This is a genomic window from Rhizobium sp. P1_E1, from assembly GCF_056406015.1.
In genome coordinates, this window is the sequence record NZ_JBFUAY010000041.1 from 1 (window position 1) to 45,736 (window position 45,736).

Consider the following 45,736-nt stretch of genomic DNA (forward strand, 5'->3'; position numbering starts at 1 on the left):
GGCTTGGTTCTTATATTAGAATTTGCTTGACCACACATTCACAAACCTTCACCCTGCCGGCTGCATACGAGCCGGCCTGACGATCAGCGCAGGCCGCGTGCCGACATCACCGCGCTCATGAACTCACTGCTTGTTATTCAGCCTGCTTTCGAGACAAAGGGGAGGAATTCGCATGCGATTTCATTGCAAATTAAAACTTCGAGATGGTCTTCTGGCCGCCGTTTCTCTCGTCGCCTTTTCAGGATTTGTCGGCCCGGCGACCGCGCAAACCGTGACCGGAGAGTTGGGCTCGCCCAACGCCACGAGAACGATCGACGGGCGTTATCTCCCGCCGCCACCGCCGCCGTTTGAGGGCACGATCAACCTCAACGCCTTGCAGTCCAAACAGGCATGGCCGGCGCGTGTCGTGCCGCCAAGGGGCGCGCCGAATGTTCTCTTGATTATCACCGATGACGTTGGCTTTGGCGCTCCTTCGACGTWCGGAGGCGTCATTCCGACGCCCACTTTGGACCGCATCGCCGCCGACGGCCTGCGTTTCACGAACTTCAACACAACATCGCTCTGCTCGCCGACGCGTGCGTGTCTCATCACAGGTCGCAATCACCACTCAGAAGGCTTCGGCGTCATCTCGGAGCAGGCCACCGGCTTCCCCGGCTATGATAGTGTTCTTCCCAGGGACACCGCCACGATCGGCCGTATCCTGCTTGAGAATGGCTTCCGCACCTCCTGGTTCGGCAAGGATCACAACACGCCGACCTATCAGACCAGCCAGGCAGGCCCGTTCAATCAATGGCCGACCGGCATGGGGTTTGAATATTTCTATGGCTTCATGGGTGGGGACAGCAGCCAGTGGTCGCCCATGCTGTTTCGCAACACGACGCAGATCGCTCCCTTTGTCGGCAATCCGCAATGGAACCTGATCACCGCCATGGCGGACGACGCCGTCGGCTGGCTGAACCAGTTGAATTCGATCGATCCGGCGATGCCGTTCCTGCTCTACTACGCGCCGGGAGGCACACACGCGCCACACCACCCGACGCCGGAGTGGATCGAGAAGGCCAGCGATCTTCATTTGTTCGACAAAGGCTGGAACGACGTTCGCGATCAGATCTTCGCCAATCAGAAAAGGCTTGGCGTGGTCCCGCAGGACGCCCAGCTCACAGCATGGCCGGACATGTTGAAGAAGTGGGATACTTTGTCGGCGGATGAAAAGAAGCTGTTCATTCGGCAGGCGGACGTCTACGCCGCCTACCTGATGTATACCGATCACGAGATCGGCCGCGTGGTCCAGGCCGTCGCGGATATGGGCAAGCTCGACAACACCCTGATCATCTTCATCAGCGGCGACAATGGCGCGAGCGCCGAAGGCACGATGAACGGCACCTTCGCAGAATTGGTCCCGTTCAACGGCATCAATCCGACCGTTGCCCAGAACCTGAAGTTTTACGACCAGTGGGGCAGCAACGAGACCTATCCGCACTATGCCGTTCCGTGGGCCTGGGCCCTCGACACCCCGTTCAAATGGACGAAGCAGATCCCGTCCTTCTTCGGCGGCACCCGAAACGGCATGGCGATCTCCTGGCCCGCGCGCATTTCCGACAAGGGCGGAATTCGGTCGCAATTCCATCATGTGATCGACGTCGTGCCGACAATCCTCGAGGCGACTGGCGTTCTCGCACCGATCATGGTCGATGGCATAGCGCAAAAACCGATCGAGGGCGTGAGCATGGCCTACACCTTCGACAAGGCCAGTGCCGAGGCGCCCTCACGGCACCGCACGCAGTATTTCGAGATGATGGGGGCGCAGGGTCTATACGACGACGGTTGGATGCTGAGCGCACTACCGATCCGTGCGCCCTGGGAGTTGGCCGGCAAGGCGGTCGACGATCCCGCCACCGCCTTCAAGATGGAGCTCTATGACGTCCAGCACGACTGGACCCAGAACAACGACCTGGCCGCCGCCAATCCTGCGAAGGTCCAGGAAATGAGGGACCTGATGTTCGGCGAGTTTGCGAAGTATCAAGTCCTGCCGCTGGACGCTTCCGCTGCGACGCGCCTCGCTTCCCCGCGCCCGTCGGTGACAGCAGGACGAAACCTGTTCACCTATAAGCAACCGGTGACCGGCCTGCCGGAAAGCGTGGCGCCCAATCTTCTCAATACCTCCTACACGATGACCGCAGACATTGATGTGCCACAAGGAGGTGGGGATGGTGCGATTGTCTCCCAAGGTGGACGGTTTGGCGGCTACGGGATGTACCTGCTGAAAGGCAAGCCGGTCGTGACCTGGAACCTTCTCGGTCTTGACCGGATCCGTTGGGAAGGCCCCGAAGCGCTCTCGCCCGGCAAGCACACCGTCGAGTTTGACTTCAAATATGACGGTCTTGGCTTCGCGACGCTTGCCTTCAATAATCTCAGCGGGATCGGTCGTGGCGGAACGGGAACGCTAACCGTGGACGGCAAGACGGTGGCAACGCAGGCTATACAGCGTACTGTTCCGCTCATCCTACCGGTCGATGAGACTTTCGACATCGGCTCGAAGACCGGCACCCCGATCGATGACCGCGACTATCAGGTTCCATTCCCCTTCACTGGCAAGCTCAATAGGCTGTCTATATCAGTAGAGCCTCCTAAGCTGACGCCGGAAGACCAGAGAAAATTGGTCGAGGCCAATCAAAGCGCTCAGGACGCCAAGTAACATGCGTTATCAACGTTCCCTTGGGCTAACGCCGATGTTGGTCGCCTTGCCCACTTTCATCAACACCCGAAGAGAAATAAACGGCAACGACTACCAACTACCGTTCCCGTTTACTGGGACCCAACTACCGTTCCCGTTTACTGGGACAATCGGCAAGCTGACGGTCAAGCTCGGGCCGTCGCAGTTGTGACCAGAGAAAAGCATCATATCCGAGCGCATGTAATACGCCTGGACTCGTGACGGTAGCTGGCGGTGAAGCCACCGCCAGCTACGCTAACTCCCGGCCATATCTGGGGCTAAATCTGGTTACCGATCGGGTTGAGAGATTCATTGAAGTTCGGCCGGAGCTTGTTGCCGAGATCGAGTATCGGGCATGGACGCATGACGGCAAGCTGAGGCATGCGTCTTACAAAGGGCTGCGCGACGCGGCTGATGTGGCGACTGTCTATGAGCTGGCGTAATCGCTCCGGCTTTGAAACCCTACAACTTGCCTGAAGTGGGCAAGGAATTGTTCAAGCTTTAGGAGAGTTTACTTGAGCCAGCAGGTTGTCATCCTTCTGCGCCTTACCTACCGTATTGTTCTGTAAACGATTCCGGGGACCATCATGAGCTGCAATATGCTGAGACGAGCCATCAACAAGATGGCCGCCACATCTCTGACTCTGCGAGGTCTGTTGATCGGTGCCTTGGGGGCGGCGCTGGTGGCGCTCTCCGCAGGAGCGGCATCGGCCCAAACCGCTGTTTGGACCGGCGCGACAAGCAATGACTGGACGAACGGGAGCAACTGGTCGACCGGGACCGCTCCTGTGGCAGGTCAAACCGTCAACATTGCCGCAGGGGGTGCAAGTCGGCCTGATGCAATCCTCGGCGTCAGCGGGCCAGTGGTCGTCTCGGCAGGCTCCATAAACGTGGGCCAAGTCGCAGGTGTGCCTGGCGCACTCACGATCCAGAACGGCAGCAGTTTGACCAACACAAGCATCGCCCGGCTTGCGGTCGTAGCCGGAAGCTCCGGGACCGTCACCGTGACCGGCTCTGGATCGCAATGGGACGTATTWTTTGGAACTTTTCATGTCGGCTTTGCAGGCACCGGCATCCTCAACATTGAAAACGGCGGGTTCGTCGAGGCAGGGAACACGGTTCTCGGCAGCGGCCCGTCATCATCCGGCACGCTCAACATCAGCAGCAGTGGCATCCTCCAGGCTCTAACCCTTCGGGGCGGCGCCGGTGCGAGCCAGGCCAATTTCAACGATGGCATTCTGCGCGCGACCGCCGCTAGCGCGACCTTCATCAACGGATTTTCCGGCACCGAACTCAATCTGCTCGCAGGCGGGCTGACGATCGACACCGCCGGCTTTGCCGTGGGAACCGATGCGGCGTCGGGTTTTTCAGGCGTCGGCGGCCTGACCGTTACCGGTGGCGGTGTCTTCAGCCTCCTGGCTAGCAGCATCTATACCGGCGAGACGCAGATCGACTTCGGCAGCGGCCTCGCGCTATCTGGCGCCGGCGCTATCGCCAGTTCAAGCCGGGTTGTCGCGGATGGCACTTTCGATGTTTCGGCGGCCACGACCCCGACCGTCCAGAGCCTGGCCGGCAGCGGCAGCGTACTGCTCGGAGCCCAAACTCTGACGATCGCCAATGCCAACGACACTTTCGCGGGCGTCATCGGCGGCACGGGCGGACTGACCGTCTCTGGCGGCAGCCAGATGCTTTCTGGCGTCAACACCTATGCGGGCGCGACGACTTTGAGCGGTGGCCGGCTTGCCGTCAACGGCTCGATCAACAGCGCGCTCACGACATCGGGCAGCGGCATTCTTGGAGGCATCGGCACGATTTTCGGCGATGTGACCAATGCCGGCACGATCGCGCCCGGCAATTCAATCGGCACGCTGACGATCGCAGGCAACTATACAGGCAGTGGCGGGACGCTCGAGATCGAAACAATCCTCGGCGGCGATGCCTCGCCGTCCGACCGTCTGGTGGTGGCGGGCGATACCGCAGGTACGACCAATGTCACGGTCATCAATCTCGGTGGCGGCGGCGCGCAGACGGTCGAGGGCATTAAGATCATCGATGTCGGCGGCATATCCGCCGGCAACTTCTCGCTGCTCGGCGACTATGTTTTCGACGGTGATCAGGCGGTGGTCGCGGGGGCATATGCTTATCGCCTCTACCAAGGCGGCGTGAGCACGCCTGCCGATGGCAATTGGTATCTGCGTTCGACCGAATTGGATGCCGCGGACGCCCCGATTGGGCCGATCTACGCGCCGGGTGTCCCGCTCTACGAGGCCTATTCCGGGGTGCTGCAAAGCCTCAACCAGTTCGGCACGCTACGCCAGCGCACAGGTGGGTGGGCGGCCGACGAAGGTCGATCCGCCGACCAGGACGCCAATACCCCCGCCACCGAAATCTGGACCCGCATAGATGGTACGCATTCGCACTTCGAGCCGGAACATTCGACGACCGGCACCCAATACGAGGTGAACAGTTGGACGCTGGAGGCCGGAGTCGACGGAATGCTGCGTGAAAGCGGGGCAGGCGCGTTGATTGGCGGGCTCAGCTTCCATGTGAAAACCGCTTCGGGCGACATTTCCTCGCGCTTCGGCAAGGGCGACGTTGACACCACTGGTTATGGCTTCGACGGCACCTTGACCTGGTACGGCAAGAGCGGCCTTTACGTCGACACTCAGGCTGCCGTCACATGGTATGACAGCGACCTGAAGTCCTCGACACTTCAAGCTTCGCTTGCCGACGGCAATGACGGGCTCGGTTATGGGTTCAGTGTCGAAGCCGGACAGAAGATTGCTTTGACGAGCCAGTGGTCGCTGACGCCGCAGGCGCAGCTCGCCTATTCCTCGGTGCGCTTCGACAGCTTCACCGATGCCTATGACGCCAATGTATCACTCGACGACAGTGACAGCCTGACGGGCCGCCTCGGCGTCTCGGCCGATTTTGACCGCGAGTGGAAGGATGCCTCCGGACATTCCAGCCGCTCGACGCTCTATGGAATCGCTAATCTCTATTACGACTTCCTCGACGGATCGAATGTCGACGTCTCGGGGGCCAGCGTCATCAGCGAAAACCAGGCCTTCTGGGGCGGTCTTGGCCTCGGTGGCTCGCTCAGTTGGTCCGACGAGCGTTATGCAGCCCACTCTGAAGCCTTTGCCCGCACCAGCCTCAATGATTTCGGCGACAGCAACACTATCGGCGCCAAGGTCGGATTCAGTGTGAAATGGTAGGTCCGGCGACCGCGCCGCGGAGAGCGGCATCAAACCGAACTATGACTAGTCCTCGTATTCCAGCGGATGATCCCGGCGTGGTCGAAGAACCCGCCAACAACTGGCCGGGCGCATGATTTCTGGTTGAGGCAGCGGTTGAATGATCGCCCATTCGAAATCTGTTAGGTCGAAATGACGTCGGGTCATGCAAGGCCTCCAAATCAAAGCCTCATTGAATCAAAAACATACCGCTGCCGAAACCCCGTTTATGAGTTTGCGGCCTAGTCGAAATGGATTTCAGCGGCTGGGTCGTTCACTCCGTGTGTTAAAGCAAAGGAACCGACATGACCTCCATCCGCGGGCAGATCAGCCGTTACCCGCTCGTTGCGTTTTTCGCCATCGCTTACATCCTGACCTGGCTCGGCTGGATCCTGCCGGAGCGGATCTATGCCGGCACTCTCCTCACCGGCGCGATCGCGTTGCCTTTCCTCCTGATGGTGCCTGGTCCGCTTTATGCCGCCCTGATCGTGACCGCAATCACCGGAGGCAGGCCCGGTATCGGCGCGCTCCTTAAGAAGTTCGCCATCTGGCGGGTGGGCTGGGAATGGTTTGCGGTCGCCCTGCTCCTAGCGCCGGCGATCGGCGTGACGGCCGCTTATCTGAACATGGTCTTCGGCGGGCCGAACCCCACGGCTGCGTTGATCGCTTCAGTGCCGACCATTCTGATGATGTTCGCCATTCGCCTCGTCAATCCCCTCGACGGCCCGATGCAAGAAGAACTCGGCTGGCGTGGCTTCGCCCTTCCGCTTCTGCAGGAACGGCACTTGCCGCTCGTCGCGAGCGCCATCCTCGGCGTGCTGGTTGTCATCTGGCACGTGCCGCTCGTCCTCCTCGACATGCTGCCGGCTTACGCGCTGTTTGGGACCTTCGCCTTCACGATCGTGTTCGGCTGGCTCTTCAACAACACCAGGGGCAGCGTGCTCATGACCTTGATCGCCCACGCCGCCGACGGCCTGGTCATCACCGGCAATCTCGGCCTGAACGCGATCGACAGCCAACGCCAGATCATGCTGCTGGTCGCGACGTGGTGTGTAACTGCGCTGGTCGTTGTTATGCTCTACGGGGCGACGCTTACCGGCAAGCCGAATACGCACATGCCCCGAAACCAACCTAGAGCGTAGTCTGTTCCTGGCGCGATAAGGTAGCAAACCCCGATGGCAGGGCTGCTTATGGCGCTTCATCTTCGAAAGCGGCGAAATCTTCTAATTCATTGTCACCCATTGACGTGAACAGGTTTCACCCCAATACGGTCAGGCCAGCCAGACGACAACAGGAGTGTAATCGTGAGCGAACCGACCGTAGCAGATGCAACAAACCGCATTTATGAGTCGCTCCAGGCGGACAACGCCGACATCGACGTGCATATCGCGGCCCTCAAGGCAGCGTTGACGCGGACGGGTTTAAAGGAGGCCGTATTCGACCCGGCCAGGCTCGTGCAGAATAACCGTTCTGGCAGGAAGCGGATGGAGGCCTACTTTCGGCAGCGCGGTGTCTTGGTGAAATTCTCAGCCTCGTGAAGCCTTGCCATGAAGGCAGACGGCTGTAATCACAGATGTCGCAGCATGCCCCCTCGCCCCTGCTCCCGCCCGTGTCTCCAGGCCGCTGCTGATGGAGGCCGGCGTGGATCCTCGGGTCAAGCCCGAGGACGACGGAGGGTGGGGTGAGCTCTGCGGCAAGGACAGCGATGGCGGATGGAAGACCATGCGATGGACCTGATCAGCGCCCACGCGGGTGAGCGTCAGGCTTTTGGCGCAGAGTTTCCATAGCGACTAAGGCCGCTTGTCTTTGACACCGAAACCGGATCTTTTTGCCCAGGTGTGAGCGGAGCGGCACACCGCTTACGCATCGGAAGAGCAGAAAGTATTATGTCCGAAAACAACGTCAACGCGCTTTCGTTCGAGTTCGATCGCTCGAATATGTTTGAGCCGCTTTTGCAGGCTGACCCATCGTTTCGTGAAAAGTGGGAGGTATTCCGGGAGGAGTATCGATCTGCCGACGAGTTGCCACTTTACTTGGCACTGTCAGAGCTTGCTCGTCATCTGATTCAGGATTTGGAAACCGGCAACACGCATCGGTTTGAAGCGATCTTTGATGTTGTCGAACGCTGGCACATCAACGGCGACCCATATGTGCAAGAAGCTGCTACGGTAGGTCTCCTCGAAGATTTGCAGAATGGACGTTTACATCGCAAAACTCGCCCAGAGGATTTTCTCCCATGGCTGCAACCGGAAACTCTCAAATGGTGGACCAAGGTTCATGAATTTTGGGCCACGGGAAAACCGATAATTTGAGGTCAGGCCAGTGGCTCTGGAGACGAAAGTCTGGAGGGATTGAGAAAGTCATTCTTGACCACTGAGTTAGTCTGAAATTAGCCTCGGAGTATGTTGATGACGCGCGTTCTTCCAGGTCTTCCCGCATACGGACCTCCCGCCCTCTCTTTCCCCAAGCCAAACGCTTTTCGGGAAGGTTTAATCGTGGAGTTCATCAACGCCAAGGGAGAGGCCTGGGTAGCAAATTTTGCGAAATTTAGTCCAGATGGCTTAAGTGCCGTCTATTCAGAATTTGGTCCCCGAGCTGTTTTTGTTGTGGCTGGAGGCGCTGGATACATCGTTGATTCCGATGAGCGCAAACTTACCCGCGAGATTGGGGGTCCCATTGATCAATGCTGGTATCAACCCGAGTTGCACGCGATGGTCTTCTCGAATGGGTTGCGTTTTGAGTCTTTCGATGGACACCGAACACTATGGCAGAGTCCTCGCGTGTCCTGGGACGGCATACGAAATATCGATTGCTCGGGAATGATCGTCGTTGGTGAGGCATACGATCCGTTCTCCGATAGCTGGTTACCACTGCAACTGAACCTCAATAATGGGAAAATAGAGGGCGGCTCTTATCCGACTCGAACGCAGGAAGATAACGTCGCAGAGCCGCGACCACCAAAACCCAACGGGTGAATTGAAGTACCAAGACCGTCCTTCACTCGGTCTCTAAGGCGTCTTCTTCGGCGCAACACAGGTCGCAAAAATCGACCTCAAAAGCCAAGACTGACTGTCAGGCATGTCTCCGAACACCTGTCAGCTATGTCTCCGGGCTTTACACTTGAGCCTGGGATCCATGCCCGTTGCTGATGGAGGCCGGCATGGATCCTCGGGGCAAGCCCGACGAAGACGGAGGGTGGGGTGAGCTCTGCGGCAAATACAGCAATGGCAGACGGCATAAGGGCGGCTTAGCTCGACTTTTCTGCCCATTCTGCGGCGAACAGCTCGCTCCAGCGAGACAGAACACCGTAGAAAAGACCAGCGTCCAACCATTCTTCGCTGAGCGTGGCACCGACATCTTCGGGAGAGTCCGTGTTGATGAAGGCGATAAGGCGAACCTTGTTTCCGACGTCCAACTGCAGAACGTAGCTTCCGTCATCAAAGGCCTCATCGCCGTCCGGAGCCCATGTTACTGCGCTTGTATGGATAGCTTCGGTAAATTCCTCACGCGACAGGCCGAAATAGTCAGTTCGTGTGGTTTCCCGAAATATGGCATCAAGATAGGCATCGGCGATCTGGGCTGCGTCAATATCCGCCAAAACAGGAATACAATGTGTTCCCCGTCGTCGCAGACGATCATTCACCTCATGGAACGAGTGACCCAACATCGACGCATCCGGCTCCTGGACGCCAAAGGTTCGTCCCCGGATGTGAAGGACAAAGGAACCCAACGCGCGCTGTGAAATACTGGGAAATGCCTTCGTGATTTCGCTTTCAATGGCAAATGCGGTGCGGTCCCCGACAATCACAGCGTTATCTCCCTATCGCGATCCATGGGCATGTAACGCAAAAAGACAGAACCCACCAACGCTGTCTGAATTCATCACCCACCTCTCGCCCCCCGCAACGCCGTCAGCCCCCTCCGCAGCCACAGCAATTGCTGCGGCGGCATCTGGCGCAAGTGTTCGTAATCCATCACCGTCACGTTATAGACCGTGCTCCTGACCTGCGGTCCATCAGGGCAGCGCAGCAGGATGCCCTGCAGGGCCATCATGCGGTTGCTGGCCTTGCGGGCGCGGTCGGCGAGGGTGTCGGTGACCTCGCCTTCGTGGCCTTTGACGGTAAAGAGCGTTTGCGCCCTCGGACTCGGGGCCGGGATGCCTGTGGTCTTGTGGTAGCGGGCGATTGCCTCGGCGTAGTCGTCGCCGGCCTGGCGCTGTTCTGAAGTGATCAGGCCGTCGAGGAACATGCGGCCGAGGGTGTAGCCGGCAAAGGGGCTCTTGACCGTCTCGTCATCAACCGTCCGGCCGAAGCCGTGGATGCGGCGGCGGGCTGATATCGCCACGCTGATATTCTCCTTCTCGGTTTCGAAGGGCTTGATCTTGCCGCAGGGAAAACGCTCGACATTCTCCTTGCGCGGCCGGCCGGCGCCCTTGTTGACCCGCCCTGTCTTCACCTTGGTGGCTTTGCCGCCCATGCTGATCGTCCTTCTATCGAATGATGCCGTTTCTGAGTGCCGCGGCGACCAGCGCCGTATCCTTGAAGACGCCGAGCCGCGCCTTGGCGTTGGCAATGTGCGTGTTCACGGTGATGTGGGAGATGCCGAGAATGGTGCCGATCTCGGCGGCCGTCTTGCCCGCCGCCATCCAGCGGATGATTTCGGTTTCGCGTGGGGTGACGTTGCTCATGGCTCTGCAGGCCCATCGATGCTGGGCACGCGCGGCATCGTCACATGCGCGCCCGACAGGGTCACCCGCGTCACGCGGTCGGGATGGCGGATCGGCTGGACGGGCGGGCCCGCCTTCGGCTGCGGATGCCAGGCGTCCTGCCTTGAGGGGAACCTGTCGCGGTTGCGGTGCGCCATGTTGATGACGGTGTTCTTCTTCGAGCCGAAGAGGTTGGCGATCTCTCTGGCCGACAGCCCTTCCTTCCAGAGCTTTTCCGCCTTGACGATCTTGTCTTCCGTCCAAAAGGTGATGGTCATCTCAATGCCTCCTCGTATCGTGCGGCCCTTGCAATGATCGGGTTGTCGGGAAACATCTTCGCCAATTCCCGCTTGGCGCTGCGGCTGCCATTGGCGGCGTCGCGCAGCAACTGCATCTTGTAGGCTGTGACCTTCGGCTGCGGCGTCTCGGGTTCGGCCTCCATGCGCGGGCGGCTCTCCGCCTCGATCGCCGCCTGCTGATGGCGGCATTGCTCGGCGAAACTGGCTGAGCTCGGGGCGAAGGCGCGGTTGTGGTTTTTGACCTTTCCGGAGATGAAGAGTTTGGCGGCCTGCCAGACCGCCTCCAGCGGGATGCCTTCGATGGCGACGAGATAGGCGCGGATCTGCATGTCGGGATCAGTGCCTGCGGATGCCGGGAAACCCGAAAGCATCCCAGCTATGATCTTCACCGGAGAGGAAATCTCTTGCGGCATCGACTGTCGTCCTTCTCGCGCTGCTGTTGATCGACCCGGCTTCCCTCGCCTTCTCCTTGAGGTACCAGTCGCATTTGATTGCCTGCCAGCCGCGGAAGATCTGCATCTCGGCGGCGCCGACCGGGTCGCCGGTCAGCAGATATTCCCTCGCCTGCATCCTGGCGGCATAGACCGTCAGCGGCTTCTTCAGCGTGCGCTTGCGATGCTCGATGATCGCTGCCGCGAGCTCCTCCCCCAGCACCGGGCTGAGGATGTCCATGATCTCCCGGTTCACTGTGTCCTTACCCATGCGATGTCCCTTTCCCGATTGAGATGGCCTCCTCAACCAGCAGCCTCCGCGGCCCGCCGGCAAAATTCACCGGCGTGCCCGGCTTGAGGGGGCGGCGGGGAAACCGGCGGATCTCCGAGCCGGCATGATCCTCGTGGGCGGTGTCGCCCTTCTCGGCGCTGCGAAGCTTGTGGATCTCGGTTTCCACCGACGGCACCGACGTGCCGAGGAGGGCTGCGATTTCGATATAGTCCCGGCCGGAGCGGAAGAGCTCGAGCGCGTTCATATCAGTGCCTTGCTGCGCCGGGGCGGTCTTGAGTTGGATGCTCATCGCTTGATCCTTCTTTCCCGCGAACGCGGTCCGCCATTGCCGCCGAAGCGGGTGCTGCCAACGTCTTTGATTTTTCAGGGGTGACGACCGGAGCGCCGGCGCTGGGAGCAAAGGCTCCGGTCGTCTGCCAGGCCGCCGCCTGGGTTTCGGGCGCGAGTGCGCCCGGGAGCTGGCGTCGCCGAGGGAGGAGCGCCGACGCCAGCCACCGATAGCCGTCAGGGAGGGGCTGGGCTATCGGGGTTGGTGATCGGCTGAGCGCCGGGCGGGATCATCGTCTCGCTGATCTCTTCCGGGCGCGTCGGCCGGTCGCAATTCTCGCAGTGGCGCTCGATCACCTCGGCGATCGACAGYGCCTTGCCGCAATTCGGGCAGCCGGTGTAGCGGGCGGTGGTTTTCGGGGAGATGGTCATAGCGACTCCACCTCCCGGTTGGCGTTCAGCACCTGCTGCAGGGCCTTGGCGAGGAAGGGGATATCCTCGTTGCGAACTGATATCGCGGACATCCGCCCTCCCCTTGGGCCTTGCGGCCGGTGAATGACGACGCCGGTCGGCATGACGTCCATGGCGAGCTTCTCTTCCGAGGAGATGGTGAACCTCATGGCGTCGTCTCCCCATCCCGGAAAGCTTGTCCGTTGTTGTTGATGTCGGTGTTTGTCATGGCGATTAGGGTACAATTAATACCCGTAATGTCAAGCACATTAGGGCATGACATGTACCTTAATTTAGGGTATTTTTTATATCATGTTGAAAGAGCAGGAACAATTTGAACGCGAAGAACGCGCAAAGCGCCTCGTCATGGCCAGGAAGAATGCTGGCTTTGCCGGGCCGAAGGCGATCGTCGATCGGTTCGGCTGGAATGCGAATGTCTACAAGGCGCATGAGTCCGGCCGCAACGGCTTCGGCATTGCCGATGCGAAGAAGTATGCCCGCGCTTTCAAGGTCAATCTCAACTGGCTGCAGTTCGGCACCGGCAACGCGCTCGATCCGGATGAGCTGCCGGTCTCCGTCGCCGATATCCCGAAGATCTCCTGGGTCAGCGCCGGGCAGCTGAGCGAGCAGGCGCCGATCACCGACTTCTCGGAATTCCCGACGGTCGCCGCCCTCGATCTGCCCGATGGCGAATGGATCGCGCTCGAGGTCGAAGGCAATTCGATGAACAAGATCTCGCCGCCCGGCTCGATCATCTTCGTCAATCTGCGCGACAAGCGCCTGGCGCCGAACGCGCTCTATGTCGTCGCCGACGAGACGGGGGCTGCGACCTACAAGCGCTATCGCCCGAACGACAATCCGCCCTTCCAGCCGGCGTCCTACGAGGACGTGCCGCCGCCGGAATTCCAGGGCGCCGTCACCATCGTCGGCCGCGTCCGCCGATCGATCATCGAGATGTAAGGATGAGAGCGCAAGGCTCGAAAATAACGCCGCGAATCAATCATATTTCAGTAGGGAAAACAGGATGATACGCCCTTCCTCACGCGCCGGAAGAATCTGGTTCTATATCGTCACGATAGCGGTGTTGCTCCTGGCGTATAGCGCCGCGCGCGAGATGTACGGCCTGTAGGATTTCGCTCCGAAGCTCGCCGATCCCCAGCCGGGATCATGAGGGGTATCGGGAGGATTCATCCTCTGAAACCACAAATTGCGGAAGCTCCGGATGCCGTTCGCGCACCACTCTCGACACCGCCACCAGGATGGACCGGATGGCTGCGGGGAACATGTCCTTCGGCAGCTTCTCCTCCCACGGATCGTAAAATTCGGTGATCGCATCCAGACCCGCCTCGATCACTTCGTCGGTGATTTCGATTTCGCTGCGCATCGCCGGCCTCCTTTTTTCTCCTAGCATCATACTCCAACTTCAGTTCTCATTCCTCTCTCTTCAGCTTAGGAGGAGAAGGTTCCTGAAGGCTGGTGAGGGAGGGTTCCGGCCAAAGCTTCCCCCTACCCCATGAGCAAAGCCCATGAAGCCGGGAGAGCATTGGCCAAGTCCTGAAGGCCGGAGCCGGGATGGGACACGTGCCAGAGGGGCCATTCGCTTCGCCCTCGTCCTGATTTTCTGACAGCGCACTTAAGGACTTTCGCTTCCCGCGCCGCTGGGCTTCGTCAGCTCGGGAGTTGCACCCGGTCGCCCAATCACTGGCGACAGGCATACGCCTATGATTCGTACCTCGTCAATCCAAGAGGTATTTTTTATACCTTTTACGGTTGACACGATAAGGTATAATAAATACCTTATTCTCACAAGCCGATCAGAGGCGCGAGAGGACAGGCGATGCAGCACATCCGCAATATCGAGACCGAGGAGAGCAAGCGGGATGCCCGCTGGAATGCGGCGCGCACGACCCACGACTGCCGCGCCTATATGGCCAACGAAGCCCAGCGCATGGGCGCCCTCGGCTTTGCCTACCTCCGCCGTCCCGAACACGCGATCCGCGGCCCGTCCTGGCTGCGCGGTGCTGCGGCCAGCGTCGAGGAGCACTACCGCTATGCCCGCGAGATCATGGGCATCACCAATAACGATCAATTCTACGCCTGAGGGGAACGAAGATGCCTGCCGCCAACCTTACCCCTGGTTCAACCGAGAGCCCTTCCCTTCCAGCCGCCCGACGCGCCGCGGCAACCGAAAAGACCCGCGCCAAGGCCCGTTTCACGGCCGGGGCGCCCGATCTCCTGAAGGCGCTGGTGGAGGCCGAACGCTTTTTCGACGGCAGCGCCGATCACGGCTGCCCGCTTCACCAGAAGATCCTCGCCGCCATCGACACGATGAAAGGCGGCCCATCATGAGCGATTGCCTGATCGAGGCCTTTTCCGGCTGCGCCTGCCCGCCAGGCGAATGCGCCGAAAAGCCCGTCACCCCGGCGCCGGTCACCTTCGTCTCGTGGCGGACCCAGGCGATCACCTGCCTCACCTTCGGCTTCCTCGCGGCAATCGTTACGGCCGCCTGGATGGAGACACAGTTCAAGAACCAGGATCTCAGCCATCAGGAACAGGTGTCATGGAAGTGAGCCAAGGCTGTTCCAGATATCACCGATCAGGAGCTGAACTTGATGTCGCTGGCCTTCGCCGCGGTGATGAATGCGCGGCGCACCTGCTCCGGCCCGGCCGCATCATTGAACACATCGAGCACAAGACGTTCGGCGGCCTTCGCCGCCGGCGTCTGCTCGGGCCAATCGTTCAGCAAGGTATTGCCCGCCTGAACGACATTATAGACCGTTCTCGTCTTGCCATTGATGGTGATTTTCACCGGCTTGAAGCTTCGTCGCCTGCTCATGATGCAGCCCCCTCACGCTGGACATCCGACTCAACGAATCACTTCGAGACTCGTTCCAGTTGAGGTGATTCTTCGTTTGCCAGCCGGGCGCCGAGCCCGATGTCCTCCGCCTGCATGACAGAGCACGGCCCGGATGCGTGCGAGAATACGGCAGATGAAGCCCGTACCAGGAGGCAACACAATGGACCTTCAAAGTCTCGTCGCCGCGCACATGCCAAACCGCCGCCGCCCCTCGCAGATGAGCGCCGCGGCCGAGGACCGATACTACCGAAATCAGATCACCCTGCCGCGCCTGCGGCTTCGGCTCCTCGGGCTGACTGCCGCGACCGCCGGCGTGACGCTGCTTCTGGCCGGCGTCATCAACACATGAGGTGCCGCCATGCTCCGACAGACCGATCATGCTATGCTGCGATCCGTTGTCACGGGGGACCGCGCGATGGACGACAGCGAGGCTGACCGGGCGGCGATCATGGCAGTGATCCGCGCCGAAACCGAGGCCTGGCTGCAGCGCGACTTCGAGGCGCTGGCAAGCCACTGGGTGCAGTCGCCGCAGACCCGGCGGATGGAATATTTCGCCTCGCTCGGCGTCCGGGTGGACGAAGGCTGGGACCCGATCGCGGCGCGGATCAAGAAGATCGTCGAGCGATTCCCGGAGAAACACGCTTTCGCCGAGCGCGTCCGCTGGGAAAAGGTCAACATCGTCGTCGACGGCAACATGGCCTGGATGACCTTCGATCAGATCGGCAGCGACACCGGCGAGGATCGCAAGCGCCAGCTGCGGATCCTCCAGCGGATCGACGGCGCCTGGAAGATCGGCTGCATGGTGATGATGGAGAGCAGCGTCGAGGAGGCGAACTGCCCGCTGATCGAGGTCGACGCGGATGCGCGGATCCTCTGGACGAACCGGCTGGCGCGGGAGCGGATGCCTGGGCATCCCGGGCTCGTCGCCGCCGCCGGTCGCCTACGTGCCCGGCAGCGCGAATACGACCCTGCGCTACGCGAGGCGGTGCGCCTGGCGTTCCGCGAGCTGCAGAGCCAGAGACCGCTGAACATCGCGCCGAAGCAGACCTGGGCGGTGGCGCTCGGCGAGGACGCAGCCGGGATTCCACTCCACTGCTGGGTCCTGCTTGAGGACGGCAAGACACTGGTCTCCTTCGACGACGCCGAGACGGTGGCGCGCCGGATCGCGAGCGCGCGGGAGGTCTTCGGCCTCTCGCCGGCGCAGACCCGGCTTGCGCGCCTGATCGTCGATGGCCATGACCTCGCAGCCGCCGCCGATCTGCTCGGGGTCAGTGTCAACACGTTGCGCACCCAGCTGCAGCGCATCTTCGACAAAACCGGCGTACGCAACCAGGCGGCATTGGTGCGGGCGCTGCTGAGCGCTGGAGCTCCGAGCCAATAGCCTCGACCGCGGGCGCCTGGTTGGGCCAATCGTTCAGGCTCGAACTGGATCCATGCGGACGATGCACCGTTCCTGTTCAGCCGCGCCTTGGCTATAACTTTCCTGCGGAAAAATTATAACCAGAGGAAGGGTGGGCTTTCGGTCGGTTGATTCTAAAGCGCTGCTGCATGGAAAACTCCCCTCTTGATTCCGTCGGCGGCAATGTCTATTTTGACCATATATGGTCATTTAAGACAGGAGGCCGCAATGTCGACGATCAGCGTGGCAGAGGCAAAGGCCGGTTTCGCCGGACTGGTGGATGAAGCGGCAAACGGGGAATTCGTGACGATCACGCGACACGGAAAGCCGGCTGCCGTGCTTGTGTCCGTCGAAGCAGCCGAGGCCGCGAAAAGGGCTTTGAAGACGCCACGGCCGAATTTCGGGGATTTCCTGTTGACGTTTCCCGGTGGGGTCGAGCTGGAGCGGAACCCATCGAAAATGCGCGATATTGATCTGTGACCGCCTACCTTCTCGACACCAATATCATTTCGAAGTTCGCGCCGGGCAAGGTGGCGCCGTCCGATCCGGTGCGGGCATGGTTCGGTGAGCAAGGCGAAGCCGATGCTCTCTTTCTGTCGGCTCTATCGATCGCGGAAATCGAGAAGGGAATGCGGAGCCTTCACCGTCGCGGCGGGATCGAGCGGGCAAAGCGCCTTTCGGCATGGCTGGACTTCATCACCGACAGTTTTGGGGATCGGATCTTGCCGATGGATACCGTTGTCGCGCGCATCGTCGGCGCCCTGGAAGATGCCGCCGAGAGCCAAGGCCGTCATCCCGGCCTTGGCGATCTCATCATCGCGGCGACCGCGCGAGCCTACGACCTCACCGTCATTACGGAAAACCTGCGGCATTTCCAGCCGCTTGACGTCGCTGTTGATCTTCCGGCCGCGTTCCGGTCGGAATGATCCGAAGCATCGCCGATCACGAGCCGCACTTGATGTCCGCTCGCCCTGGCTGCCGTCATAAACGCCCGCCGCACCGGCTCGAAACCACAAGCAGCTTGGCAGCTTCGACCGCCGCACCTGCTTGATGGCGCAGCACCTCACGCACCGATCTGAACCTGATCTAAACCCGACCGTCCAAGAGAGATCGTGATATGGTTGGAGTCCAATTTGGAGGGGGAGCTGTGCTGAAAAATCCCATAGTTGGACTGGCGGTTGGCGCGCTGATGGTTTTTGTGCCCCACGCCGCAGCGATTGCCGATCCGCTCCCCAAGGGTTTTGAGCGCCACAAGTTCAACGGGTCGGTCAGACCGGAGGTCAAGGACGGCGTGACCCGGTTTGAGATATTCGACCGTCAGTGTTCCAATGTCGACTATGGCGATGGACGCGGCGAAAATGATTGTCGCAATGGCAACGTCCGCTCAACAATTCGCTATACGCGAGACATGAGGGTTGGCGAAAGCGTCGAATACAAGTTCGATTTCCGGCTCGATCCGACCTTTGCCTACAAAGGCTGGCACAACAACTCCGCCAATGGCTTTTATCCCGATGGCTGGGACAGCCATCTGCGCCTGGCGTCCTGGGAAGGACCGGCAATCCACAATTTCATCTACATGCTGAAAGCCGACACGCGCAACGGCGTGAACTTTCTCGCCCGCCAGTGCCAGAAACCGCAAGATTTCGGCAAATGGGCGACATTCTCGCTGAAAATCCGATGGGCAAACGATGAGAGCGGCTGGGTTACGGCAAGCTGCGACAACAAGGTGATCTACGCCGCCGAAGGCGAAGCAACCAACCAAGCTCCGCATTGCTGGGAATCGAACGAGTGCGAGCCGCAATCAAACCGCGACCCAAAATCATTCAACTTCATTCTCGGCCCGGTGATGATGGGTTGGGGCGGTGACTGGAAGAGCTATGACCATCATATGTCCCAGTTTGACGTGGTGCAGCCGGACGGTATCGGCATCGATGTCCGCAATGTCAGTGTGACCCGCGGTGTCGGCAATTATTCCGCCGAACAAGCCGTTTTGCTCAAGAGGTTGCAGCAGCAACTGGCTCACTTGGGCTGCAAGCCAGGGAATCTCGAGGGCAAGCCCGACAAGGCAACACGGCAAGCCGCGCTCTCTTGCCGCAAGTTCGAGAGCGGTTCGCTTCCCCAAGCGCTCAACCTCACGACGCTGCAAGCCTTCGCTGACGCCTATGCCAAGCCGGAGACCGCAAGTCTGCCTTCGGGCAACGCCGCGGCTGGTACCGAAAACCTTTCGTCCAAACCGAGGACCTATATCAAGCTCGGCGAAATGCTTGCCATGAAGACGGGTAAAGACACCAAGGTGAATTCCAACTTCTTCGGCAAGATCAAAGCCGCCAAGAAGGGACAGAACGAGCTGGACTTCATCATACTGGGTCAGTTCGACTACACTGACAACAGTTTCAGCCAGCTGTCATTTGTTCTGCAAGACAATCTCTCCAAGGCCGAAGTGAATGCGGCGGCCAAGTGCGGCTATGGGACGATCCGGTTTCCAGACGGCACAGATCATGTGGAGATCCGCATGAACCATTCAGGAAACACGTTCTCGTCCCCACCAAAAACCGACTGCCTGATTCAAGCGCTCGGCAAACGACCGGCATCGCAGGTTCCCTACCTCACCACGGGGTTTGCCGATCTGGCCAAATCAATGGTTTCCGATGGCGGCTGGAAGAAACTCAGGCATGACGGTTTAAAGATATTTGTCAAACGTGTTGCGGATGGTGAGATCACAGTCGGCGGCTGAGATCGCACCCGGTCAAGCTCACGCCGCTCGGATGATGCCGACGAGATAGAGCGATCCGGTGACGAGAACCCAAGCGCCCGATTCCGTGGCGCCCGCCAGTGCTTCTTGATAGGCCTCGAGCGGGTCCAACATGACGATGCTCAGCAGCCCGAGGGTGTCGGCAATCGTCTTCAGCTGTTCCGGCGAACGCGATCTGGCGCCGACGGTGGTGAAGATGATCGATATATCGTGGCGCGTCATCGTCGACAGCAAGCCTGCCGCGTCCTTGTCGTCCGCGATTGACATGACGGCAATGCAAGGCGCGCGGTATTTTTCTTCTTGTGAGAGGTCACTCAGAACCGCAGCAAGGTTGAAGGGGACATGCGCTCCGTCCAGCACCACGTTGACCTTGGCATTGTCGCTGTGGCTGGTGTTGACCGCGATTTTTTCGAGCCGTCCCGGCAGGCGGGCAGTTGCGATCGTTGAGGGATCGAGGAGCTGTTCTCCAAGCGGTTCCGACATCGATGCCTTTTCGATGCCTCATTCGTTCTTGTTGCGTTCTCTCTCGGTCGAAGAGTCAAGAGTGATAGGGTGCGGTCCGAAACTGGGAGGTGTGCATTGGGACCGTTAGCGTTATTCGACAAATCGTTCCTTGAGATGCTGAGCGTTGACCAGGCTGTTCTGTTCGACTTGATGTTTTCGACAGTCATCTCGCCGATCTTCTATGTGGAAGTCCTTGCCGACCTGGAGAAGCAGGACCCAAAATCTCGAACCCGGGAGAAGATCGTTGCTGATGTGGCTAGGAAGACGCCAGTCATGCACTCCTATCCCAACGTCTCGCACTTGGCTCTGTGCTTGAAAGAACTCCTCGGAAGTCCAGTTGTGATGGATGGCCGACCTCATATTCAGGGCGGTATCCCGGTTATGCACAAGGGAAAAGTTGCCATCGTCAATGAACAGACGCCGGAATCAAAAGCGTTCGAGCGGTGGCAAGACGAGCGTTTCCACGACGTCGAGCGGGACTTCGCGGCCAGCTGGAGGAAGGCGCTCAAAGAGTTCGATAACAGCGCACTCGCTACCCTCACGAAACAGGTTCTTCTGATTGAGGAGGCTCCAAAGAACCCCGAAGATGCGCTGCGAATTGCCTCAGCAGTTCTTCGGAGGGATGGGCAACATTTCCTCAACCTCAAGCTTGGATATTATTTCCTTGGACTTGATCCCGGTATGTGGAGAGCCGTCGAAGCTCGCTGGAAGGCATCTGGTTACAGGCCTTTGACGGACTACGCGCCCTACTTCACCTATTGCCTGACGATCGACATCTTCTTCAACCTCCTGATGACAAAGAAGATCATATCGCCTGATCGGCCGAGCAATCGAACCGATGTGGCCTATCTTTACTACCTGCCATTCTGCACGCTCTTCATATCTGAGGATCGGCTGCACCGCCGGATCGCACCGCTGTTTCTGAAGGAGGGGCAGAAGATGGTGACGGGTGCTGAACTGAAGCACGACCTAATCAAGCTAGACCAATATTTTTCGGCGCTTCCGGAAGAGGATCGAAACCAAGGCATGTTCAGGCTGGCTGCAACGCCGCCAGATGACGAGAAGTATCTCACGACACGCCTTTGGAGAGAATGTGGTCACTCGACCGCTCCCAAGCCGCCGATAGTTGAGAACCCTGCGGTCCACAGAGAGATCAGCCAGAACCTCAAGGAAGTCGTAGCGCTATCTCGGCAGCCACAGCGCGGCAGATTCTCACAATCCGATCTRAAAGAACCGGATCAGCGCATGATCAGACGGATGATTCCACGGCAGTGGGGTAAATGGCAGGTCATCCCCGACGATATCAAGTGAGAGGCTAGTATTTCCCGAACGACGGGTTGTAATCCTGGGGAATTTTGACTGAGATCAGCACAAACGAAAAACCCCGCCGGAGCGGGGTTTCTAGCTGGTCGGAGTGGAGTGATTCGAACACTCGACCCCCACGTCCCGAACGTGGTGCGCTACCAGACTGCGCTACACTCCGTGACCAGCGGCGCTTCTATAGAACAGCCTATCTGGTTGCACAAGCACCAAATTCCAAAAAGCCGGGGGATTTTTTGACGGTGACGTGACAGGTCTGGGGTCACGCGGCTGCAGCAAAAAGCCACACCTCTCGCAAATCGAACGGAAGTGTCAAAGGGGCAATTTTCTTTTGCCAGGTTCCGCGCTAAAGGGCAGACGGGACAGGCGAAACCGCTGCGACGGCGGCTTCGCAGCCACTGCGCTTGAGATCAGGGACGACACGATGAATTTCCGCACCATGACCGCGGCCGGGCTTGCCATTGCGCTTGCCGGATGCACGACCATTCCTTCCGCCGGCAATCCGATCGAGGCCCGCTGGGTCGGCAAATCGGCCGGCATCTTCTTTGCCGCCTACGGCCCGCCGATCAGCGACAGCGAGCAAGGCTCGACCACCATCTATACCTGGCGCGGCGGCTACAAGACCGTGCGCATCCCGGCGAAATATGCCGAAGGCGCCGACGGCAAGCGCGGCAAGCAGATCGCGTCCGCCCGCACCGCCTATCTGCGCTGCCAGGCCGAAATCACCACCAGCTCCGATTACACCATCCGCGACATCCGCACCGTCGCCGACATCCCCGGCGTCGACGGCCCGTCCTATTGCGCAGAGTTTTTGGCGCCCGAACAGAAGTAACGGACGGTTTTTTTGAGATGCGAAGACAGGCGGCCGGGTGCCGCCTGTTCTGCTGCTGACCACGTCTCGGCGTTTGCACCGGGGCGGCCCCTCATCCGGCTGCCGCCACCTTCTCCCCGTAAACGGGGCGAAGGGACCATGCCGCGACCTCTCGGTTCCCCACAGCCTCTCGCAGGGCACGTCCCCTCGCCCCGCAAGCGGGGAGAGGGTTAGGGTGAGGGGCAATCGCGATCTCCTAGGCCGAGGGCCCCGCCCTCACGCCGCCTCCACCCCCTGCGCCGCCGTTTCCGCCAGCTTCCGCGCCGCGACGAAATCCACCTTGCCCGACCCCAGCACCGGTACCTTGCCGATATTGACTTCGGCCGGGACCATCATGTCCATGGCGCCCTTGGATTTGGCGAAGGCGAGGAATTCGGCGCGGGTGGCGGTGGGGGCGTCGGTGAGCAACACCAGCCGCTCGCCCTTCTTGGCGTCGGGCAGCGAGGAGACGACCGACAGGGCGCCCGGCCAGAGCTCGGCGGCGAGCGTCTCGACGGCGGCGAGCGAGATCATTTCGCCGCCGATCTTGGCGAAGCGTTTGGCGCGGCCGCGGATCTTGACGAAGCCATCCTCATCGATGGTGACGATGTCGCCGGTGTCGTGCCAGCCATCGACCAGCGGCTCGAGCACGCCGGGCTTTTCGGCGCGGAGGTAACCGGCCATGACATTGGCGCCGCGCACATGCAGCCTGCCGCCCTCATCGATGCCGGGCACCGGTTCAAGCTTCCATTCCATGCCCGGCAGGATTTTGCCGACCGTGCCCGACTTGTTGTACATCGGCGTGTTGATCGAAATGACCGGCGCGGTCTCGGTGACGCCGTAACCTTCGAGGATGCGCAGGCCGAATTTTTCCATATAGGTCTGGCGCGTCGAGGCCTTCACCGGCTCGGCGCCGGAGAAGATGTAGCGGATCGAGCGGAAGTCGTAAGGATGCGCCGTCCTGCTGTAGCCATTGAGGAAGGTATCGGTGCCGAAGATGATCGTGGCGTTGGAGACATAGATCAGTTCCGGCACGATGCGGTAATGCAGCGGCGACGGATAGAAATAGACCGGCACGCCCGAGATCAGCGGCAGCACCGTGCCGGCCGTCAGCCCGAAGGAATGGAACACCGGCAGGATGTTGAACACCTTGTCGCCGCTGTGGAAATCGATGCGGGCGGCGGCCTGGGCGGCGTTCGACAGGATGTTGCGGTGGGTGAGCACCACGCCCTTCGGCGTGCCCTCGGAACCGGAGGTGAAGAGGATGACGGCCGGATCATCCGGCTGGCGTTTGACCAGCGGCCGCGCCTTCCGGAGAAACCCGAAAATCTTGTCCTTGAGTGAGATTTCGGCCCTGAGATCATCGAGCCACACGATCGTCACCTGCTTTTCCATCTCCTCGATGACGGCACCGAGCTTCGCCTGGGTGACGAAGGCGCGCGAGGTCAGCACATGCCTGACTTCGGCGGCCTTGCAGGCGGAGAGGATATTGGCGGCACCGGCGGTAAAGTTCAGCATCKCCGGCACCTTGCCCGCCGTCATCACGCCGAGAWGGGTGGCGGCGGCGCCATTGGCATTCGGCAGCATGACGCCGAGATTGGTTTCCGGGAAGCGGGCGCGGAATTTTGCGCCGAGCACGGCAGCGCCTGTGAGCAGCTTGCCATAGGTCAGCCGGCCGGTGACCGGATCTTCGACCGCGAGTTTGCCCATGCCGAATTCGTGGCCGGCCTGAATGACGCGATCGAGCACGGTCGACGAGGTATCGGCGGTCTGGAACAGCAGGTTCGACATCACCTGATAAAGCGCGGCGCCTGCCGCCGTGCGGCGTTTGCGGCCCTTCAACTCCGGCGGCACTTCGAGCTTCACCGGCTCGAGAATGGTGACCTTGACCTTGGGAAACAGCCGGCGGCGGATCTTGCCATTATCGAGATAGGAGAGATAGCTCTTCTCCAGCCCGTCGATCTTCACCGGCACGACCATCGAGCCGGTTTTGTCGGCGACCATGGCGGCGCCATCATAGACCTTCATCAGCGTGCCGGTCACCGTCAGGCGGCCCTCGGGGAAGATGCCGATCGGGTTGCCGTCCTGCACCACCTTGATCAGCGACCGTGTCGCCATCGGCTTTGTCGGGTCGAGCGGCAGGAATTTGCACATCTTCAGGAAGGGCCGCACCCACCAGGCCTGGGCGATCTTGTAATCGACGGCAAAGGTGGGCTCTTCCTCGGTGATGGCGAGCGCCAGCGCGCCATCGAGCAGGCTGACATGGTTCAGCGCGATGATCGGCGCGCGGCCGGCCTTCTTGATATTCTCCAGACCCTCGACCTCGAGGCGCATGAAGGCGCGGAACAGGATCGAGATGAAATCGCGGAAGGGATTGGTCGGCAGCGTCTTCAGCATCAGCCAGGCGACAGCAAAATTGATGATGCCAAGGCCGATCAGGATCTGCGGAATGGAGGCGCCGAGCGCCTGGACGGCGGCAACGAGGCCGAGGCCGACGGTGATGAACAGGGCCGAGAGCACATTGGCGGCCCCGATGACGCGGGCGCGGCGGTCCTCATGCGCCCAGGTCTGCAAAGCGGCGAAGGTCGGCACGGCGATGAAGGCGCCAGAGATTGCCATGCCGGCGAGATCGATGGCGACGCGGATGGTATTTTCACCGGCAAAGAAGGTGGCGATGGTCGTTGCATGGCTCACCGAAGCCAGACCCCAGAGGTTCCAGGCGAGATCGAGGCTGAAGAGGCCAAGCAGCGCGGTGCCGACAGGGGCCGGCAGCAGCACGATGCGGCCGGACGACATCCAGGCGGCAATCGCCGAGCCGACAGCGACGGCTATGGCAAAGACGGTGAGATAGGCCGGCACGACCAGCTCGGAGCCGCCGAGCAGCTCGGTGACCATGGTCGGCAGGATGGAGAGAACGAAGGCGCCGACCAGCCAGAACCAGCAGTTCATCAGCGCCGAACGCCACAGGCGTTTATCGGCGCGGATTTCCATGACCAGGGTGTAGCTGGAGCGGATGACATTGCGGTCGATCTCCAGATCCGGCGCCTTGGAGCCGGTGGCCGGGATCATCCGGCTGGCCAGCCAGCAGAGCACCGAAAGCCCCATCATCATCGTGCCGAAGATCAGCACATTGTCGCCGCCGGAGAAGGCGAATGCGGCGATGATCGTGCCGGCGAGGATGGCGATGAAGGTGCCGCCCTCGATCCAGGCATTGGCCTTCGGCAGGTCGCGGCGTTCGAGATGATCGGGGAGGATGCCGTATTTGATCGGCCCGAACAGCGCCGAGACGACGCCGAAGCCGAAGAGTGCTGCCATCAGCACGAAGATGGACGAAAATGCCAGACCGACGACCGCAAGCCCGGCAATGGCGATCTCGCAGCGTTTCAAGAGTTCGGCAATCTTTGCCTTGTCATGCTTGTCGGCCAGTTCGCCGCCGAGCGCCGAGAGCAGCAGGAAGGGCACGATGAGGATGACGCCGGCCAGCGTCACCAGCGCGGCACCCTCGCTCGCCGACATTTTGAAGAGAATGAGGAACACCAGGGTGTTCTTCAGAAAATTGTCGTTGAAGGCCGTGAGGAACTGGGTCCAGAACAGCGGCGCGAATTTCCTTGATGTCATCAGATTGTGTTGCACGGGCTCGTTCCTCTTTCGGCAGGCAGAGAAGGCCACAGAGTTGTTACGCAATAGTTGAGTGCGATAACAACTCTGCAGTGCGGTTAACGAAGATTAATCTTCATCGTTACGATTGAACTTGACCAGCAGTTTCTCGGTGCGGGCATCCTCGACCTTGCGGATCAGCTTCTCGGATTCGGCATTGTCGCGCAGCGTCTTGGTGATATTCACCGTGGTCTGCACCAGCATCAGAATGCCCATGGCGAGATAGCCTTTGCCCCAGAGATCGAGCGGCATCATGTAGAGGCCGAGCGCCAGCATGAAGGCGGCCGCGCCGAAGGAGATGTAGGAGAAGCTGACCCAGCTGGCGGAATGTTTCTGGAAACTGTCGTTCATATCAGTGGTCCCTATGGTTCGATGGATGAATGGTTGGATGGATGCAATTTCAGGCAGCAGGCGTGATGCGGCTCTTCAGCCGCGCCAGCACATCATCGGCGGATGAGCGCAGCGGCGCCCCAAAGCCGGCATTGGCAAGCTTTTCGATGATGCCGGCCGGGCGGATGGAGCCTTCCATGTCTTTCAGGGCTGCGGCCGTCAGCTCATTCTGGCTCTGGCGCAGGCGAAGCCGGGCCAGGGTCTCCTCGGCATCGTCGAGCGTCGCAAGGTCCGGACCGGCAACGACGACATCGAGCTTCTGCGCCTCTTGCGTGGCACGGGCCAGCCGCTCGCCGCGCTGCAGCTCCTGCAGCCGCGCCTCGGAGGCGCGGACGATCGCCTTCAGCTTGTCGATGGAGCTGGTGAACTGACCTTGCGCCTTCTCGGATGCATCGCGCTCGGCTTCGAGATAGGCGATCGCCTCGGCCGCCTCGCGGGCCAGGGCCTCATTGCCCTTCGCCAATGCGGCGGAGGCGCGGTTTTCGAGATCGGCGATGCGGGCGACGATCGCTGCATGCTGCACCCTCTCCTGCTCGTTCTGGGCAATGGCGACCGCGACGCTGCGGCGGGCCGACTGGATCGATTGGGCGGCATCGCGGATCTGCTGGGCAAGCAGCGGCACGGCGTTGCGATCGGCAAAARCCTGTTCGGCATCATGCGCCCTGCCCCGCAACAAAATGGAAATCAGTTTGAACATTTCCTTCCTCCGGTTTATGAACGTTGTTCACGAGAGGTGTTATGCCAGAATCATGAACGACGTTCAAGATAAATTTTGAACGTCGTTCAAAAAATCGAAGTGGAATGGTGAATGGCCGGCAGGCGAGAAGAAAAACGCGAAGACCTGAAGGCCCGGCTGATCGAGGCGGCGCGCGAGCGGATCGCCCGCGACGGGCTGACGAACCTTAGAGCCCGCGACATCACCCAGGATGCCGGCTGCGCGCTCGGCGGCCTCTACACGGTCTTTTCAGACCTCGCCGAGCTCGTCATCCACGTCAACTCCGCCACGCTGAAGGCGCTGGAGGCGAGGCTGACGCTACCCGAAACCAAGGACAAGCCGCCGACCGACCGGCTGCGCAACCTGGCGCAKGGATATCTCAGCTTCGCCGTCGAGCACCGGAACCTCTGGAAGGCGCTGTTCGACCACTTCCCCCCCGACACCAGCCCGACGCCGCAGTGGCATCTTAACGAACACCTCTTCCTGATGGACGTGATCGCCGAACCGCTGGCCGAACTGCAGCCCGACATGCCCCCCGAAGACCGCGCCATCCGCGCCCGCACCTTGTTTGGCGCGGTGCATGGCGTCGTCAGCATCAGCCTCGAAGGCCGCTTCGTCGGCTTGCCGCTGGAGCGGCTGGCGCGTGAGGTGGATGAGCTGGTGCAGACGATCGCGGCGGGGGCGGAGCGGCGGCGTGAAGCGGGCGTGTGAGGTGGCGTTTGGTGAAGTGGCGGGGTCGAGTGGCGCAGGCTGACGTTGCCGTTTTCGCCGAGCCCCACCCCATCCTCCGTCATCCTCGGGCTTGACCCGAGGATCTACACCCGCCGCCATGATGCCGGCGGGCACTGGAGTCAAGCCACTGAAATCACCGCGAAAAATGCCCCTCATCCGCCTGCCGGCACCTCTGCCTGGGTCGAGCCACGTGTCTCGCCCCGTCCTTCGGACCCCCGCAGGCGGGGCGAAGGGGATATGCCGCAACCTCTCCGTCCCCCCCACTAACCTCTCGCGAGGTACGTCCCCTCGCCCCGTTTTTACGGGGAGAGGGTTAGGGTGAGGGGCAGGCATGGGCACGAAGGGGCAGCCGTAAATCTGCGAAGCGCCACCATCGATATTACCGAGCGGGAAAATTCATTAGCCTCAACCCTGCTCCACATCCCGAAATATCCCGATCGGTAAATTCCCATGGATCCTCACCTGGGAGCACGGGAACCCACGCCCCAACTCCCGCATTGAGCAGCCCAACGAAAGCTGCTTGACTGACGCCCTCCACGCCACCGCGAAAGGACACCCCATGAGCCGCATCTTCATCACCGGTTCCACCGATGGCCTCGGCCTTGCCGCCGCCCGCACCCTGATGAAGGAGGGCCATGACGTCGTGCTGCATGCCCGCTCCCGGGAGCGCGCCTCCGCCCTCGCCGAGATTTCGCCCGCCGCCCTCGGCATCGTCATCGGCGATCTCGCCAGCGCCACGGAAACGCGATCGATTGCCGAGCAGGTCAACGCCATCGGCCGCATGGACGCCGTCATCCACAATGCTGGCATCTACCTCGAAAGGAGCCGGGGCGAAACGCCTGATGGCCACGCCAAGACGCTGGCGGTGAATGTGCTCGCCCCCTATCTGCTCACCGCCTGGATCACCCGCCCCGACCGCCTGATCTATCTCAGCAGCGGCATGCACCGCAGCGGCAGCAGCACCCTTGACGATATCGACTGGAAGAAGCGACCGTGGAATGCCAGCCAGGCCTATGCGGAAAGCAAGCTCTATATCGCCACCCTCGCCGCCGCCATCGCCCGCCATTGGCCGGATGTTTTCAGCAACGCGGTGGACCCCGGCTGGGTGCCGACCAAGATGGGCGGCGCCGGCGCGCCCGATGATCTGGAGATGGGGCATCTCACCCAGACATGGCTGGCGGTGAGCGATGATGGTGCGGCCAAGGTGAGCGGCGGGTATTGGTATCACCGGCAACGGCGGGAGGCGGCGGCGGAGGTTGGTGATCGTGCGTTTCAGGATGCGCTGGTGGAGAAGCTTGGCGAACTGACTCGTGTTCGTTTGTTCGCGGAGCGCAAGTAAGAGGCAACTTGCCTTGCCAGGGGGCGGCGACGAGGCAGTGAAGGCCGGGTCGGGATCAAATGGAGACATTATGACAGCGCATATGCACTCACTCACGCTGCCGGGGCCAATGCTGCGGCGGGGCTTCTGGCTCTACGTTTGGGTTGTTGAGACGCCCCAAGGAGATATGCTCTATGTGGGTAGGACAGGCGACAACTCTAGCCCGCACGCGACAGCTCCTTACACAAGGATGGGACAACACCTTGGCTTTGCCAAGAACCAGAACGCTTTGAGGAGGCACCTGAGCGACCGAGGCCTAAAAGCGGAGGACTGCGCTTCCTTTGACCTCGTCGCATTCGGCCCGCTGTACGACGAGGTGGAAAAACGGGAGGGTCTTTCCCGAGCTGATCTGATGAAGCTCCACGTGCCAACTAGAGATATCGTCGGGGCACTAGAAAAGGCCTTAGCAGAGGAACTGAAGGCAGCGGGATATGATGTCCTCAACACGGTCAAGTCAAAACACCCACCCGATCTCGAAGGTTGGAGCGCCGCTCGACAGGCATTTTCGCAGCGGTTTCCAAAGCTCCGCGAGCGGTATGATTGAGGTGACTCTATCGAGCCACTTTCCTGTAGCCACTACTCGGCCAAAGCCATCAAGGCGCCCCTGCAACCTCCCGTAACAACACCTCTGCCTGCGCCAGCACGGTCTGAACCGCCTCCTGCTCAAGATCAGGCGGATAGCCAAACTTCTTCAAAATTCGCTTCACCAGAACTCGCATCTTCGCGCGAGCGCTCGCCTTGTGCTGCCAATCTACGGTCACGGACTTGCGCATCTGCTCAACGAGTTCATGGGCTATGACTCGAAGATGTTCACTGCCCATCGCCTCCACTGCACTGTCGTTACTAGCCAGTGCGTCGTAAAAGGCCTCTTCTTCGGGAGATAGTCCCAAAGTTGCGCCGCGAGCCAAGGCAGCTTTCATATCCTTGGCCATCGCGACCAATTCTTGGATCATTTCGACGGTGGAGATTGTGTTGGCATGGTAGCGGGCCACCGCATCCTCCAGTCGCTTGGAGAATGCCTTAGATTGAACAATGTTGGATTTCGAGCGGCTCTTGATCTCGCCATTTAGCAGCTTCTTCAGCGCTTCCAATGCGAGGTTCTTTTTCTCCATGCGCTGCACGTCGGCGAGAAACTCATCCGACAGGACGGAGATGTCCGGCGACTGCAATCCGGCAGCTTTGAGAATGTCGACGATCTCGGCATTGGCGACCGCCTGATTGAGGAGTTGCTCGACAGCCAGTGACTTCGCCTTATCCGACATCTTACCGGTGGCAGTGGTCTTCACCAGCGCAGCGCGTACCGCCTGGAAGAAGCCGACCTCGTCGCGGATTTCCGCCGCGGCATCGCTTGCAGAAGCCAAGGCATAGGCCTTGCTCAATTCCAGCACGACGTCCTGGTAGCGGCGATGCGCTTTCTTCTTCGCCTCGATGCCCTCGACTTTGGCGGCTTCTTTCTCCAGCCACTTCAGTATCGAGTCGATGCCGTCAGCCAGGGCCTTTAGGCGCTGCTGCGGGGGACCCACGATACCGAGGCTGTAGTCGTGGCCGTTAAACATGGCACGAACGATCTCATACTTCTCCAGAAGAACCGCAACAGCTTCCTCCTCGTCTATACCGGTCTTGTCGCGATCGGACTGGGAGTATTGCGCCAGAGCGTTCTTCAGGTTCTGGGCAATGCCGATATAATCGACGATCAGCCCGCCCGGCTTGTCCTTGAAAACTCGGTTGACGCGGGCGATCGCCTGCATGAGGCCGTGGCCACGCATCGGCTTGTCGATGTACATGGTATGCATGCAGGGTGCATCGAAACCGGTCAGCCACATGTCACGCACGATCACGAGCTTTAGCGGATCATCAAGTTTCCGGGCGCGCTTGGCGAGATCGTCCCGCCGCTTCTTGTTGCCGATGTGCGGTTGCCATTCGAGAGGGTCGGAGGCAGAGCCCGTCATCACGATCTTGACTGCACCTTTGTCGTCATCGTCCGAATGCCAATCAGGCCGGAGCGCAATGATCTCGCTATAGAGATCTACGCAAATGCGGCGGCTCATACAAACCGCCATAGCCTTGCCGTTCATGCCCTCGATGCGGTGCTCAAGGTGAGCGACGAGATCGGCTGCGATCTGGACTAGGCGCTTCTTCGAACCAACCAGCCGCTCAACCGTTGTCCACTTGGCCTTTTGCTTCTCCTGCTCGCTCAACGTCTCGTCTTCGAGTATGGCCTCGATCTCGGCATCGATCTTCGGCTTCTCGCCCTCGTTCAATTCGATGCGGGCCAGCCGGCTCTCGTAGTAGATCGGAACCGTCGCCTTGTCCTCGACCGCTCGGCTTATGTCGTAGATGTCGATATATTCGCCGAAGATTGCTGGCGTGTTGACATCCTCCGCCTCAATCGGCGTTCCGGTGAAGCCGACGAAGGAAGCGTTCGGCAGCGCTTCCCGTATGTAATGGGCGTAGCCATAGCGCCGCTTGCCGGTTTGCTTGTCCAGCTTGGCGTCAAAACCGTATTGGCTGCGGTGCGCTTCATCTGCCATGACGATCACGTTGCGGCGATCAGTCAGCGTAGGAAACCGTTCCTCGCCGGCGTCGGGCGTGAACTTCTGTACGGTCGTGAAGATCACACCCCCCGATGCCCGGTTCAGCAGCCGCCTCAGATCGTCCCGACTCTCGGCCTGCTCAGGCGTCTGGCGGATGAGATCGCGGCAGAGGCTGAACGTCCCGAAGAGCTGATCGTCCAGGTCATTGCGGTCGGTCAGCACTATCAGCGTCGGGTTCTCAAGTTCCCGCGAACGGACGATCAAGCCGCCGAGAAATGCCATCAGAAAACTCTTGCCGGAACCCTGGGTATGCCAAATGACGCCGATCTTACGATTGCCCTCCGGCTTGACCGCGTCGATCGCGCTGGCAATCGCTTTCCTGGCGCCGTAAAATTGGTGATAGCCGGCTATGATCTTGAAGGCACCCGTGCCCTGGTCGCCGAAGACGATGAAGTCGCGGATGAGGGCCAGGAATCGTTCCTTGTCGAAGACGCCTCGCAATAGCGTGTCCATTTCATAGGGACCATGCGGCGTGAAATCCCCATCCGCACCAGTGATTGAGCGCCAGGGCATGAAACGCTCCTCGTCTGCCGTCAGCGAACCTATGCGGGCCAACATGCCATCGGAGGCCACCATCACGGCATTGGTGCGAAAGAGCGACGGGATTTGCTTCCTATAAGTCTGAAGCTGCTGGTAGGCCTGGCCGACGGTGGCGCTCTCGCTCGCCACATTCTTCAACTCGATGATGCCGAGCGGCAACCCGTTCACGAAAACCATCACGTCCGGCCGTCTTGTGTACTTGCCTTCAGCGACTGTGAACTGGTTGGTCACGAGGAAGGCGTTTTTCTCTGGATGCTCGAAATCGATCAACCAAAGTTTGTCACTCTTACCCCCCCCATCACCGATGCCAAATTCGACATCGACGCCCTCGGTGATCAGCCGATGGATGCGACGATTCTCCTCAATCAGTGAGGGGGTATCCGCAATCGAGAGCTGACGGATCGCCTGCTCGCGAGCACCGGATGGAATGGTCGGATTCAGTCGCTCAACTGCAGCGGCAAGAACATCAGAGAGCAGCACGTCTCGGTATGCAAGACGGGCCGGAGCAGTTCCATCGGGGGAGATAACTGCCGATGGCTGATAATCGTATCCGAGTTCACGAAAGGTGGCGATGACGACTTCTTCGACCAGGCCCTCGGAGAAGCCGGAAGGAGACGCTGACGTTTGCTGATAGAGGACGTCTTCCATGGGGCCTCTCCCGCCRTTCGTCTCAGACGAATCGTTCCTTGATGTAGGTGATGGCTTGGTCTCCGCTCATCTCACGTGATGAGTTGCCATTGCGGACATAGAAGCGATCCTGGGCGGTCCCGCCCTTGTCCGCCAGCTTAATGTAAATGGGCTTGTTCGCCGAGAGGATCTCGACGCGGCAGATTTCCTTTTCTTCGATTTCGGGAAACGACAGCTTCACCTTGGTCGCGGCAAAAGCCTCACCAAACGTGTTGATAATCAGCGTCTTGAGGTGCAGTTCGAATTTGTCACGGTTGGCGCCATTGAGGGCTTTGTAGTCGTTGTCCAGGCCGGAAATGTCGCCATTGTCGGCGACGCCGATCAAAAGCGTGCCGCCTTGGGCATTTGCGAAGGCGGCGATCGTCTTCATGATCACCCCTTCCAGCTCCTTGTTCACATTGCCCTGTTTAATGTCCCATCGAAGGGTTTGCTTGAACTCGACTTCGTCGTTTTCACCCTCAGCAATCAAGTCCTCCAGCGAGATGCCTTCGGCAACAGCATGTGTTTCCGCTAAACCCTCGAGCCAGGCATTCAAGCTGTCGGCGAGCGTTTTACGGCGCGTCTTGAGGAACAGATCGTAGTTCTCGATCCGCCACAGCTCCTGATCCCCGGGGATAAGCTGCAGCTCAAGCGCATTCGGCTGATTCTGGGCAACACCGAAGAGATAGGCTTCCGTTTCCTTAGCACCCTTAGAACGATTGGCAATCTGGGTCAGGATGGCGCGGTTGGTCAGCTCTTGCGCCAACTGGTAGCGAAGCCTGTTCTCCTGTCCGTACCCCGCCGCCTTCAGGTTGGCGAAGGCAAAGATGTGGTCGTATTCCAGCTTGTACTTCTCGCCCATCGGCTGGTGAATGGAGACACCGGTGGTGAGGCACTTCGCCCCACGGCTCTTCAAGTGCCAGCGCAGGAGCCCGAAGAGCGGGTGCTGGATCGCGCTACCGACGAACTCATCAGGGGTTATGGCAATGTTGCCGCCACGGTCCTCCCGGATGACGTCGAGCAGCCGATCAAAGGGGGTGTCGGAGGTGGCGACGATCTTCAGATCGTGGTCCAGCTTTTGCGGAAGCTGGCTCACGTAACGGCGCCGAACCTGCGAGTAGTAGAACCATTTCACGACCTTTTGGATGTCGTTGTGGCTAAGATTGCAGTTCATCCGATGGCAATAGGCGACGATCGGGATGACGGCGTAGATCGAGTTGATCTCATCGGTATGGTCGACGAATGCGTGACCGCGCAGCAGGTTGGCCACATAGTCGAGGACCTTTCCGTCCAGTGCTTTCCATACCTCGCGGATAGCGTCGTTGTTGTCAGCGGAATGCAGCTTGCGCATATCCGAGCCGCCCTGATGCAGTATGGCGAGCAAGGCATAGACGATGAAGTCGAGCTTGAAGACGAAGCCGTTCTTCTTCAGTGCGTCGAGCTTTTTCTTGAAAGCCTCGCGGGCCTGAGGCCAGTATCCGGAGATCTGGGCCAGTGCCAGTTCGGCGTCCGTCAAAGCCACGCCACCGGCATTGACGATGTAGAAGATGTCGATGGCCTCGCGTAGAGAGGCCTTTATCGGAATGTTCTGCTCAGGAAAATCTCGATCGAGGATGCCCTGGACTGCAGAAAAGGCATCATCGATCTTGTCTTCATCCTCACGCGAAACCTCGCGCCCGGACTGTTCAAGTTCCCGAACCACATCGCGTGCACGCTTTGCACGGCTGAATATATCCGTAACATTTAACCAGCGTGGATCGCTCTCCATGCGCTTCTGATAATACTCGATCTCTCGTGTCTCGACGTTGATATGAAGCCCGCGGGTATCCTCGGTAATCTCTTCAAGGGTGTAGTATGGCGGCAGTTTGCCCCGGATGAGCATGTAAAGCGTCGTGACACGCTGCTGGCCGTCGAGAAGAATCTTGATCGCTCCCTGAAGAGGGTCATAGACGTGATCGCCCTTCAATTCCGGTGGCTGGTTGGTGTCCCAAGTCAGAATGGTCCCGGTTGGATAGCCTTTGATCATGGAGTCGATCAGCAGCTTAGCGTCCTTCTTCTTCCAGACATATTCCCGCTGAAAGGCCGGCACAAAGAGTTGCCGCTCGTCAATCTTATCCAGAATGCTGTTGATTTTCATGGGGTCTCACAAAAGAAGCGATCCAACGGGAAATCATGTGATCAGGCTCGACGATCTGTATCAAGCTGTCGGCAATCTATTAAGATCCGGCCAATAACAGGGACCGGTTGATAGCCTAATGGAAGGTCAAGTGAAGCACGAACATCGTACTCGCGGTCTCCGTCCGGATATTCCCGTGACTCTGTGCTGACAATAAAGGGTTCCCGCGTTTTGAGCGCCGTTTCGCGCGTATCATCTTGCCCGTTCAGAAATGCGATACTTGGAAACGGAGATCTTTGAGCCAATCTCTCGCAGACTAAGAAGTGCCATGGAACAGTGACCCGCTCGAGAGAGTAGAAATATTTGCTTCCTTGGGCTTTGATGTCACTCGCCAACCCGACGAGACATCCAGCCTGGTAGTTGGGCGGCATCGACGCCGCCGTCCAGGTGCTTCTGGCCGGTTCCGCACTATAAAAACAGTAAACCGGAAGCAGTCCCTGCAATGTCGCATCAGCAATCAGCATGTCGATTTGAGGATGCGGTGCAGTTTTGGCCTGCTGCGAGTAGAGCCTTTTGATCTGCAGTCCATTTTTCGCCAATCGCTTGGCCTGAACACGCATTTTTAGCGTGTATTTTCGTCCGATGATGTGCCACTCCCAATCAGCGCCATTCATGGCTTCCCTTGGTTTGGAGAAAGTCTGGATGTCAACCATACCGGAATGGCGACTCCAGATTTGTAGGAGGGTACCTTCGGTGATTGTTTCTTCGCCATACGAAATATGGCTTCCGTAAGCCAGCTCCAGGTTCCGGGAAATGGCATCTCCGAATTCGAGAAATGTTTGGCAGAGATTTAGGTTCGCCCAACTCACTGCGCAGCCTCCATCAGTCCCTCGGCTTCGGTCAGGCGGATTGCTCCGGACATGAGTTTGGGAAGGAGCAGGTCGCGGGTGGCTGCAAGGGTCTGGCTCTGGCGGGAGTTATTCTCAATGGCCTGATAGAGCGGTGCCGCAGTTTCTTCGAACGCCTCGGCAACCGCTTCCGCATCAATCACCGAACCCGTTGCGAGCGTCTTGGTTGTGATGGTATCGAAAACGGATCCATGTGCAGCCTGCACCAATTGCCCGAWGAGCGACCCGAACATGTTGTAGAGAAGAAAAGGTCGACCGGCGGCACTGTTCAACGCATAGCAAGTCTGGTTCATCGCCATATCGTCGCCAAACATACAAAAGCGGCCTGTCGTCGCCCCGCGTGCCACAACCACGGTGGAGAGCTTCGGAACCATCTTTGTGCTGCTATTGGCTAGTCCATTATCCGTAATATTGCGCTCAGTTGTCAGCAGATATGTTTCTCCGCACTGGCTAACGTCTTTAGCACTCGCCCATGGGACACCTCCGCCCCAGTATTCTGGCCTCTCGGTTTTGGGTGTGCCTCCTGAGATTAGCCGAGCCTCGCTCAACAGAGCTTTCTGACTCCACCCCTCCGGCAGACCGTCATCGCCTAGCTTGGCAGGGAAGAGATCGGCAAGGACTTGCGCCCGCGCGGCTTCCTGCAAGAGGCCGCCGATGATCTCGACAGGATCGGTTGCGCCCACCAGCTTGCGGCGGGTGGGGCCGAAATCCACGAACCAGTCGCGGAAGATCGCTTGCGCCATCGCCTCCAGCGTCTCGTTCATCCGTCGGTTCAGTTCGACCTTGTCGTCGAGGTCATCCAGGACAGCGGCAATCCGAGCTTGCTCTCCCTTCGGGGGAATCGGCAGCAGGAATTTCGGCACATCCGCGCAACGTAGGCTGTTGAATACGGCTCCTACGTTCATGAACTTCTCTATCTGTTCCCACCAGAGCGGACCGCGTGCTAACCATCGCAGGAACTGCGGGAGGACAGTCCTCCCGTCCGCACGAAGCAAAACAAGATTCTGCCCCAAGGCGAAGTCGCGGCCATCCCTTGCTACTGCGGTAACTCCGGGATTGGTCCGCCGGGAAAGCACGACGTCATGAAATCGAGGTCGGGCTTTCTTGGTCCAACTCTCGAAGTCAGTAGCGGAGATTTGCCGGGCCGCGTTGAAGTCGATGTGGCCGTCCTTCATCTGTGGGATAGCCACATAGGGATATCCCATCTCGACAGGCTGAGGTGTTGCGTGCACGCAGTCGATCAAAACGACACCAGCTTGCCGTAGGGTCATAGGCTGCCATTCAGTCATCTATCTGAGACTCCCGACAAAGCCGCCTCGATCCGATCCTCTAACACTTGGCCTTCAGCAAACTGCCCAAGCAGGGTCTCCCTCAACCCCTCGAACTTCTCTGCAAACGAAATCCCGTCATCCTCGGCATCCTCCGCGCCCACGTACCGGCCCGGTGTCAGCACGTGGCCATGCTCACGAACCAGCTTCAAATCGGTCGATTTGCAGAAGCCCGGCTCGTCTGCATAATCCGTCCAGCCATTCTTCGCCCGTGTTTCCGGCTTTGAGCGCCAGCGGTGATAGACCCCGGTGATTCTCTCGACATCCTCTGCCGTGAACTCTCGGCGGACACGGTCTACCATGAAGCCGAGCTTGCGGGCATCGATGAAAAGGAGTTCGCCACGCCGGTCGCGATGGCCATTGGCGCTCTTGTCGCGAGCCAGAATCCAGAGGCAGGCAGGAATCTGGGTGGAATAGAAGAGCTGGCCCGGCAGGGCCACCATGCAATCCACCTGATCCGCGTCGATCATCGCCTTGCGGATATCACCCTCGCCGGATTGCTGTGAGGACATGGAGCCATTGGCCAGCACTACGCCAGCCGTGCCACGCGGGGCGAGATGGTGGAGGATGTGCTGCAGCCAGCCATAGTTGGCATTGCCGTTGGGCGGATTACCGAACTTCCAGCGGGCGTCTTCGGCCAGCCGCTCGCCGCCCCAGTCGGAAATGTTGAAGGGCGGGTTGGCGAGGATGAAATCGGCCTTCAGGTCCGGCAGCTCGTCGCGGTGGAAACTGCCCTCGTTGTTCCAGCGAATATCGGCGTCAATGCCCCGCACGGCGAGGTTCATCTTTGCCAGACGCCAGGTGGTGTGGTTGATCTCCTGACCATAGACGGCAATGTCATCGCGCCGTCCGCCATGCTCCTCGATGAATTTTTCCGATTGCACGAACATGCCGCCCGATCCGCAGCACGGGTCATAGACGCGGCCCTTATAGGGCTCCAGCATCTCGACCAGCGTGCGCACCACCGAACGCGGTGTGAAAAACTCGCCGCCACGCTTGCCTTCGGAGCCGGCGAAACCGGATAAGAAATATTCGTAGACGCGGCCGAGCAGGTCCTTTGCCGTATCCTTGCTGTCATGCAGCCCGATATTGGAGAAGAGATCGATCAGCTCGCCGAGCATGGTCTTGTTGAGGGTCGGCCGGGCGTAGTTCTTCGGCAGCACGCCCTTCAGGCCCTCGTTGGACGGCGCCTACTCGATCTCCTCCATGGCCTGGTCGATCAGCTTGCCAATCTCCGGGCGCTTGGCATTCGCCTGCAGGAAGCTCCAACGTGCCTCCTTGGGCACCCAGAAGACGTTCTCGGCAAGGTACTCTTCCGGGTCTTCCGCATCCGCATATTCGTTAGCTTCGAGCTTTCCGTGCAGCTCATCGAAGGCCTCGGAAATATACTTCAGGAAGATGAGGCCAAGCGCTACATGCTTGTATTCCGAGGGTTCTAAGTTGCCTCTAAGTTTGTCAGCCGCCTTGAAGAGCTCAGCCGTAAAGCTGAGGTCACCATTATTTTCTTTCGCCACGTATGCGCTCCCGATTATTGAGCCGACGATAGCAGTGAGGCAGGCTGTGTAAAGGGCGAAAGGCAAGCCTCAGTTGTCTAGCCACCGTGTACTGTCCACGTGTACCACCGCAGCAACATATCGATCCTTAGGTAATGATTTTATTTGATATAAGAGAAAATGGCTGGGGCGCCTGGATTCGAACCAGGGATGACGGTACCAAAAACCGTTGCCTTACCGCTTGGCGACGCCCCACCAGAGCTTGAGCGGAAACCGCTTGCTCAAATCGACGCCTGATTAGCAAAGCTCTTCGCCTGTCACAATGACTAAGTTTAACCTGGCGCAGATTTATGCGCTGCGTAGCGGCCGCCGTCATGCTAGGAATTGGCGACGTCATCGGCCCGAGATCATTCCTTCATGGACAGTCCCGCATTCGACCTCGCTTTCGAGCCGGCCTATGGGCAAGCCGTGCCGGTGGTTTCAGGGGTCGAGCGGATCACCGCGAACAATCCCGGGCCTTTCACCTTTTTCGGCACCAACAGCTATATCGTCGGCTCCGCCTCCGTCGCGGTCATCGATCCCGGCCCGGAGGACGAGGCGCATTTCCAAGCGCTGATGGCAGCGCTTGCCGGCCGCGCGGTGACGCATATCTTCGTCAGCCACACACATCGCGACCACTCTCCCCTCGCCCGCCGGCTGCAGGCGGCAACGGGGGCGGTGACGGTGGGTCAGGGGCCGCATCGGCCGGCGCGGCCGCTGCGGGAGGGCGAGATCAATCCCTTTTCCGAAAGCTCGGATCTATCCTTCGTGCCTGACATAACGCTCAGTGACGGCGAGAGCCTATCGGGCGACGGCTGGGCGCTGAGCGCGGTGCTGACGCCGGGGCATACGGCCAATCATGCCGCTTTCGCGCTTGCGGGCCGCGACATCCTCTTCTCCGGCGATCACGTCATGGCCTGGTCGACCTCGATCGTCGCACCGCCGGACGGGTCGATGGCGGATTATATGGAATCGCTCGACCGGCTGATTGCGCGTGAGGACCGGCTGCTGCTGCCCGGCCATGGCGGGCCGGTGACGGAGCCTGCCGGATTCCTCAGGGCGCTGAAGGCGCATCGGCTCAGGCGCGAGCAGGCGGTGCTGGCGCGCGTGCGGGCGGGCGACACTCAGATTGCCGAGATGGTGAAGGTGATCTATCGCGATACCGATCCGAAGCTGCATGGGGCGGCCGCCCTTTCCGTGCTCGCCCATATCGAGAATCTCATGGAGCGCGGCGAGATTGCGGCCGATGGGCCGCCTTCGCTTGCCGCCACCTACCGGCTGTTGTAAGCGGGAGATGGGGAGATTACCATGACGCGCACCGCTTACAGCTATCGCGACGATGCCGATGTGCCTGATTTTGCCGATGACCAGCCGCTGATCGTCTTTGATGGCGAATGCGTGTTCTGTTCCGGCTGGGTGAAATTCGTGCTGAAACATGACAAACAGCAGCGATACCGCTTCCTCGCGGCGCAGTCGCCGCTGGGTGCCGCGCTCTACCGGCATTACGGGCTCGATGCGCGCGACTATGAGACCAATATCCTGATCGAAGAGGGCCGCGGCTTCTTCAAGTCCGACGGCACGATCCGCATGGTGGCGGGCCTCGGTTTTCCCTACTCGCTGGTCAGGATCTTCCGGCTGCTGCCGCGGCGGGTGGCCGATGCGCTCTATGAATTCATCGCCCGCAACCGGCTGAAGATTGCCGGGCGGCAAAGCTGCATGGTGCCGACGCCGGAGCAGCGGCGCCGCTTCGTCTCATGAGCGCCGACCGGTTTTCACTGCTCATCATCGGCGGCTACGGCACCTTCGGCGGGCGGCTTGCCCGGCTGCTTGGCGATCAACCCAGGCTCAGGCTGCTGGTTGCGGGGCGCTCGCTTGAAAAGGCTGACGATTTCGTTGCGGATCTCCGGACGCCGAAAGATGGTGCCGAGGGCCTGGGAAGCAACAATCTCGGCGCGATGGTGCAGGCAGTGGCCTTCGATCGCGACGGCGATCTCACCGAACAGCTGACGCGACTGAGGCCCGATCTCGTCGTCGATGCCTCGGGGCCGTTCCAGACCTTCAGGGAGGATGCCTATAAGGTGGCCGAGGCCTGCATCGATCTCGACATCGATTATGCCGATATCGCCGACAGCACCGGCTTCGTCGCCGGCATCGGTGGGCTCGATGCCGCGGCCAAGGCCAAGGGCACCTTCGCGCTTTCGGGGCTGAGCAGCCTGCCCGCCCTCTCCTTCGCAGCACTCGATGCGATGGCGCCGCATTTTTCCCGGATCGACAGTGTCGCGGCCGGCATTGCCCCGTCGGCGCATGTGCGGATCGGGCTCAATGTCGTGAGGGCGATCGCGACCTATGCCGGCAGGAAGGTCACCGTGCTGCGCGAGGGACGGCCCGCCGCCGGGCGCGGGCTGATCGATGCGATGCGGGTGACGGTGGCGCCACCGGGGGTTACGCCGCTGCGCAGCCGGAAATTCCTGCTTGTGGATGCACCGGATCTGGCGCTGCTGCCGGCGCGTGCTGCCGATCTCAAATCCAGCTTCACCGGGGTCGGCACCGAGCCGCAGCCGCTGCAGCACTTGCTCAGCCTTGCGGCACGGCTTGTCCGCCTCCGGCTCCTGCCGTCGCTGCTGCCGTTTGCGCGGCTGCTGCAAGGCGCCAGCCATCGTTTCGCGATCGGCGAACATCGCGGCGGCATGTTCGTCCGCGTCGGCGGTCTCGATCACGAGGGACGGAAGCTGACTTCAGGCTGGCATCTGATTGCCGAAGGTGATGACGGGCCGTTCATTCCCATCATCGGCGTCGACGCGCTGGTGCGCCGGCTGCTGACCGGCGTGCGGCCGGAGCCCGGTGCGCGGCCGGCGGCGGGGGAATTGCGGCTTGCAGATTTCGAAGCGGCCTTCCGGCGTTTTCAGATCACATCGGGCATCCGGATGGAAAACGAGGAGGCGCCCCTGCCGCTCTACCACAGGATTCTCGGCAGCGCCTGGGATCGGCTGCCGCCCGCCATATCAGCCCTGCATGCCGGCGGGGCGCGCGTCGCCTCCGGCCGGGCGCGGATCGAGCGCGGCGGCGGGCTGCTGGCGCGGGTCGTCGCCCGCCTCATCGGCTTTCCCGAAGCGGGCTGGGAAGTGCCGGTCACGGTGCGCTTCGCAACCGATGGCGACAGGGAGATCTGGACCCGCGATTTCGGCGGCACGGTCTTCCGCAGCTTCCAGGTCGAGGGCAAGGGCCGCGACCGGCATCTGCTCACCGAAGTCTTCGGGCCGTTCCGGGTGCTGTTGGCGCTGGTGCCGGAGGGAGAGAAGCTGCGGCTCGTCGTGCGCGGCTGGCGGTTTTGCGGGATTCCGCTGCCGCTGTTTCTGGCGCCTCGCGGCGATACCTATGAGGAGGAGCGCGATGGGCGGTTCCACTTTCACGTGGAGATCGGCGGGCGGCTGACGGGGCTGGTGGTGCGGTATATGGGGTGGTTGGTGGTGGAGGAGTGAGCGGTGGCTGCGGGTGATGCCGCCTTGGGAGGTGTGCCCTACCTCACCTTACCGGCGCGCCGTGATACCCCCCTCTGCCCTGCCGGGCATCTCCCCCACAGGTGGGGAGATCACAAGTAGCTTGAACTTCCTGCCCTTCTATCGTTTCGCCGTTCTGGACGTTCATTGTTTGGGGAAGCCGGTGCGCCCAGCCAATCTCCCCACCTGTGGGGAAGATGCCCGGCAGGGCAGAGGGGGGCTGACACGGCACTCCGCTTCGCCGTCATTCCTTCCTCGGATCGATTGCTGCCGCCTGCGGCGGCACGGTAGGGGCGTTCGAAGGCTGAACATCAATCCGTTTGGCTATTGAGCGCGACCACTTGGAAGACCGGCGCGCGCAAGGTCTGCGGCGGCTTGATCGAGAATGGAAGGATCTCGGAAGTTCCAGGCCTGCCGCCACGACTGGATCGTCGCAGCCGGCGTTGACTTGAGCATCTTCTCGACGGCAGCTCGGGCGTCTGCCTGGCGACCAAGACGCATATAGGCAATGGCGAGTTGCAGTGGCGCGTCGGCAAATTCCGTGGTCTTCAGCACCTCAACTGCGTCTTCGTTTCTACCAAGCACGATGAAGATGAAGCCTCGCACGTAGTTAAAGAACCAGGACAATCCCGGATCCCGAGCGGCTGCAGAGTCGGTCAATTCCAACGCCTTTTCGGGTTGACCGGCCTGTAGGAAAATACTTCCTGCATCGGTGAGGGTGAAGGCATTGTATGGTGCTGCCGCAATGGCCTTGTTCATTTCCGCAACAGCCCCATCATGGTCCCCCTTGAGCGTTAGAAGCCACGCACGGAGCCAGTGTGCCAATCTCGCTACCTGCGGGCTCAGGTTCTTGTTTGAGAGGACCTTGTCGGCCAGTCGGCCCGCGTCCTGAAGATCAGCCTGCGGGTCAGAACTGTAAAGCAGCCCAACCTTCATCCAGTGAGACCACCCCAACTCCACGGTCAATAAGGGGGAGTCGGGGAACACCTGCAGCCCCTGTTGCGAGATGTCACCTGATCGCTCGAGACCTTCCTTCGTGAAAAGGTTCAATTGGCTTTCGGCGCGCAGGTAGTAGTCGTATTCAGCCAGGTTGGTGCTGTCCTTGCCCCAGGCCTGACTGTAGTCCGCTTTGCGAATGGCTCCCCATTCGCCCGTCATCGCCCCCACAATCTTGCCGGTCAACTCATCCTGAAGCGCCCATGGGTCGATTCCGGCCTTGTCGAAGCGGTCTGCCCAAACATGGTCCCCCGTCTCAGCGTCGATGAGTTCCGCAACGATGCGCACCCTATCGCCTTCCTTGCGCACGCTGCCTTCGACGATATAGCCAACGCCCAACTCCTTGCCGATCTGGCGGACGTCACCTTCCTTGTCCTCATACGCAAACGATGACGTTCGCGAGACGACCGCGATATCAGCAAAGCGCGAGAGGATAGCGATGAGGTCGTTCGCCACCCCTTCTCCCAAGTATCCCAGGCTCTCGTCGGCACTCAGATCCTTGAAAGGAAGCACGGCGACGGATGGGATCGTACTGGAGACTGCAGGGGAGCGCGCTGTCAGTGGATAGTACAGCGCCATCCAGGCGGCCACCACGGCCACAATGGCTGCCGCGACTCCGAGTGCCCACCACGGACGGCCGATCCCGCGCTTGTGCGGAAGGCGTCGGCGTGGCGAGGCGTCGATGCGTACGTAGTAGACGTCGACAAGCTCTTCGATGTTCTTGACCTTCCGCTGCCCGGCAGAGTCGAACGCAAACGCGAGCTTATTCTCGACTTCCTTCGCCACCTTGCCTGAAACACAGATCCCGCCTGGGGGGGCGAGTTGCTCCAGCCTGGCCGCGACGTTCACACCTTCGCCATAGCGGTCATCGCCGTCCATGATCACTTCGCCGAGGTTGATGCCGATGCGGACGTTGAGTCTCTCCTCCTCCGCTACAGAAGCGTTGCGCTCCGCCATTCCGCGCTGGAGAGATACGGCACACTCGACAGCGTCGACCACGCTGCCGAACTCCGCGAGGAGGCCGTCGCCCATGAGCTTGAAGACCCGCCCATGATGCCCCGCAATCTCGGGCTCAAAAAGCTCAGTGCGTCGGGCTCGAAGGCGGTCAAAGGTGCCCGCTTCGTCTTGCTCCATAAGTGCGGAGTATCCGACTACGTCGGCGGCCAGGATTGCAGATAATCTGCGTTCCATGTCTTCGCTCCCAACAGGAATTCCGCGCTAAACACCGTACATGATTTTGCTGCACGTTTCACGCGCGGCCGCAGAGTCAATCCAAGGAGCTGGGTCTTGGTCTTCCGTTTGCTTCACTGGTTTACGACAGCGTGACGCAGCTCCGTCTTTTCACACGGTGCGTGAGGCTGAGGCCGCATGGCAGTCGAGACGCAATAGCGATGGGTACGGTTCGCGCGGTGCTAGATTCGGCCGCGCCGTTGACGCCTCGAGGAACCAGCGTTTGGTGGCAGTTGCTACCTTATAGCGCGAGTTTGCCGCACCGTATCCCGGCCCTTCGCTTTGGGCTCAGGGCGTTCGCAACTGCAATCGATTCACTGGATCGATTGCTGCCGCCTGCGGCGGCACCGTTGCTCACCCACCCGCAATCCCTAGCAATTCAGCATCCAGCGCCTTCAGAAAATCGCCGGCGATTTCGGCGCTGAAGCCGAGGTCGTGTTGGCCGTAGCGGGAGGCGACGCGGATGTCGACGAAGGTGGTTTCGGCCTCTTCGCGGAGCCGAATGAGGATATCGAAGCGCAGGCCGAGGATCAGCGTGCGGGTGGTGCCCTGCAGCGTCACGCCGGTGGCGCCGCGGATCAGCTTGGCGACATCATCGTCATAGGGGCGCGGCGTCGGCACGGGGACGATATCGGGCGCGTCGGCCACGGCATCGTCGCTCGCCGGCGGCGGCTTGACCGGTCTGTCCTCGGGATCGCGGCCCGGCTCGGTGTCGCCACTACTCTTCGTGATGGTAATGCCGCTCATCTTGGCGACCTTGCGCACCGCTTCCAGAACGCGGTCGAGCGCGCCCTCATAGCGCCGGCCGGTCAGTTCGGGATAGGCGGCGAGCTGCTTTTCGCGATCCTCCGGCGTCACATCAGCGTTGCGCTTCAGCCAGATCTGGTCGGAATAGGGCGGCGACAGCCAGTCGGGTGCGGAGACCGGATCGGTGGAGACGTCGTAGATATCAGGCAGTGTCAGATAGTGCTCGGTGGCATAGGCGCCGAGCCCGAGCGGAAAGGCGGCATAGATCAAAGCCGCCAGCGCCGCCAGCCCGCCTTCGGCCCCCGTCATCCAGAGGCTGCGCAGGCCGAGTGCTGCCAGCATGGCGGCGAGCAGTGCGCCGCCGGCGGCGGCAATCAGCAGCAGCACCAGATAGGGTGTGGCGAGGCCGCCGAAGCGGTGGGCAATCATCACAGCCAGCGCCAGCACCAGGGAAAACGCCCCGAGCAGCCGCGAAAAGCGGGCGGCGTTGGAAACGGGGCGGTCGAAGCGGATGGCCATCAAACTTACCGGTTGCTCTTCAGCGCCCGCGCGTTCGACCACGCAAATCGCCTCACCCCTGTTTAGAGCATGATGCCGAAAAGTGTGAAGCGGTTTTCGGACGACATCATGCTCTA

At 60.3% G+C, this 45,736-nt stretch carries 46 protein-coding genes, 2 tRNA genes and 1 pseudogene; 24 read left to right on the forward strand and 25 right to left on the reverse strand.

What is annotated here, in order from left to right; translation table 11 throughout:
* The first annotated feature begins 172 nt into the window (after nucleotides 1–172).
* The 7 genes and pseudogenes from AC1D1Z_RS15990 to AC1D1Z_RS16020 all read left to right on the forward strand — a co-directional run bounded on the left by AC1D1Z_RS15990 (nucleotide 173) and on the right by AC1D1Z_RS16020 (nucleotide 8,924).
* Entirely contained in the window at nucleotides 173–2,695 is a 2,523-nt protein-coding gene (locus tag AC1D1Z_RS15990) for an arylsulfatase (protein WP_477851139.1), read from the forward strand.
* 332 nt (nucleotides 2,696–3,027) lie between these two features.
* Nucleotides 3,028–3,156, forward strand: a pseudogene (locus tag AC1D1Z_RS15995) (ATP dependent DNA ligase); the annotation flags it as partial.
* Between the two features lie 144 nt (nucleotides 3,157–3,300).
* A complete protein-coding gene (locus AC1D1Z_RS16000) occupies nucleotides 3,301–5,931 on the forward strand; it encodes an autotransporter family protein (protein WP_477851141.1) in 2,631 nt (876 codons plus the stop codon).
* Nucleotides 5,932–6,254: 323 nt separating this feature from the next.
* Nucleotides 6,255–7,091 carry a CPBP family intramembrane glutamic endopeptidase gene (locus AC1D1Z_RS16005; protein ID WP_446945366.1) on the forward strand — a complete coding sequence of 279 codons (837 nt, stop codon included), beginning with the start codon at nucleotides 6,255–6,257 and terminating at the stop codon, nucleotides 7,089–7,091.
* Nucleotides 7,092–7,250: 159 nt separating this feature from the next.
* Entirely contained in the window at nucleotides 7,251–7,487 is a 237-nt protein-coding gene (locus tag AC1D1Z_RS16010; RefSeq protein WP_477851196.1) for a hypothetical protein, read from the forward strand.
* Between the two features lie 348 nt (nucleotides 7,488–7,835).
* A complete protein-coding gene (locus AC1D1Z_RS16015; protein WP_028734471.1) occupies nucleotides 7,836–8,261 on the forward strand; it encodes a DUF7674 family protein in 426 nt (141 codons plus the stop codon).
* 96 nt (nucleotides 8,262–8,357) lie between these two features.
* The gene (locus AC1D1Z_RS16020; protein ID WP_130759391.1) at nucleotides 8,358–8,924 is read left to right on the forward strand and encodes a hypothetical protein; all 567 of its coding nucleotides are present in this window, start codon (nucleotides 8,358–8,360) and stop codon (nucleotides 8,922–8,924) included.
* A gap of 272 nt (nucleotides 8,925–9,196) precedes the next feature.
* Here AC1D1Z_RS16020 and AC1D1Z_RS16025 read toward each other — a convergent pair whose 3' ends face one another.
* The 9 genes from AC1D1Z_RS16025 to AC1D1Z_RS16065 form a co-directional block, all read right to left on the reverse strand.
* Nucleotides 9,197–9,757, reverse strand: coding sequence for an Imm42 family immunity protein (locus AC1D1Z_RS16025; RefSeq protein ID WP_080671825.1), 561 nt, complete (start codon nucleotides 9,755–9,757; stop codon nucleotides 9,197–9,199).
* A gap of 74 nt (nucleotides 9,758–9,831) precedes the next feature.
* Nucleotides 9,832–10,425: a hypothetical protein gene (locus AC1D1Z_RS16030; RefSeq protein WP_477851145.1), complete on the reverse strand. Its 594-nt coding sequence runs from the start codon at nucleotides 10,423–10,425 to the stop codon at nucleotides 9,832–9,834.
* 13 nt (nucleotides 10,426–10,438) lie between these two features.
* Nucleotides 10,439–10,636, reverse strand: a complete 198-nt coding sequence (locus tag AC1D1Z_RS16035) for a response regulator transcription factor (protein ID WP_018241004.1) — start codon at nucleotides 10,634–10,636, stop codon at nucleotides 10,439–10,441.
* Nucleotides 10,633–10,932 (reverse strand): GcrA family cell cycle regulator, encoded by a 300-nt coding sequence (locus AC1D1Z_RS16040; RefSeq protein ID WP_130759388.1) that lies wholly within the window; start codon nucleotides 10,930–10,932, stop codon nucleotides 10,633–10,635. Before AC1D1Z_RS16040 ends, AC1D1Z_RS16035 begins: the two co-directional genes overlap by 4 nt.
* Nucleotides 10,929–11,324: a hypothetical protein gene (locus AC1D1Z_RS16045; protein ID WP_446956684.1), complete on the reverse strand. Its 396-nt coding sequence runs from the start codon at nucleotides 11,322–11,324 to the stop codon at nucleotides 10,929–10,931. Before AC1D1Z_RS16045 ends, AC1D1Z_RS16040 begins: the two co-directional genes overlap by 4 nt.
* Nucleotides 11,290–11,655 carry a hypothetical protein gene (locus AC1D1Z_RS16050; protein ID WP_477851148.1) on the reverse strand — a complete coding sequence of 122 codons (366 nt, stop codon included), beginning with the start codon at nucleotides 11,653–11,655 and terminating at the stop codon, nucleotides 11,290–11,292. Before AC1D1Z_RS16050 ends, AC1D1Z_RS16045 begins: the two co-directional genes overlap by 35 nt.
* Nucleotides 11,648–11,965, reverse strand: coding sequence for a sigma-70 family RNA polymerase sigma factor (locus AC1D1Z_RS16055; RefSeq protein ID WP_477851150.1), 318 nt, complete (start codon nucleotides 11,963–11,965; stop codon nucleotides 11,648–11,650). The genes AC1D1Z_RS16050 and AC1D1Z_RS16055 overlap by 8 nt, the downstream gene beginning before the upstream one ends.
* A gap of 215 nt (nucleotides 11,966–12,180) precedes the next feature.
* Nucleotides 12,181–12,375: a hypothetical protein gene (locus AC1D1Z_RS16060; RefSeq protein WP_130728913.1), complete on the reverse strand. Its 195-nt coding sequence runs from the start codon at nucleotides 12,373–12,375 to the stop codon at nucleotides 12,181–12,183.
* On the reverse strand, nucleotides 12,372–12,563 hold the full coding sequence (locus AC1D1Z_RS16065; protein WP_028742847.1) for a hypothetical protein: 192 nt from the start codon (nucleotides 12,561–12,563) through the stop codon (nucleotides 12,372–12,374). The genes AC1D1Z_RS16060 and AC1D1Z_RS16065 overlap by 4 nt, the downstream gene beginning before the upstream one ends.
* Before the next feature lie 142 nt (nucleotides 12,564–12,705).
* Between AC1D1Z_RS16065 and AC1D1Z_RS16070 the strand changes: the two genes are divergently transcribed.
* Entirely contained in the window at nucleotides 12,706–13,353 is a 648-nt protein-coding gene (locus AC1D1Z_RS16070; RefSeq protein ID WP_018449194.1) for a S24 family peptidase, read from the forward strand.
* 205 nt (nucleotides 13,354–13,558) lie between these two features.
* Here AC1D1Z_RS16070 and AC1D1Z_RS16075 read toward each other — a convergent pair whose 3' ends face one another.
* Nucleotides 13,559–13,777, reverse strand: a complete 219-nt coding sequence (locus AC1D1Z_RS16075; protein ID WP_018240996.1) for a hypothetical protein — start codon at nucleotides 13,775–13,777, stop codon at nucleotides 13,559–13,561.
* Nucleotides 13,778–14,230: 453 nt separating this feature from the next.
* Here AC1D1Z_RS16075 and AC1D1Z_RS16080 point away from each other — a divergent pair, with 453 nt between their 5' ends.
* From AC1D1Z_RS16080 to AC1D1Z_RS16090, 3 genes are read left to right on the forward strand one after another with little or no spacing between them, the layout of a single operon-like run.
* On the forward strand, nucleotides 14,231–14,494 hold the full coding sequence (locus tag AC1D1Z_RS16080; RefSeq protein WP_477851153.1) for a hypothetical protein: 264 nt from the start codon (nucleotides 14,231–14,233) through the stop codon (nucleotides 14,492–14,494).
* Between the two features lie 11 nt (nucleotides 14,495–14,505).
* Nucleotides 14,506–14,742 (forward strand): hypothetical protein, encoded by a 237-nt coding sequence (locus AC1D1Z_RS16085; RefSeq protein ID WP_477851155.1) that lies wholly within the window; start codon nucleotides 14,506–14,508, stop codon nucleotides 14,740–14,742.
* On the forward strand, nucleotides 14,739–14,963 hold the full coding sequence (locus AC1D1Z_RS16090; protein ID WP_477851157.1) for a hypothetical protein: 225 nt from the start codon (nucleotides 14,739–14,741) through the stop codon (nucleotides 14,961–14,963). Before AC1D1Z_RS16085 ends, AC1D1Z_RS16090 begins: the two co-directional genes overlap by 4 nt.
* Before the next feature lie 26 nt (nucleotides 14,964–14,989).
* On the opposite strand, the gene AC1D1Z_RS16095 is transcribed toward AC1D1Z_RS16090, so the two are convergent.
* Complete coding sequence (locus tag AC1D1Z_RS16095) at nucleotides 14,990–15,229, reverse strand: DUF982 domain-containing protein (protein ID WP_018240992.1); 240 nt, start codon at nucleotides 15,227–15,229, stop codon at nucleotides 14,990–14,992.
* A 181-nt stretch (nucleotides 15,230–15,410) separates the two neighbouring features.
* Here AC1D1Z_RS16095 and AC1D1Z_RS16100 point away from each other — a divergent pair, with 181 nt between their 5' ends.
* The 5 genes from AC1D1Z_RS16100 to AC1D1Z_RS16120 all read left to right on the forward strand — a co-directional run bounded on the left by AC1D1Z_RS16100 (nucleotide 15,411) and on the right by AC1D1Z_RS16120 (nucleotide 19,383).
* Nucleotides 15,411–15,599, forward strand: a complete 189-nt coding sequence (locus AC1D1Z_RS16100; RefSeq protein ID WP_047619272.1) for a hypothetical protein — start codon at nucleotides 15,411–15,413, stop codon at nucleotides 15,597–15,599.
* A 9-nt stretch (nucleotides 15,600–15,608) separates the two neighbouring features.
* Entirely contained in the window at nucleotides 15,609–16,631 is a 1,023-nt protein-coding gene (locus AC1D1Z_RS16105; protein ID WP_047619271.1) for a LuxR family transcriptional regulator, read from the forward strand.
* 246 nt (nucleotides 16,632–16,877) lie between these two features.
* Entirely contained in the window at nucleotides 16,878–17,129 is a 252-nt protein-coding gene (locus tag AC1D1Z_RS16110; RefSeq protein ID WP_003557256.1) for a type II toxin-antitoxin system Phd/YefM family antitoxin, read from the forward strand.
* Entirely contained in the window at nucleotides 17,126–17,575 is a 450-nt protein-coding gene (locus AC1D1Z_RS16115) for a type II toxin-antitoxin system VapC family toxin (protein WP_446987433.1), read from the forward strand. The genes AC1D1Z_RS16110 and AC1D1Z_RS16115 overlap by 4 nt, the downstream gene beginning before the upstream one ends.
* A gap of 221 nt (nucleotides 17,576–17,796) precedes the next feature.
* Nucleotides 17,797–19,383, forward strand: coding sequence for a hypothetical protein (locus tag AC1D1Z_RS16120; protein WP_477851161.1), 1,587 nt, complete (start codon nucleotides 17,797–17,799; stop codon nucleotides 19,381–19,383).
* 18 nt (nucleotides 19,384–19,401) lie between these two features.
* On the opposite strand, the gene AC1D1Z_RS16125 is transcribed toward AC1D1Z_RS16120, so the two are convergent.
* Nucleotides 19,402–19,884 carry a glutamate ligase domain-containing protein gene (locus AC1D1Z_RS16125; protein ID WP_477851163.1) on the reverse strand — a complete coding sequence of 161 codons (483 nt, stop codon included), beginning with the start codon at nucleotides 19,882–19,884 and terminating at the stop codon, nucleotides 19,402–19,404.
* Nucleotides 19,885–19,980: 96 nt separating this feature from the next.
* Here AC1D1Z_RS16125 and AC1D1Z_RS16130 point away from each other — a divergent pair, with 96 nt between their 5' ends.
* Nucleotides 19,981–21,216: a hypothetical protein gene (locus AC1D1Z_RS16130; RefSeq protein WP_477851165.1), complete on the forward strand. Its 1,236-nt coding sequence runs from the start codon at nucleotides 19,981–19,983 to the stop codon at nucleotides 21,214–21,216.
* 95 nt (nucleotides 21,217–21,311) lie between these two features.
* Here AC1D1Z_RS16130 and AC1D1Z_RS16135 read toward each other — a convergent pair.
* Nucleotides 21,312–21,388 (reverse strand) — tRNA-Pro (locus tag AC1D1Z_RS16135).
* A 261-nt stretch (nucleotides 21,389–21,649) separates the two neighbouring features.
* Between AC1D1Z_RS16135 and AC1D1Z_RS16140 the strand changes: the two genes are divergently transcribed.
* A complete protein-coding gene (locus AC1D1Z_RS16140; RefSeq protein ID WP_027685663.1) occupies nucleotides 21,650–22,057 on the forward strand; it encodes a hypothetical protein in 408 nt (135 codons plus the stop codon).
* 255 nt (nucleotides 22,058–22,312) lie between these two features.
* Here AC1D1Z_RS16140 and AC1D1Z_RS16145 read toward each other — a convergent pair whose 3' ends face one another.
* The 3 genes from AC1D1Z_RS16145 to AC1D1Z_RS16155 form a co-directional block, all read right to left on the reverse strand.
* Nucleotides 22,313–25,708 (reverse strand): acyl-[ACP]--phospholipid O-acyltransferase, encoded by a 3,396-nt coding sequence (locus AC1D1Z_RS16145; RefSeq protein ID WP_477851168.1) that lies wholly within the window; start codon nucleotides 25,706–25,708, stop codon nucleotides 22,313–22,315.
* A gap of 93 nt (nucleotides 25,709–25,801) precedes the next feature.
* On the reverse strand, nucleotides 25,802–26,083 hold the full coding sequence (locus AC1D1Z_RS16150) for a YiaA/YiaB family inner membrane protein (protein ID WP_170257884.1): 282 nt from the start codon (nucleotides 26,081–26,083) through the stop codon (nucleotides 25,802–25,804).
* Between the two features lie 49 nt (nucleotides 26,084–26,132).
* On the reverse strand, nucleotides 26,133–26,819 hold the full coding sequence (locus AC1D1Z_RS16155) for a PspA/IM30 family protein (RefSeq protein WP_477851170.1): 687 nt from the start codon (nucleotides 26,817–26,819) through the stop codon (nucleotides 26,133–26,135).
* Between the two features lie 111 nt (nucleotides 26,820–26,930).
* On the opposite strand from AC1D1Z_RS16155, the gene AC1D1Z_RS16160 reads away from it, so the two are divergent.
* The 3 genes from AC1D1Z_RS16160 to AC1D1Z_RS16170 all read left to right on the forward strand — a co-directional run bounded on the left by AC1D1Z_RS16160 (nucleotide 26,931) and on the right by AC1D1Z_RS16170 (nucleotide 29,491).
* Nucleotides 26,931–27,548, forward strand: coding sequence for a TetR/AcrR family transcriptional regulator (locus AC1D1Z_RS16160; protein WP_477851172.1), 618 nt, complete (start codon nucleotides 26,931–26,933; stop codon nucleotides 27,546–27,548).
* A 580-nt stretch (nucleotides 27,549–28,128) separates the two neighbouring features.
* Nucleotides 28,129–28,908, forward strand: a complete 780-nt coding sequence (locus tag AC1D1Z_RS16165; protein WP_477851174.1) for an SDR family NAD(P)-dependent oxidoreductase — start codon at nucleotides 28,129–28,131, stop codon at nucleotides 28,906–28,908.
* 70 nt (nucleotides 28,909–28,978) lie between these two features.
* A complete protein-coding gene (locus AC1D1Z_RS16170; protein ID WP_477851176.1) occupies nucleotides 28,979–29,491 on the forward strand; it encodes a hypothetical protein in 513 nt (170 codons plus the stop codon).
* Between the two features lie 49 nt (nucleotides 29,492–29,540).
* Here AC1D1Z_RS16170 and AC1D1Z_RS16175 read toward each other — a convergent pair whose 3' ends face one another.
* From AC1D1Z_RS16175 to AC1D1Z_RS16205, 7 genes are all read right to left on the reverse strand, one after another.
* Nucleotides 29,541–32,729, reverse strand: a complete 3,189-nt coding sequence (locus tag AC1D1Z_RS16175) for a type I restriction endonuclease subunit R (protein ID WP_477851178.1) — start codon at nucleotides 32,727–32,729, stop codon at nucleotides 29,541–29,543.
* A gap of 22 nt (nucleotides 32,730–32,751) precedes the next feature.
* Nucleotides 32,752–34,884, reverse strand: a complete 2,133-nt coding sequence (locus tag AC1D1Z_RS16180) for a GmrSD restriction endonuclease domain-containing protein (protein WP_477851181.1) — start codon at nucleotides 34,882–34,884, stop codon at nucleotides 32,752–32,754.
* A gap of 41 nt (nucleotides 34,885–34,925) precedes the next feature.
* Complete coding sequence (locus AC1D1Z_RS16185; RefSeq protein WP_477851183.1) at nucleotides 34,926–35,732, reverse strand: DUF6615 family protein; 807 nt, start codon at nucleotides 35,730–35,732, stop codon at nucleotides 34,926–34,928.
* The gene (locus AC1D1Z_RS16190) at nucleotides 35,729–37,060 is read right to left on the reverse strand and encodes a restriction endonuclease subunit S (RefSeq protein ID WP_477851185.1); all 1,332 of its coding nucleotides are present in this window, start codon (nucleotides 37,058–37,060) and stop codon (nucleotides 35,729–35,731) included. Before AC1D1Z_RS16190 ends, AC1D1Z_RS16185 begins: the two co-directional genes overlap by 4 nt.
* The gene (locus AC1D1Z_RS16195; RefSeq protein WP_477851187.1) at nucleotides 37,057–38,262 is read right to left on the reverse strand and encodes an N-6 DNA methylase; all 1,206 of its coding nucleotides are present in this window, start codon (nucleotides 38,260–38,262) and stop codon (nucleotides 37,057–37,059) included. Before AC1D1Z_RS16195 ends, AC1D1Z_RS16190 begins: the two co-directional genes overlap by 4 nt.
* A 27-nt stretch (nucleotides 38,263–38,289) precedes the next feature.
* Nucleotides 38,290–38,613 carry a type I restriction-modification system subunit M N-terminal domain-containing protein gene (locus tag AC1D1Z_RS16200; protein WP_477851189.1) on the reverse strand — a complete coding sequence of 108 codons (324 nt, stop codon included), beginning with the start codon at nucleotides 38,611–38,613 and terminating at the stop codon, nucleotides 38,290–38,292.
* A 160-nt stretch (nucleotides 38,614–38,773) separates the two neighbouring features.
* Nucleotides 38,774–38,847: transfer RNA gene (locus AC1D1Z_RS16205), tRNA-Gln, on the reverse strand.
* Nucleotides 38,848–39,009: 162 nt separating this feature from the next.
* Between AC1D1Z_RS16205 and AC1D1Z_RS16210 the strand changes: the two genes are divergently transcribed.
* The 3 genes from AC1D1Z_RS16210 to AC1D1Z_RS16220 are packed head-to-tail and all read left to right on the forward strand — an operon-like array spanning nucleotide 39,010 to nucleotide 42,110.
* A complete protein-coding gene (locus AC1D1Z_RS16210; protein WP_477851191.1) occupies nucleotides 39,010–39,918 on the forward strand; it encodes an MBL fold metallo-hydrolase in 909 nt (302 codons plus the stop codon).
* 21 nt (nucleotides 39,919–39,939) lie between these two features.
* Entirely contained in the window at nucleotides 39,940–40,389 is a 450-nt protein-coding gene (locus AC1D1Z_RS16215) for a thiol-disulfide oxidoreductase DCC family protein (protein WP_447013267.1), read from the forward strand.
* The gene (locus tag AC1D1Z_RS16220; RefSeq protein ID WP_477851194.1) at nucleotides 40,386–42,110 is read left to right on the forward strand and encodes an SDR family oxidoreductase; all 1,725 of its coding nucleotides are present in this window, start codon (nucleotides 40,386–40,388) and stop codon (nucleotides 42,108–42,110) included. The genes AC1D1Z_RS16215 and AC1D1Z_RS16220 overlap by 4 nt, the downstream gene beginning before the upstream one ends.
* 342 nt (nucleotides 42,111–42,452) lie before the next feature.
* Here AC1D1Z_RS16220 and AC1D1Z_RS16225 read toward each other — a convergent pair whose 3' ends face one another.
* Nucleotides 42,453–44,315: an adenylate/guanylate cyclase domain-containing protein gene (locus tag AC1D1Z_RS16225; RefSeq protein ID WP_446967455.1), complete on the reverse strand. Its 1,863-nt coding sequence runs from the start codon at nucleotides 44,313–44,315 to the stop codon at nucleotides 42,453–42,455.
* 393 nt (nucleotides 44,316–44,708) lie between these two features.
* The gene (locus tag AC1D1Z_RS16230; protein ID WP_193444396.1) at nucleotides 44,709–45,620 is read right to left on the reverse strand and encodes a DUF1499 domain-containing protein; all 912 of its coding nucleotides are present in this window, start codon (nucleotides 45,618–45,620) and stop codon (nucleotides 44,709–44,711) included.
* Nucleotides 45,621–45,736 lie beyond the last annotated feature (116 nt).

Bases quoted from the DNA above. Each gene is read 5' to 3' on its own strand.
- AC1D1Z_RS16005 (WP_446945366.1), top strand. From the start codon at position 6,255: ATGACCTCCATCCGCGGGCAGATCAGCCGTTACCCGCTCGTTGCGTTT.
- AC1D1Z_RS16015 (WP_028734471.1), top strand. From the start codon at position 7,836: ATGTCCGAAAACAACGTCAACGCGCTTTCGTTCGAGTTCGATCGCTCG.
- AC1D1Z_RS16020 (WP_130759391.1), top strand. From the start codon at position 8,358: ATGACGCGCGTTCTTCCAGGTCTTCCCGCATACGGACCTCCCGCCCTC.
- AC1D1Z_RS16030 (WP_477851145.1), bottom strand. From the start codon at position 10,425: ATGGGCGGCAAAGCCACCAAGGTGAAGACAGGGCGGGTCAACAAGGGC.
- AC1D1Z_RS16035 (WP_018241004.1), bottom strand. From the start codon at position 10,636: ATGAGCAACGTCACCCCACGCGAAACCGAAATCATCCGCTGGATGGCG.
- AC1D1Z_RS16040 (WP_130759388.1), bottom strand. From the start codon at position 10,932: ATGACCATCACCTTTTGGACGGAAGACAAGATCGTCAAGGCGGAAAAG.
- AC1D1Z_RS16045 (WP_446956684.1), bottom strand. From the start codon at position 11,324: ATGCTTTCGGGTTTCCCGGCATCCGCAGGCACTGATCCCGACATGCAG.
- AC1D1Z_RS16050 (WP_477851148.1), bottom strand. From the start codon at position 11,655: ATGGGTAAGGACACAGTGAACCGGGAGATCATGGACATCCTCAGCCCG.
- AC1D1Z_RS16055 (WP_477851150.1), bottom strand. From the start codon at position 11,965: ATGAGCATCCAACTCAAGACCGCCCCGGCGCAGCAAGGCACTGATATG.
- AC1D1Z_RS16065 (WP_028742847.1), bottom strand. From the start codon at position 12,563: ATGAGGTTCACCATCTCCTCGGAAGAGAAGCTCGCCATGGACGTCATG.
- AC1D1Z_RS16070 (WP_018449194.1), top strand. From the start codon at position 12,706: ATGTTGAAAGAGCAGGAACAATTTGAACGCGAAGAACGCGCAAAGCGC.
- AC1D1Z_RS16075 (WP_018240996.1), bottom strand. From the start codon at position 13,777: ATGCGCAGCGAAATCGAAATCACCGACGAAGTGATCGAGGCGGGTCTG.
- AC1D1Z_RS16080 (WP_477851153.1), top strand. From the start codon at position 14,231: ATGCAGCACATCCGCAATATCGAGACCGAGGAGAGCAAGCGGGATGCC.
- AC1D1Z_RS16085 (WP_477851155.1), top strand. From the start codon at position 14,506: ATGCCTGCCGCCAACCTTACCCCTGGTTCAACCGAGAGCCCTTCCCTT.
- AC1D1Z_RS16090 (WP_477851157.1), top strand. From the start codon at position 14,739: ATGAGCGATTGCCTGATCGAGGCCTTTTCCGGCTGCGCCTGCCCGCCA.
- AC1D1Z_RS16095 (WP_018240992.1), bottom strand. From the start codon at position 15,229: ATGAGCAGGCGACGAAGCTTCAAGCCGGTGAAAATCACCATCAATGGC.
- AC1D1Z_RS16100 (WP_047619272.1), top strand. From the start codon at position 15,411: ATGGACCTTCAAAGTCTCGTCGCCGCGCACATGCCAAACCGCCGCCGC.
- AC1D1Z_RS16105 (WP_047619271.1), top strand. From the start codon at position 15,609: ATGCTCCGACAGACCGATCATGCTATGCTGCGATCCGTTGTCACGGGG.
- AC1D1Z_RS16110 (WP_003557256.1), top strand. From the start codon at position 16,878: ATGTCGACGATCAGCGTGGCAGAGGCAAAGGCCGGTTTCGCCGGACTG.
- AC1D1Z_RS16125 (WP_477851163.1), bottom strand. From the start codon at position 19,884: ATGTCGGAACCGCTTGGAGAACAGCTCCTCGATCCCTCAACGATCGCA.
- AC1D1Z_RS16140 (WP_027685663.1), top strand. From the start codon at position 21,650: ATGAATTTCCGCACCATGACCGCGGCCGGGCTTGCCATTGCGCTTGCC.
- AC1D1Z_RS16150 (WP_170257884.1), bottom strand. From the start codon at position 26,083: ATGAACGACAGTTTCCAGAAACATTCCGCCAGCTGGGTCAGCTTCTCC.
- AC1D1Z_RS16165 (WP_477851174.1), top strand. From the start codon at position 28,129: ATGAGCCGCATCTTCATCACCGGTTCCACCGATGGCCTCGGCCTTGCC.
- AC1D1Z_RS16170 (WP_477851176.1), top strand. From the start codon at position 28,979: ATGACAGCGCATATGCACTCACTCACGCTGCCGGGGCCAATGCTGCGG.
- AC1D1Z_RS16175 (WP_477851178.1), bottom strand. From the start codon at position 32,729: ATGGAAGACGTCCTCTATCAGCAAACGTCAGCGTCTCCTTCCGGCTTC.
- AC1D1Z_RS16180 (WP_477851181.1), bottom strand. From the start codon at position 34,884: ATGAAAATCAACAGCATTCTGGATAAGATTGACGAGCGGCAACTCTTT.
- AC1D1Z_RS16210 (WP_477851191.1), top strand. From the start codon at position 39,010: ATGGACAGTCCCGCATTCGACCTCGCTTTCGAGCCGGCCTATGGGCAA.
- AC1D1Z_RS16215 (WP_447013267.1), top strand. From the start codon at position 39,940: ATGACGCGCACCGCTTACAGCTATCGCGACGATGCCGATGTGCCTGAT.
- AC1D1Z_RS16220 (WP_477851194.1), top strand. From the start codon at position 40,386: ATGAGCGCCGACCGGTTTTCACTGCTCATCATCGGCGGCTACGGCACC.
- AC1D1Z_RS16225 (WP_446967455.1), bottom strand. From the start codon at position 44,315: ATGGAACGCAGATTATCTGCAATCCTGGCCGCCGACGTAGTCGGATAC.
- AC1D1Z_RS16230 (WP_193444396.1), bottom strand. From the start codon at position 45,620: ATGGCCATCCGCTTCGACCGCCCCGTTTCCAACGCCGCCCGCTTTTCG.